Raw genomic sequence first — 51,478 nt, 5'->3', positions numbered from 1 at the left:
CTGCGCCTCAAGCTCTGGTCCGTCGCCCAGAAGATCGAGCGGGTGCGCGAAGTTTCCGAAGGCATGCAAGAGCTTACCGGCGGCTCACAGGTGCCGGACGGCACGGGGGGCGACACGGTCGTGGTGCGCGACAGCTCCCTGATGCAGAACGTTATGGCCTCGGCCGCGGGGACAGGCTCTGCGCTGATCATCGCGCTTATCCTGGCGCTTTTCCTGCTGTCCTCCGGCGACATGTTCCAGCGCAAGCTGGTAGAGGCGATGCCCACCTTCCAGACCAAGAAACGATCGCTCAGGATCAGCCGGCACGTGGAGCGCCAGATCTCTCGTTACCTGGCGGCGATCACGGTGATCAACGCGGGCCTGGGCGTGGCCATCGGCGGGTCGCTGCACCTGATGGGGATGCCCTACGGGCTGTTCTGGGGCGTGGCGGCCTTCCTGCTGAACTACCTGCCCTACCTGGGCGGGATGATCGGCACGGTGATCAGCTTTGCCGTGGCGCTGGTGACATTTTCCACCTTCGGCCAGGCGCTGCTGGTGCCGCTGGTCTATTTCAGCCTGACCTCGATCGAGGGGCAGCTGGTCACGCCGGTGGTGGTGGGCCGGCACCTGCGGCTGAACACCCCTGCGGTCTTCATCGCGGTAATCTTCTGGGCCTGGCTCTGGGGCGTGGCGGGCGCGCTTCTGGCCGTGCCCTTCCTGGTCTTCCTGAAGGTGCTTTGCGACAACATCCCGGCCTTCAAGGCCGTGGGCAGCTTCCTGGATGGGTCGAACTCCTCTCGTCACAGGCGGCGGGCCCGGGCGCGCCTGCGGCGCAACACCCGCAAGGTGGCACAGGCAGGCCTGCTTCCCGGCCAGGCGGGCGGGCTGCGCGGCGGCGGAGAGCCGGGCGGCGTTCTGTCGGGCCCCTCCTCGGGCGCCTCGGCCGGGCCGCTTTCGGGGTCTTCGGGCAGTTCGGGACCGGGGCGCGCGCCGCTGCCCGAACCGTCGAAGTGACGCGATTGGTTTGACTTTCCCGGAACTTGCGTCACAACCTCTGCCGGTATTTCGCAACGCCGGCCCCGGTAAGGGCCGATCCTTCGGAAGGGAAGCGGGACGTGGTGACAAAACGCCCCCAGGCGCGGGCCGGCCAGCGGATCGGGCTGCTGGGTGGATCCTTCGATCCGCCCCACGAGGGGCATCGGCATATCACGCTGGAGGCGCTCAAGCGCTTCAACCTGGACGGGATCTGGTGGCTGGTCAGCCCCGGCAACCCGCTCAAGCCCCGTGGCCCGGCCCCGCTGCAGGCGCGGCTGGAGGCCAGCCGCGCCCTGATGCAGCACCCCCGCGTGCGCGTCACCGGGGTCGAGGCCCGCACCGGCACCCGCTACACCGCCCAGACCCTGCGCGCCCTGCAGGGGCTTTACCCCGGCGTGCGCTTTGTCTGGCTGATGGGGGCGGATAACCTGGCGCAGCTGGACCGCTGGCAGGAATGGCGCTGGATCATGGACAACGTGCCCGTGGGCGTGCTGGCCCGGCCCGGCGAGCGGCTGGAGGCGCGCAATTCCCGCGCCGCGCGGATCTACCGCGCCGCCCGGCTGGAGGAACCGGAAAGCCGCCTGCTCGGCCGCTCCGGCGCGCCGGCCTGGTGTTTCGTCAATGTTCCGCTGAACGGCGCCTCTTCCTCAGAGATCCGGGCCCGTGGCGGATGGCTTCCGGCGGAGTGATGCTCACAAAGGCGCGGGGTGACGCGCAGAATGCTTGGCGTCCCGTACACCCAACGTTAGAATATGACACGACAGACTGGGGGTTCCGGGGAACCGCCCGGTTGCCCGCGTGCCATGACGCTGCGCGCGGGACCAGCCGGACGCCCCATCACGAAGCCGAACAGAGGTGACATGAAACAGATCCGCCGCAGGTCCTTCCTGGCCATGCTGACCGCCGGAAGCGCGGGCACCGCCCTGGCGGGACCGCTCAACATGCCGCGGCCCCGGATGAGGCCGGACAACCTGGGAGAGGTCGTCGCCCCCGGCCCCGCCTCTGTCGTCGAAGACGCCCGTGTCACCGGGGAAAGCCATTTCGCCGTGGCCGACCTGGACACCGGCGCGCTGCTTGAGGACTACCGCAAGGACAAGCCCCTGCCCCCGGCCAGCGTGGCCAAGACCGTGACTACGCTTTACGCGATCAACACCCTGGGGCGGGATCACCGCTTCGTCACCCGGGTGCTGGCCACCGGCCCGATGCAGGGTGGCCGGATCGAGGGCGACCTGATCCTGGCAGGGGGCGGCGATCCGGTGCTGGACACACGCGACCTGGCAGAGCTGGCCGCCGCGCTGAAGGCCGCCGGGGTGACGGAGGTCACCGGGCGCTACCTTTACCACGGCACCGCCTTGCCGGAGGCGCGGCTGATCGATGAGGCCCAGCCGGACCAGGTGGGTTACAACCCAGGGGTCTCTGGCCTGAACCTGAACTTCAACCGCGTGCATTTCGAATGGAAGCGCGAAGGCGGTCGCTGGGTCACCACGATGGATGCGCGGGCGGGCAATTACCGCCCCGACGTGACCGTGGCCCGCATGACGATCGCGGACCGCGCCGGGCCGGTTTACACCTATGCCGACGAAGCGGGGGTGGATGCCTGGACCGTGGCCAGCGGTGCGCTTGGCACCGGGGGCGCGCGGTGGTTGCCCGTGCGCCGCCCCGCCGCCTATGCCGCAGAGGTCTTCCAGGTGCTGGTGCGCGCCCATGGCATCGTGCTGAAGGCGCCCGAGCCGGTCGAGGCCCTGCCGGAGGTCACCTACCAGATGGCCAGTCACCGCAGTCCGCCGCTGATCGAGATCGCGGAAGACATGCTGTATTATTCCACGAACCTGACCGCGGAGCTGCTGGGCCTGGCGGCCAGCGTGGCCCGCGCTAGCGCGCCGGGGCTGATGGCCTCTGCCAAGGCGCTGTCGGAGGGCATGGACAGCCCCGATACCGCCGTCATGGCGGAAAGCCTGTCAGGCAAGCTGACAGAGGTGCGCGATACCGCCGTGCCCCATCCCCCCCGCCCGGAGCTTGTGACGGCCACGACATCGCAAACGATGCCGGCCAGCCTGCGCGATTCCGCCGCCGCCATGAGCCTTTGGGCGCGGCAGCATTTCGGCCTGACAAGCATCGACCTTGTGGATCATTCCGGGCTGGGCGAGGCCTCTGGCATCTCCACGGGGGACCTGGTGCGGATGCTGCTGAGCCCGGAGGCGCAGCGCGACCTGCAACCGATCCTGAAGGAGATTTCCGTCAAGGACGAGCTGGGCCGACCGATCCAGAACGGCCCGGTGAAGGTTCACGCCAAGACCGGCACGCTGAACTTCGTCTCTGCGCTGGCGGGTTACGAGAAGGCCTCGGACGGGCGGATGCTGGCCTTTGCGGTGATCTCTGCGGATATCGAGAAACGCGATGCGCTGACCCGCGCCCAGCGGGAGCGCCCGCCGGGCGGCCGCGCCTGGCTGACCCGCGCCCGCGCGCTGCAACAGGACCTCATCCGCCGCTGGGACGGGGTCTACGGCACGGGGTGAGGCCCCGGGGATCGAGTCCCGCGCTCGGCTGGGCGAAAGGGCCGGACGATTGCAGAGGACGGATCTTGCGGTGACCGGCACACCGCTGGCGGCGGTGCGCCGCGCCGGCCGCTGTGATCGCGGAGGGCGTGGGAGCCTCCGGCGGAAGTTTCTTGGCAAGAAGAAGGCAGGGGCCGTTTTTCCCAGGCTGGCCTTGGGGCTGGCGTCAGGGGGAGTTGCAGGGGGCTTGGGTCAGTAGACCCATTTCTGCGGCTTGGGCTGTTCCTGCAGGCGCATGGCTTTCAGCACGGCGCCGTCGGGCAGCCCGCGTTCCACGTAGGCGCCGAGGATCGGCATGAGGCAAAGCACGGCAAGGCCGGCGATGAGAAACACGCGGTTCATGGGGCTGCTCCCTCTTGTTGACTCGCCTTGAACGGTTCTGGAACCAAGATGCGATAAAGAGGGTGTCAGGCAAGTGACGCTTTCTCACGAAAGGGTCAGGAATGTTTCGCAGCGCCGCAATCCCGCCCATGCCGGTGCGGCATTGGCGGGGGTTTGCCGGGAAAACGATCAGAGCGTGATGTGACGGGCGCGGGCGCCGCGTTCGATGGCCGCCGCATGGAGCCGGTCGAGGCTAAGCTCATAGCGGATCTCTTCGAGCAGGCGCAGCTCTGTCTCGCGCAGGGTGCCATCGGCGGCGGCCACGTCGCAGGCGAAGGCATAGGCGGTTTCGAAGAGCCGTTCGGGCAGGTTTTCCCGGATCAGGCCGAAGAGCGCATCAAGCCCGTCTTCCTCTGCGAAGAGGTCGAAGACGATGGAGGACATCTGGGAAATGCGGGAATCGTCGTAGCTGGCGAAGACGGGAAGCGTGTTCACCAGGCTTTCGATCTTGATCAGCTCGACCGTGCGGACGTTCTCATCGGAGACGGAAACCGCGATCATCAGCAGGACCAGGCAATCCTGGGCAGTCAGCGCGTGGGGGGTGTCGGAGGGCATGGCCGATAATTCCTTTCGCCAAAGCGTTCCGGCGCAGATTATTGACGAGCGCGGCAGGGCACAATAGGAAGCGCAGGCCCCGGCGAAGGGGACCTGCCCCGAGGTCGGGACAGGCGGTTACTCACCTGATGGAGAAGATCATGTCCGATCTGCGCGCTGCTGCACTGGAATCGAAGGCCTGGCCGTTCGAAGAGGCCCGCCGCCTGGCCAAGCGCTACGAGAAGACGCCGCCGGAAAAGGGCTTCGTGCTGTTCGAGACGGGCTATGGCCCCTCCGGCCTGCCCCATATCGGCACCTTCGGCGAGGTGCTGCGCACCACGATGATCCGCCGCGCCTTCGAGGTGATCAGCGATATCCCCACCCGCCTGATCTGCTTCAGCGATGACATGGACGGGATGCGCAAGATCCCCGGCAACGTGCCCAACCAGGAACGCCTGAAGGAAGACATCCAGAAGCCGCTGACCAGCGTCTATGATCCCTTCGAGGAATTCGAAAGCTTCGGGCACCACAACAACGCCATGCTGCGCCGCTTCCTGGACACCTTCGGCTTCGAATACGAGTTCTACTCGGCCACGGAGTTCTACAAGTCCGGCCAGTTCGACGCGGTGCTCAAGCGCGCGGTCGAGAAATACGACGAGGTGATGAAGGTCATGCTGAAAAGCCTGCGCGACGAGCGGGCGGCGACCTATTCCATCTTCCTGCCGATCCATCCGGAAACGGGGCGCGTGCTTTACGTGCCCATGAAGGAGGTGAACGCGCAGGATTACACGATCACCTTCGATGACGAGGAGGGCCGCGAATGGACCCTGCCCGTCACCGGCGGCAACGTGAAACTGCAGTGGAAGCCCGATTTCGGCGCCCGCTGGGCCGCGCTGGACGTCGACTTCGAGATGTACGGCAAGGACCATTCGACCAACACGCCCATCTATGACCGCATCTGCGAGATCCTGGGCGGCAAGAAACCCGAGCATTTCACCTACGAGCTGTTCCTGGACGACAAGGGGCAGAAGATCTCCAAGTCCAGCGGCAACGGTATCTCCATCGACGAATGGCTGAGCTATGCCAGCACGGAGAGCCTGAGCTACTTCATGTTCCAGAAGCCCAAGACGGCCAAGCGGATGTATTTCGATGTCATCCCGCGGGCGATGGATGAATATCACCAGCAGCTGAAGGCCTATCCGGACCAGGATGCCAAGGGCCAGCTGGCCAACCCGGTGTTCCACATCCACGCGGGCGATGTGCCGGCGTCGGACCTGGTGGTGCCCTTCTCGATGCTGCTGAACCTCGCCTCGGTTTCCGGTGCCGAGGACAAGGAGACGCTTTGGGGCTTCATCGCGCGCTATGCGCCCGAGGCCTCGCCCGAGGCGAACCCGCAGATGGACCAGGCCGTGGGCTTCGCGGTGCGTTACTACAACGACTTCGTGAAACCCACGAAGGTCTTCCGTGCCCCGACCGAGCAGGAGCGCGAGGCGCTGCAGGCGCTGCGGGACGCCCTGGCAGCCTATGACGGAGAGCTCTCTGACGAGGCGCTGCAATCGGTGGTCTATTCCGTGGGCCGCGAGCGCTTCGATCCGATGAAGGCCTGGTTCTCCTGCCTTTACGAGGTGCTGCTGGGCGCCAGCCAGGGGCCGCGCTTCGGCGGGTTCATCGCGCTTTACGGCGTGTCCGAAACGGTAGAGCTGATCGACCGGGCGCTGGCGGGCGACTTCGCCTGAGGCCAGGCAGGCGAAAAGATGCAGGGGGCTCCTTCGGGAGCCCTTTTTTTTGCGTGGCGCCTGCGCAGGATTACCGCGCAATACGTAGCTTTTCGGTGACAGGCACGGGCAAAGTCCCGGCTGCTGCGCGCCGGCACCGCTAAATGCTTTGCAACCGTACCTTTCGCTCGCAAACTCAAAGGGTTCGCGGACCCGCCATCGGCAGGATGGAGGCATCGCGATACTTGAATACAACAGGTTTGCGAGGTTCGAAACAATGAAGAAAGTTCACACACTTGCCATTGGCGCCCTTCTTCTGGGCGGCGCCCTGCCGCTTGCGGCACAGGCCCAGGAGGCGGGGGATATGACCCTGTCCGGTGGTGTCTCCTCCCTGGGTATCTATGTCGAGCCGACCTACACGGTGAACAGCCAGCTGAGCCTGCGCGCGCCGCTGTACTGGGGCGAAGGCGATGTCACCCTTGAGGATGACGGCAACAGCATCGATTCCACGGTTGAATCGCTCTCTCTTGCGCTGGTGGCGGATTACTTCCCCTGGGCGAACGGGGTGTTCTTCTCTGGCGGGATCGCCTTTGGCGGGTACTCCGCTTCGGGCAACACGAACCAGGTCACCGCAAATGGGAATACCTATTCCGGTGATTTCGGCATGAACATCGAACAGAAAAGCAAGGTCGCGCCGCAGGTCTCTGTCGGCTATCGCCGGGCGATGGACACGGGCATGACCTTTGCGGTTGAGGCCGGCGCGCGCGTGGCCACCTACGAGATGTCGCTCAGCGGGATCGACTCCCAGCCCCAGCAGGCACAGGACGACATCAACGCCGAAGTCGCCAGCATCAACGACAGCCTGTCCGACTTCCCGGTGGTTCCCTTCATCAGCCTCAGCATCGGCTGGCGCTTCTGATATCCGGCCGGGTCCCACCCCGTTAGGGTGGGGTTCGCGACGGTCTTGCAGGTCCGGCCCTCAGGGGTCGGGCCTTTGCGTTTCGGGGGGCGGCAGAAGGTCCGCCGGGGTCATCCGGAAGGCCTTGCCGAAGCCGCCGTTCAGGAAGCTGTCGCGCGGCGCGAAGCGGACCAGCAGGAAATCGGCGAAATCCATGTAAAGCCGCGCCTTGGGGCGCAGCTGCGCGTAATGGGCCGCCAGGGGCGCATAGGCGGGATCCTCGCGCACGACGGGCTGCGGGATCGCCTGCAGCGTCAGGCGCGGGTGGGTCAGCGGATCGCCCTTGTCCCCCGGCTCGCCGATCAGCAAGGAGACCTCTGCCCCCCGCAGCAGCGGTGCGGTATGGGCCGAAAGGCGCGAGACCAGCGTCAGCGGGCGCCCCTGCGGATCCGTGGCCAGGGCAATCCGCGTGACGAAGGGCACGCCCTGATCCGTCAGCGTGGCAAGGGCCGCGAAATGCGCCGCCTTCAGAAGATCGCGCGCCAGGGCGCGGGCCTCTTCATCGGCGGGGCGGACGGGATCCTTGGGGGGTTCTGTCATTTCGCGGGCATCTGCATGGCCGGAAGGTAATACGCGCCTGCGCCGGGGTCAAAGCCCGGCGGGTGCGGCCTAGCCGCTCAGAAACTGCGCCAGACCCCCAGCTTCAGCCGCACCGGATCACTGTTGTGCAGGCTGGTGGAGGCGCCGATATCCAGGTCCAGCCCCTCTGTCAGGCGGATCGCGGCAGAGCCGCCCAGCCGGGCATAGGGCAGCTGGCCATAGCTTTGCCCGGTCTCGATCTGGCCATAGATCTTCAGCCCCTCGGAGCGGTTCAGCCCCAGCGTTGCCTCTGCCTTCCAGTCATAGGCGCCGGTCTGCGTGTAGACGTCCAGGATCCCGTCAACGGCCAGCCAGCCAGAGGGATCGGCCAGGCCGCGCCCCAGGGCCAGCACCTGGCGCACCGCGGGCTGGCTGTTCAGCGTGCCCAGGGCCAGCCCGACCGCCGTCTTCAGGCCGAAGCGATCGGGCATCGGGTAGGTGGCAAAGGCCAGCGCCTTGTTCGCCCCCTCGGGCGTGCCGTTCAGATCAAGGCCGACGGTCAGCTTGTCCGTCAGCCCGTATTCGTGAAAGTAACTGAGAGATGTGTCGGTGTCGCCGCTCTCCGACCGGCTGAACCGCAGGGCGCTGGCGATGAAGTGATTGCCCTCTCCGCGCGGCCAGGCACCGGCAAGGGCGGCCTCTGCCATCAGGCAGAGGATCACGACCCAGGTGCCGATCCCGTTCCCGGCCCAGCGTTGCATCCTGCCCCTTTCCCGCGTCCTGCTCAAACCTTGGCCAAGCGCCTGCATAGCCATGTCCAAGGCCATTCTAGCATGGTTTTGAACGGTTAATGCGCCCTTAACGCCAGAAAGGCGCGTTAAGGATGTGGAAAGCCCGCCGGCGGAGGGGAGGCCGGCGGGCAGACAGGAGGGAGCAAGAACGGGCGGGGTGTCAGGCCGCCGCGGTCTTGGTGTCGCGGGGGGCGGAGTAGATCGGGATGCGGATGCCCTGGCCGAAGCTGGTGACGATCACGTCATCCGGCGCGCCGATGGCGGCCAGCTTGGCCCGGATGCGGCAGGTATAGACATCGATGATCTTGGGATCGGGTTCATCCTGCCAGGCGTAGAGCTGCATCATGATCTGGTCGCGGGTCACGATGGCCCCGTTGCGCAGCATCAGCATCTCTATCATCTCGTATTCCACGCGGGTCAGGTGGATCGGCATATCGCCGTAGTGCAGCGTCATGGCCGACAGGTCCAGTTGCAGCAGGCCCGACTGGATCACCGGCATGCAGAAGCCCGCGGCGCGGCGCACGTAGGCCCGCAGGCGGCTGGCGATCTCTGGCGCCTTGTTGGGCCATTCGATCACGTCATCGGCCCCACGTGTCAGGAACTCTGCCCGGATGGCCTGGGTGTCGCGGCGCGAGACGATGCAAATCACCAGTTTCGGATGAGCCATGCGCAGTTTCGACACCAGCTGGGCCGCCGACATGTCCGGCAGATCCGGGTCGATCAGCACCGCATCCTGTTCCGCTGTGCTGGCATATTCGAGCGTCTCTTCGGCATTCGCCGCTTCGGTGACGTAGAACCCCTGCTTGAGAAGGGCGTGGGAAAGGCCGGCAATGTTCCAGGTCGTATCGGTCACGAGAAGGCGCATCTCAGGTCTCCTGTTCCTGTAGAAGCGACGATGGAAGGAAGAGGGAAACTGCCCGACGATGCCAAGGGCGCTACCCCGGCCCACACCGTCAAACGTTTCGGAAAAAATGCGGCTTTTGCCGCGGGTGCCAGGCGCGCTGCGGAAGATCGCCTTCCAGTGGCGCAGCCCGGCTCTGGCATAATGAATACAGTATTGAACGCGCCCTGTCGCCAGAATTGCGCAAATCAGGGTTGTTTTTCATATAGTTGGTTAACGTTCTCTTGAACCTGCTTGCGGCAGCGCGTGCCCGTCCCCACATCCAGGCCAGCCAAGGATGGAGGAAACGCGATGAAATGTCCGGTGGATGGAAACGACCTGCTGATGACCGCCCGGCAGGGGGTTGAGATCGACTATTGCCCGAAATGCCGGGGCATCTGGCTGGACCGCGGAGAGCTGGACAAGATCATCGACCGCGCCGGGGCCGAGGCCGCGCCGGAGCCCTACAGCCCGCCGCGCCCCGCCACGCCGCCGCGCGAATATCGCGAGCCCTATTACCGAGAGGATCAGCGCTATGACCCGCGCCACTACAAGAAGCGCAAGAAGAAGAAGAACCTGCTGAGAGAGATCTTCGACTTCGACTAGAGCGCGGGGCCCCTGCCCCAGCCGGGGTCCGGGCGGCCCCGGTCAGGCCCGGGCCTGTACCAGGTGAACGCGGCCGGGGATCATCAGACCCTGGTCCGTGTCGAAGGCCGCGAAGGCCGGGCGCAGGCGGTCCATGATGGCGTCAAAGTCGGCCTCGGTGCCGTTCTTGTCGGTCATGTGGCGTGAAATCGGCCCAAGGTGCTTGCAGAACTCCAGCCCGGCCTCGAGCCCCTCGGGGATGACCAGGGGCACCTCATGGGTGTCGATCTCCACGCCGGTGAAATGCGCGCCCTCAAGGATGTCGCGCACCCGGGCGGGCTCACGGAAGGCCAGCGGGCCGGGGGCATCGGCGGGCTTGGGCTCTGCCGGGCCAAGCTGGGCGACGGCGGCCTGCATGGGCAGGTCGAACCAGGGGTTGCCCTCTGCCCAGCAGGCAAAGACAAGGCGGCCGCCGGGGCGGATCAGCCGCCGGATGTTGACGAAGGCCGCCACCGGATCATCAAAGAACATCACCCCGAAACGCGACAGCGCCAGGTCGACGCCCTGCTCCGGCGCGGGCTGGGTCTGGGCATCGCCCTGCAGCGCCTCTGCGTTGTCCAGGCCTTCTTCGGCGAACCGCTTGTTGGCATGGCGCACCAGCGGGCCCGAGATATCCAGCCCCACCGCGTAGCCCCCGGGCGCGACGGCACGCGCCGCCATGATCGTGGTGGCCCCCGCGCCGCAGCCGATGTCCAGCACCTGCTCTCCGGTGCGCGGCGCGGCGGCGTTCAGCACCAGCTCTGCGACGCTGTGGTTCATCCGGTCCAGCGCCTGCTGGTGGGTGATCCATTTCACCCCCGGCGCATCGTTCCAGTAAAGCTTCTGACCCGCGTTTGCTTCCGTCATGGCATTGCCTTTCCCGTTTGCAGCCGAAAGGTAGCCTGCCCGCGCGCTGACACAAGTCGGGATCCTGCGTCAGCGCGAGGACATGCCGAGCAAAGCGGCGCCGGAGGGGTGCAGGCGCTCAGGATGCCGCCCAGCGCGCCTTGCGATCGGTGACCCGGCGCACGAAGACGTAGAAGCTGGGCACCATGAAGACCCCGATGAAGGTGGCCGCGGCCATGCCGCCCAGCACGCCGATCCCGATGGCGTTCTGCGCTGCCGCGCCCGCCCCGCTGGCGGTGGCCAGGGGCACGACCCCCAGCATGAAGGCGAAAGAGGTCATCAGGATCGGGCGCAGGCGCATCCGTGCGGCCTGCACCGTGGCCTCGACCAGCCCCTTGCCCTGTTCCTCAAGGTCCTTGGCGAATTCCACGATCAGGATGGCGTTCTTGGCCGCCAGGCCGATCGTGGTCAGGATCCCCACCTTGAAGTAGACGTCGTTGCTGCCCCCGGTCACCCAGGCCGCCAGCAGCGCCCCCAGGATGCCCACCGGCACCGCCAGCATGACGGAGAAGGGGATCGACCAGCTTTCATACAGCGCCGCCAGCGACAGGAAGACCACCAGCACGGAGAGCGCATAGAGGTAGGGCGCCTGGTTGCCCGATTGCTGCTCCTGGTAGGACAGGCCGGTCCAGGCCACGTCGAAACCGCCGCCGATCTGCGCGACCAGCTCCTCCATCGCGGCCATCGCATCCCCCGAAGAGGTGCCGGCGGTCGGCGAGCCCGAGATCGACATCGCCGAGGTGCCGCCGTAGCGCGCCAGCGTCGGCGAGGCAGAGACCCATTCCACCGTCATGAAGGAGGAGAACGGCACCATCTCTCCGGCGCTGTTGCGGGCGTACCAGCGTTCGATGTCCTCTGGCTGCATCCGGTAGGGCGCGTCGGCCTGCACGATCACCGGGCGCAGGTTACCGTTCATGTTGAAGTCGTTGACCTCGGACCCGGAGAAGATGATCGACAGCAGCGCGTTCACCGAGCTCATGGAGACCCCGAAGCTTTCGGCCTTCTGCTGGTCCAGGTTGATGCGCAGGACGGCTTCGTCCTCGTCCCCCGAAACGCGCAGGTTCTCTGCCCGCCCGTCCTCTGCCACGGCGCTTTCCAGCTGGCTGGCGGCGTCGCGCAGGGCGCCCAGCCCGTTGCCCGCCTGGTCGATCAGGTAGAAGCTGAAGCCGGAGGTATTGCCCAGCCCCGGGATCGCCGGCGGCTGCATGAAGAAGATCTGCCCGGCCCGGTTGTTGTAGAACCGCCCGTTGCCGCGCGCGACAAGATCGCCCGCCCCCATGCCTTCGCCTTCGCGGTCCTCGAAATCGCGCAGCTTGACGAAGATCATCGCAGCGTTCTGCCCCGAGCCGCCGAAGCCGAAGCCCAAGGTGTAGAAGGTGCTTTCCACCGCGCCGGTTTCCTGGTTGCGCAGGTAGTCGTCGATCTCCTCGACCACGGCCTGGGTCTGCGCGGTGGTGGAGCCCTCTGTCAGCCGCACGATGACCAGCATCACGCCCTGGTCCTCTTCCGGCAGGAAGGAGGAGGGCAGCCGCGTGTACAGCGCAGAGGCCCCGATCGCCACGCCCAGCAGAACGATCAGCATGAGGAAGGGTGCCTTCAGCAGGCGGCCCACGCTGCCCGTGTAGCCGGCGTTGATGCGGTCGAAGGTGCGGTTGAACCAGCGCGCGGGCGCAATGCCGCCGCCCGCCTTCGCCGGGCGCAGCATGGTCGCGCAGAGCGCCGGGGACAGGATCAGCGCCACCAGCGCCGACAGGACCATCGCGGTGATGATCGTGACGGAGAACTGCCGGTAGATCACCCCGGTCGAGCCGCCCATGAAGGCCATGGGCAGGAAGACCGCAGAGAGCACCAGCGCGATGCCGATCAGCGCCCCGGTGATCTGGCTCATGCCCTTGATGGTGGCCTCCAGCGGGCCAAGGCCCTCTTCCTCCATCACCCGCTCGACGTTCTCGACCACCACGATGGCGTCATCCACCAGCAGGCCGATGGCCAGCACCATGGCGAACATGGTCAGCGTGTTGATGGAGAAGCCGGCCGCCGCCAGCACCGTGAAGGTGCCCAGCAGAACCACCGGCACGGCGATGATCGGGATCAGCGTGGCGCGCCATTTCTGCAGGAAGATCAGGATCACCAGCAGCACCAGCACCACGGCCTCGATCAGCGTGTGATAGACCTTTTCGATCGACAGCTCGACGAAGGGCGAGGTGTCATAGGCATATTCGATGTCCACGCCCGCGGGCAGCGCCGGCGCAAGCCGGTCCAGCGTGGCGCGCACGGCCGCCGCGGTATCCACCGCGTTGGCCCCGGTTGCCAGGTTCACGCCGAAGCCCGCCGCGTTGGAGCCGTTGAAGAAGGAGTTCGACCCGTAATCCTCCTGCCCGATCTCGACCTTGGCGACATCGCCCAAGAAGACCGCCGCGCCGTCCTCTTCCGTTTTCAGCAGGATCTGTTCGAATTCCACGGCAGAGGTCAGCTGGCTTTGCGCAGTGATCGTGGCGGTGAACTGCTGGCCCTGCGTGGTCGGCATATCCCCCAGGGAGCCCACGGAAACCGTGGTGTTCTGGGCCTCGACCGCGTCGGTCACGTCCTTGGGCGTCAGCTGGTATTGCGACAGCGCCAAGGGATCCAGCCAGATGCGCATCGCGTAGCCGGAGCCAAAGGCGTTGATGCCCCCGACCCCTTCGGTGCGCTGCACCGGGCCGGTCACCATGTTGTCCAGGATGTCGCCCAGCTCGATCGTGGAAAAGCGCTTGTCCTTGGACACCAGCGCACCCACCAGCAGGATGGCATCTGAGGATCGCGTGACGGTCACGCCCCGGGATTGCACCCTACCGGGCAGCTGGCCTTCCACCTGGCTGATCTTTGACTGGACCTCGTTCTGGGCATCGACCGCATCGACGCTTTCATCGAAGGTCAGCGTGACGCTCGCGGAACCCTGGCGCGAGGAGGAGACCATGTAGAGCAGCCCGTCGATCCCCGTCAGGCTGTCCTCGATCACCGATGTGACGGAGTTCTGGACCGCATCCGCCGTCGCCCCGGAGTAGCCGGCAGAGATGCGGATCGTTGTGGGCGCGATCTCGGGGTATTGGGAGACCGGAAGCCGGGTGAAGGAAAAGGCGCCGGCCAGCATGGTGACGATGGCCAGCACCCAGGCGAAGACCGGGCGGTGAATGAAGAAATTGACCATTCCCTGTCAGTCTCCCGCGCTTTCAGGGGCATCCTGCGCGGCGTCGCGCACGATCCCATCTGCGTCGATGGTGACCGGCACCGGGGCGATCTGTGCCCCGGCGGCCAGGTTGCGCAGACCGTCGACGACCAGGCGTTGCCCGTCCTCGACGCCGGCGGTCACGATCCAGGCGTTCTGATAAGCGCCCTGCGTTGTCAGGGTGACCTGCCGGGCGGTGCCGTCTTCTGCGACAAAGGCGGTCAGCGTGCCGTCCGAGCTGCGCGAGGTGGCGCGCTGCGGCACCAGGATCGCCTCAATCTTGCCGACCTCTGCGGTGACGCGCAGGAACTGGCCGGGCATCAGCAGCCGGTCCGGGTTGTCGAATTCAAAGCGGAAATCGACCGTGCCGGTAGTGGTGGAAACCGCCGTCGACGGGGTCACCAGCGTGCCGGTCCCCTCGTAGATCCGGCCTGTTTCCAGGACCAACCGGATCTCAACCTTGTCGCTGGGTTGCAGGGCGCCGGATTCCATCCGGGCGCGGTTGCGCAGCATCCGGGCAGAGCTTTCCTGCACATCGACATAGATCGGGTCCACCCGGGTCACGGTGGTCAGCGGATCGCTCTGGTTGGCGGTGACCAGGGCGCCGACGGAATAATCCGAAAGCCCCACGATCCCGTCGATGGGGCTGCGGATCACCGTGCGGTCCAGGTTCAGCTGGGCGGATTTGAGCGAGGCCTCTGCCGCGGCAAGCGTGGCCTGGGCAGAGGCCAGCGTGGCATCGGCCCCGTCCCGGTCCGCCTGGCTGATCGCGGCCGAGGTCAGCTTGTTGTAGCGATCCACGGTGGACTGGGCCACGGCCACGGCAGAGCGCGCACTGGCGCGCTGCGCCTCGGCGGCCAGCAGGGCCAGGTCATAGGTATCGGTTTCCAGCCGGAACAGCACATCCCCCGCCGCGACCCGCGTGCCGGGGCGATAGGCGATCTCTTCGATGATGCCTTCGACGCGGGGGCGCACCTCCGTATCGTCATGGGCCACGGCGCGACCGGGCAGCGTGACCGTGTAAGGCACCAGGCTTTGCTCAAGCGTCACGACGCCCACCTGCGCAGGGCCCCCGGCCCCGCCGAACTGCGCCCGGACCTGTGCGGGAAGTACCAGCAGCACAAGGCAGGCCAGCAGCAGCCAGCTGACGCCGCGCAGGGTCACCGGCGTGAAGGGCGCGCGATGTCGGGCGGCCGCGAACTGCGTAACATTACTTGGGGCGGTCATTTCTTCTCCGGTTGCTTGGGTCCGGGGCCTGTGGGGGCTCCGGGCACCTGACTAACACGATGCGCGCCGGTATTCCCGTCGCAATGAAGTGAGGATTTCCCCCGAACGCCCTGCAAACCCGGGTCCGCAAGGAAGGGCATGCCCGAAAAGCAGCACACCCCGGCACGGGAAACGGCCCCGGCGCGGAACGCCGGGGCCGATGCAGACTTCGGATGTTTCCGTAAGACGGGCTCAGAAGGTCTTGGTCAGCTCGACCAGGAAAGTCCGGCCGGGCTCATTGTAGGTGTTGGCACCGGCTTTGTTCGAGGTGCCTTCACGATAGATCCGGGTGTCGAAGATGTTCTTGATCCCGGCGGTCACCGTCATGTCATAGGGCTCGTAGGTATAGGAGGTGGTGACATCGACCAGCGTGTAGGGAGAGCGCGGCCTCGGATTGGTGACCTCTTCGCCGTTGGTCACGGAGATCCTCGGGCTGGGCGTTTCGCCGTAGTGGGTTGCGCCGATGGTCAGGCTCCAGTTGTCCGTCACCTCGTAGTCGAGCTCGGTGTTGATCGTGTAGTCAGGCACCAGCGAGAGCGGCTGACCGGTCGAGCGGTTGACCGAGTTGATCATGACCGTGGCGTTGGTGCTCCAGCCGAGGCGGTCATTGATCGGCACGAAGAGGTTGCCCTCCAGGCCCTCGACCATGGCGCGGGGGATGTTGACCCACCTGAAAACCTGCGTCGTCCCGATCACCGCTTCCGGCTCCAGCGAGGCCTGGATCTTGTCGCGGTATTCGTTGTGGAAGTAGGTCAGGCCTGCGTTGAGACCGGAGTCCGTTTGGTAGTTCACGCCCAGCTCGGCGTTCACGGAGGTCTCATAGGTCAGGTCGGGGTTGCCGAGGATGACACAGCCGCCGCCCAGGTTCGGATAGGCCACCGGGCACCCGTTTCCCCTGGTCCGGTACACGTAGTCGGGATTAAGCTGGTAGAGGTTCGGCGCCTTGAAGGCCCGTCCGACACCGGCCTGGATCGTCAGGTTTTCGGTGGCCTCGTAGGTCGCGTTCAGGCTGGGCGACAGGTTGACGCCCACCTCCGAATGCCAGTCCATCCGCAGGCCCGGGGTCAGGGTCAGGCGGTCGCCGACCAAAATGTTGTCTTCGGCATAAAGGCCGATCTGGTGGGAGTTCATCCGCGTGTCGCGCTGCGACGGATCCGTCGTCGTGCCCGGGATGTCCACGCCGCCGGTGGTGGCGCCGCTGACCGAAGACGGGTCATACATGAACTCGCCCCGGTATTCCGCGCCCAGGGTAAGGGTCTGGTTGTAGCCCATGAACTGCGAGGGCAGGTTCCATTCGGTCTTCGCGGTGACGTTGTTCAGCAGGGTGGTGACGAATTCGGCATCGCCCGGGATCAGGCCCTCACGACCGCCGGACGCGCCTTCGGACAGGCGGGAGTTGTCGGTGTGCTCGTACTGGATGTAGCTGAGGCTGTCGCCGAAGGAATAGGACCCCTCGTGGATCAGGGCCAGGACGGTCCGCTGCATCACGTTGGTTTCCGTGCCGATCAGGTCAGTGGGGACACTTTCGATGTCCTGGAACAGCGCGTCACCGGCATATTCGTTGCCTTGGCGGCTGTAGGACAGCTCGAAACCCAGCGTGTTGGCGCCGTCGAGCTCATATTCGAACAGGTTCGAGAAGTCGACGTTCTTGACCCCCTCGCGGCCCGCGGCCACGCCGCTGTTCTCATCGGTGGCTTCCGCGTTGATGTCGGGGGAATCGCCCGCAGTCTGGTTGTAGCTCAGGTAGGTCCGGTAGGAGAGCCGCTCGCTGAGCGGGCCGGAGGTGAGGACGTTGGTCCGGAAGGTGTTGCCCTCGTCGCTGTCCTGCTTGACCTCCCCGTAGAGGCTGACGGTGGTGGTGGGCTTGTCGGGGCGCTTGGTGATGATGTTCACCACGCCGCCCGCGGAGCCGGAGCCGTAGCGCGCGGCCGCCGGGCCACGGATGACCTCGATCCGATCGATGGCTTCCGCCGGAACCCAGTTGGAATCGCCACGTGTGTCACGCTCGCCCGAGCGGCCCATGCGGACGGAGTTCCGCGACAGGACTGGGCGGCCGTCGACCAGGATCAGGGTGTTTTCCGGGCCCATGCCGCGCAGGTCGATCTGGCGGTTGTTGCCGCGCTGGCCGGTGGTGGTGTTGCCGGTCAGGTTGGCGCCGGGCATCCGGCGCACGGCTTCGGAGACGTCGTTGGAGACCGGGCGGCGCTGCAGGTCCTCGCCCGTGATCAGCGAGGAACCGGGCGCCTGCTTCAGCTCATCGGATGCGGCCTGGACGATGATCGGGTCAAGGACGATGACTTCACCGTCATCGCCCAGGAAGACCATATCCTCTGCGGTATTGATCGCATCGGGTGCGTCCTGCGCAAAGGCAGGCAGGCCGGCCAGCAGAAGGGCCGACGTGGTCATGGTAAGAAGGCTCCGGACGGACGGCCGGTTCAGCGGCTTCATGGTAATCCCCCTAGGACTATTGCGTGGAAAGGCCGAGGACGTTCTTTCTGGCAATACGGGAGGGGATCCCGGGCTGGAGTGACGATGACCTATAGCGCGGGGGATAGGCGCCATAGGTATCCGAGTAAATCGCTCAGGAAAATTCCTGACAAAAACACTATGCCTGTGGCGGGGCTGCTACATCTTCCCGCGATGATTGCATAAAGTCGCGAATTTCCCGTGTGATTTCAGGTATCTGCACAAGCGATACCAGGTCGGAGTGGTGGCAATCCAGGTCCAGCACATCGACCCCGCCACAGTGTTCTTGCCACAGCTGCGGGCTGCGGCCGGTGCCCGCGTGATCGCGGGTGGCATGCACATGCAGGACCCGCGCGCGGACGGGGCGCTCCCTGTGGCTGCGCACCAGCCGGTTGGTCTGCTGGACGGAGCGCACGACCCCCTGTTGCACCGCGCGCGGCAGATGGCCCAGCGGATGGCCCGCCTCGCGCAGGAAGCCCAGGATATCCTCCCGGCTGACCAGCTTCGGATAGGCATCCGGATCATGACCGGCGATCGCCAGCAGGGCTCGGATCGCCGCGCCCTCGTCCGGCTCCGGCTCGTCGCGCCAGCATTGGGAGGGATAGGCATCCAGCAGCGCCAGAAGGCCCAGGTGGCGGCCGCGGGCCTCCGCCTCGGCAGCGATGGCATGGGCGATGATGCCGCCAAGGGACCAGCCCATCAGGTAGAGCGGCCCCTCCGGCGCAAGGGCCTCGATCCGGTCGCAATAGGCCCGCGCCAGGCTGTCCAGGTCCGCCGGCAAGGGAGCGGCGGGATCCAGCAGCGGCGATTGCAGCCCGACCAGGTCCACCCCCGGCAGATGGGCGGCGAAACCGCGATAGCACCAGGCGATGCCGCCCGCCGGGTGGATGGCAAACAGCTTCGGCCCCGCCGTGCCGCTGGAAAGCTGCACCACCGGGCCAAGCCCGTCGTCATGGGCCGCGCCCTGCTGCTCCAGCCGACGGGCCAGGTCGCAAAGCACCGGGGCCTCGAACAGGGTGCCCAGGCCCGGATCGCTGCCAAAGACCTCCTCTATGCGCAGGCTCAGGCGCACCGCCATCAGGCTGTCCCCCCCGGCGGCAAAGAAATCGGTCTCCGGGGTGACGCGGGACAGGCCCAGCACCTCTGCGTAAAGCGCGCCAAGGCGGCTTTCCGCGCCCGGCGCCAGCGGGCGGACGGGGGATGCGGCCTCTGCCTGCGGGGCGGGCAGCGCCTTGCGATCCAGCTTGCCCGAGGGGTTCAGCGGAAAGGCCGTCAGCGGCACGATGACGGCGGGCATCATCATGGCGGGCAGCCGGGACGACAGGGCGTCGCGTATGGTGGCGGGCGTCGCGCCCTCTTGCGCGATGACATAGGCCACCAGCCGGTCCCGCCCGGCATGATCGGGCAGCGCCAACACGGCGGACTGGGCGACAAGGCCGGTGCGGGCCAGGGCATCCTCGACCTCTCCCAGCTCGATCCGGACGCCCCGGATCTTGACCTGGAAATCGGCACGGCCCTGGTAGGTGATCGTGCCATCCGGCGCCATGGTCGCCAGGTCACCGGTGTCATACATGCGCGCGCCGGGGTCGAAGGGGTCTTCGGGGAAGCGTTCTGCCGTCAGTTCGGGCTGGCCCAGGTAGCCGCGCGCCAGTTGGCGCCCGGCCAGCCAGAGCCGCCCGGTCACCCCGTCGGGCACGGGCCGCAGGCGGTCATCCAGCAGGTAGCAGCGGGTGTTCCAGACCGGGGTGCCGATGGGGACGGAGGCGCCTGGCTCATCCCCTTGCCCCTCACGGAAGGTCACGTCCACGGCAGCTTCGGTAGGCCCGTAAAGGTTATGCAGCCGCCCGGTGATCACCTGGTGGAACTGCCGCGCCAGGGTGACCGGCAGTGCCTCTCCGCTGGCAAAGACCTTGGGGATCGCCAGCCCCTTGGCAGCCGGGGCCGCCAGGAAGAGCGCCAGCATGGAGGGCACGAAATGCAGCACGGTGATCTGCTGATCGCGGATGATCCCGGCCAGCGCCACCGGATCGCGATGCGCGCCGGGCGGGGCCACCACAAGCGTCGCACCGGACAGGAAGGGCAGGAAGAACTCCCAGACAGAGACATCGAAGGTCGCCGGCGTCTTCTGCAACACCCGGTCGCCCGGGCCGATGCCATATTCGGCCTGCATCCACAGCAGCCGGTTCACGATGGCGCCGTGTTCGATCACCACGCCCTTGGGCGTGCCGGTAGAGCCGGAGGTGAACAACACATAGGCTGGATCCCCGGGCCGGGGGCCTTCGGGCGTGGCCTCTTCGCCCTCGTCCCAATCCTCGGGCGGCAGCACGGGGGCGTCACTTGCGGCGGCGTCGAAATCCGCCTCTGCCAGGATCAGCTTGGGCGCGGCGCGGTCCAGCATGTCCGCTCGGCGGGCCGAGGCATCTTCGGGATCCAGCGGCACATAGGCCGCACCGCAGCGCATGACCGCCTGCAACGCCAGGATCAGCGCGACCGAGCGTGGCAGAGCCACGGCCACCGTATCCCCCCGCCCGATGCCGCGCGCGGCAAGCCGGCGGGCCAGGGAAATGCTGCGGCGGTCCAGCTCTGCATAGCTCAAGGTCTCTGCGCCGAAGACCAGCGCGGGGGCCTGTGGTGTCGCCGCGATCTGCGCCTCTGTCAGGGCGGCAAGCGAGGTCTCCGGCACCGGGTGGTCGGTGGCATTGCGTGTGGTGACGTGACGCTGGTGTTCTTCTGGCGTCAGGGTCGGCAGATCCAGCAAGCGGTCGGCCGAAAGGGCGTTTTCCAGGAAGGCTGCCAGCCGGGCGGCATGGCCGCGGGTCGTCGCCTTGGAATAGAGCGCGGGGTTGGCATCGCATTGCACCAGCAGGCTTTGCCCGTCGCCCCGGAAACAGAAGGTGATGTCATCGACGGAGCCCGCGCCGAGGATCTGCAGCTGGCTGTCCAGCCCGGCCAGCTTCGGCGTGGCATCGAAGGGCAGCACGTTGACAAGCGGCCCGTGCAGGCGGCGCTGCCCGCCAAGCCGGCCCAGCTCGCGCCGCAGGGCCTCTCCGCGGTACTTGCCGTGACGGCGCAGGGCCGCCATCGCCGCGCCGCTTTCCTTCAGCCAGTCGGCCAGCGGCGCCTCTTCATCGACCACCAGGCGCAGGGGCAGCACGTTCACCAGGGTGGAGGGCACCCGCGCCGCCTTCGATCCCATGCGGTTCATCAGCGGCACGCCCAGCACAACCTCACGCGGGGCCCCTTCCTGCCCGGGAACGGGCGGAAGGCAGCGGGCGGTATAGGCCGCGCTCAGTGCGCAAAGCACATCGGGCCAGGACAGGCCGGTATCGGCGGCCACCCTGCGCAGGCGTTCCAGCGTATCAGTGCCCAGTGCCACCTCGTGCCGGTGAAACCAGGCAGAGGCGACGGGATCACCCGGGGCCATCCCCTCTATCTCCGGCAGGTCCTTCAGGGCCTCCAGCCAATAGGCGCGATCCTTTTCGCGCTTCGGGGCATCGCGGTAGCGGGCCTCGGCCTCGATCGCCTGTTCATAGGGGGGGAAGCCATCCTCTGCCGGGCTGCCGGTCACGAAGGCGTTGTAAAGCGCGGCGATGCGGTTGGTGATCAGCACCATCGCATAGCCATCGGCGGCGAGGTGGTGGATGCGTTCGCTCAGCACGTGGCGGTCCGGCGCGAGGGTCCAGAGAGTGAAGCCCGCGATCGGTCCGGCGCGCAGGTCCACGGGCGCCTGGGCCTCTGCCAGGATCGCGGCGCGGGCGCTGGCCTCTGGCGTGGGATCGTCCGAGAGGTCGCGGAACGCCAGCCGGGGCGCGCCACCGGGTTCCAGCCATTGCACCGGGCCCTCGGCCGTTTCGGCAAAGCGCAGGGACAGGCATTCGGCCTCTGCGCAAACCTGATCGACCGCGCGCGCAAGGGCGGCGCGGTCCAGCGGCCCCTCCAGCCAGAGCGCCTGACCGGTCATGAAGGTGGGTGAGCCGGGATCGCGGCGCTGCGCGTACCAGATGCCGTCCTGGGTGTCACAGAGCGGCCGGGCGGCCGCCGGGTAGCCCTGCGACTGCGATACCAATTGCTTCACCGGACTGCTGCCTTACCCGCTGCCGGGCCCGTCTGGGCCGCTTCGGCAATGGCCCACCATTCCTCAAGCGTCTCCGCCTCCATGAAGCGCGAGAAATCGAGGCCCTCGATCTTCTCGCCCCATTTCATCAGCAAGGTCATCACCTGGATGCTGTCCAGCCCCAGGTCGACAAGGCTTTCCTGCGGCTCCACCTCATGGGGCGGGATACCGATCTGTTCCGCGATATCGGCCTGCATCTGCGCATGGCCAAGCAAGAGCTCATCCTGGGTCATATCTTTTCTTCTTCCGTTTTGCGGGCCTCGGCCGCTTCGGCCTTCAGCACCTCTTCGCGCAGCTCGGCGCGCAGGGTCTTGCGACTGATCTTGCCCACGGCGGTGGTGCCGAACCCCGTGACGAAGCGGATCTCGTCCGGGGTCTTGAAGGGCGCCACCTGGCGCGAGCGCATGAACTTGCGGATATCCACCGCCCGCAGCGCCTGCCCTTCCTTCGGCAGGATGAAGGCGGCAATGCGTTCGCCCAGCTTGGCATCGGGGATGGAGACGACGACCGCATCCAGCACGGCGGGATGGGCGACCAGGTGATCCTCCACCTCTTCGGCGCTGATCTTCTCTCCGGCGCGGTTGATGTGATCCCCGGCGCGCCCCTGCACCGTCAGGTGGCCAGAGGGGTGGCGGATCACGATATCGCCGGTGCGATACCAGCCGTCCTCGAAGCTGCGCTCGTTGGCGGCGGGTTCGTCGTGATAGCCTCGGATCGTGTAAGGGCCACGGGTCAGCAGGTGCCCGGGGGTGCCATCGGCCACCGGATTGCCCGCGTCGTCCAGCACGCGCACCTCGTCATCCGGGCTGATCGGGCGGCCCTGGGTTTGCGTGATCGTGGCTTCGTCATCGTCAAGGCGGGTGTAGTTCACCAGCCCCTCGGCCATGCCGAAGACCTGTTGCAGCGTGCAGCCCAGCACCGGCTTCACGCGCCGCGCGCTTTCGGGCAGGAACTTCGCCCCGCCCACCAGCAGCACCTTGAGAGAGGCCAGGTCCCGCGCGGTGCGCGCGCCCCCCGCCTTCTCTGCCGCATCCAGCCAGAGCAGCGCCAGCGGCGGCACCAGCCCGGTGATAGTCACGCCTTCTTGCCGGATCAGCGGAAAGGCCGCGTCCGGCACCGGAGAGGGGAAAAGAACCACCCGCGCCCCGGCATAAAGCGCGCCGTAGCAGCCCGGAGAGGACATGGTGAAATTATGGGCCACCGGCAGCACCGCGCCATAGACGCTGTCTTCGGTAACGCCGCAGATCTCGTTGCTGGCCCAGAGCGAATAGATGTAATCGTCATGGGTGCGCGGGATCAGCTTGGACATGCCGGTCGACCCGCCAGAGATCTGCAGGAACGCCACGCTCTGTGGATCGGGGTCCTCAGGCAGGGTCGCGGGGTCGCCCGCGATACTGTCGAAACCGGTCAGCGCGCCGGCCTCTCCCACGATGAAGGCGTCGCGCAGCCCGGGGATCTCTTCCAGCATCTGGGCGGCAAGCCCCGCGTGATCGAAGCCGTCCAGCCGGTCATGGGTGATCATCGCCACGGCCTGCGACTTGCGCAGCAGGTGCGCGATCTCCGTCCGGCGGTGGGCAGGCAGCGCATAGACCGGCACCAGCCCGGCGGCGAACAGGCCGAAGGCGGCATGGAAGAAGGCAATGCTGTTGCCCAGCTGGATCAGCACCCTGTCGCCGGGGGCATAGCCGCGCTCCAGCAGCCCCGCCCCGAAGGCCTGCGCCCGGGCGGCGAAGTCACGGTAGCTTTCCTGCCGCGCCCCCTCGCTGAAGGCGATCCGGTCGCCATGCTGCGCGCCGATCCGGCGCAACATGGCCGGGAAGGTCTCTCCCCGCCAGTAGCCGCGCGCCTTGTAAAGCGCGGCAAGATCGTCGGGCCAGGTCTGCGTGACCGGAAGAAGGGAAGAGGTCATGGGATGGGTACTCCGGCAGGGAAACCGGCCGCGCAATCCCTGCGCGGCCGGGGGTCTTGGTCTTACATCTTCGGAGTGATGCGGGTGACCAGGTCGCCCTTGGGGTCGTCATCGCCCGAGCGCTTGTTGACCACCAGGACGCCGCCCTTGGAATCCACCGCCAAGTGGTTCGGGAAGGTGCCGACATCAAGGTTGCCGACAACCTCTCCGTCGGCATTGATCACCACCACCGTGCCGGAGCCGCGCACTGCCACGTAGGCCAGGCCGCTTTCCGGGTCCACGGCCACGTTCAGCGGGCCGGAGCCGACGGGAACGGACTTGATCAGCTCACCGGTTTCCGCATCCAGGATCGACACGTCGTCAGAGCCGGAGTTCGCGGTGTAGATCCGGTTGCGTGCGGTATCCTCGGCCACGCCGATCACGCGCTCTGCGCCGGGAACGTGGAAGACCTTCTGCTCTCCCGTGCCCAGGTCGAGCACGGCAACCTCAGAGGTACCCAGACCGGCCACGACCAGCTTGCCCGCTTCGGCGTCCAGCGACAGGGAGGCGGTACCGAAGGTCTCGCCGCGTTGGCCCGTCTGGATCTCGATGGTGTCGACAAGCTCAAGGCTGTCGGCATCGAAGACCGCGATATTGGGCGTAAAGGTAGCCGAGACATAGGCCTCGCCGCCGTAAAGCACCACGTCGCGCGCATGGCTGACGGTGCCCGAATCGAACTGCTTGATCAGCGAGAGGTCATCGGCGGCATAGACCGCGACCGTGTCCTGGCGGGTGTTGGTCACCCAGACCTGGCCGCGGATCTCGTCCACGCCGATCCCGTAGGCCGCGAAGACACTGCCCGAGGAACTGCCCTCTTCGGGGGCCTCGGCCGGGCTCACGCTGGCCAGCACCTCAAGCGAATCGATATCCAGCTTGGCGATGTAGCTTTCCGTGACCGGCGGGCGGCCGTTGGCGGCGGCCACGTAGACCGCATTCAGCTCAGGCGCTTCGGCCACCTGGTACAGGCCACGGACGCCCTTGTGGCTGTCCACGGTGAAATCCTCAACGCCGATCGGGCCCAGCACCGGGGCGACGCGCACGTCGAAGGTGGTGGCAAAGGCCGGGTTGGCGAATTCCGCCACCACCGGGTAGGCGCCCGGCGCGGCATCTTCCGGGATGGTCACGGTCAGGCGGAACTCGCCGTTCTCATCCGCGCTCACCGTCTCGCCCAGCTGTTCGCCGTTCTGGCGCAGGGTGACCTGCTGCCCCGGGGTCAGGCCACGCCCGCCCAGAAGGACCTCGCTTCCCGGGACGATCGGACCGCGGCTTTCGCTGGAGGCGCCAAGACGCCCCTCGAAACTGCCCAGCTCTGCAAAGGGCTCTGCCTGGGCGGCCACGGCACCAAGCGCCAGCGCGCCGGCCATGGCGGATGCCTTCAGCCAGCCCCGAATGCTTTGGGAGCACTGTTTCATGAATACGACCTTTCGCTGCAAGGAGGCAGATCTGATCCGCCCTCCGGAAATATGCTTGCCCTGTTTGCTGCAGCGTGGCTGTGGCTCAGTCGTCAGCCCCAGGGGCTGTGCACGGGGCCAGGGCCGGTCCCGCGTTGCCTGCCCGTGGCGCGTCAAGGCGCGCCCGACCCAGGACGATCGCCGGCAGGATTAATAATCCCGACCAAGATAGTCAACTAATGCCGGGCGAGGAAAAGGCTCACGATTTCGCGGGTTAGGCTTGGCCCGTCACGCCAGGGTCAGCGCCCGCCGCGAGGGCCGCGACCCTGACGGAGCGGGTGAAGGTCTCTCCATGGCTGAGGCCGGGAAAGACGGTGAAGGCACCGGGATTGCCCGCCCGGGCGAAGGCCGCGACCAGCCCTTCCAGGGCATCGGGCGGCAGGGCGGCGCGCATCTTAAGCAGCGGCTGGGCGGTGGGATCGCTGGGCTGGCTGGCCCGTTCGCGCTCTGCCCCGCCGGTGTGAAAGGCGATGGGGGCCTGGGGGCGCTGCCCGGCCTCCAGCGCGGCGTGCAGTCGGGCCAGGTAGCCCGCGTGATTCCACCAGAGCGCCGGGCTGGCCGCGATGAAGCCGCTGAAGAGGTTGGGCGGGCCTGCAAGCAGCGCCGCGCGCAGCACGAAGAGCCCGCCGTAGGAATGGCCCCAAAGCTGCCGGGCGGTGGGATCGGCGGTAAAATGCGCCTCTGCCGCCGGGATCAGCTGTTCGGTCAGGCGCTGCCAGAAGGACGGCGCGCCCCCGGCCGGGCGGCCGCGCGGATCGGTCGCCTGCCCTTCCGGCGTGTAATCCCGCGTCCGCTCAAGAGAGGCGAAACGCTCTGCGCCCTCGTGGCCCAGGCAGATCAGCACCGGGGCGCCTGGTCCCGGGATCGCGTCAAGCGTGGCGGCGTCCAGATCCTGTGCGGCGGCATTGCCATCCAGGTACCACAGGGTCGCGCGCCCCGCCGCCGGTGCGGGCCCGTCCGGCAGGAAAAGCGTCAGCCGGTGATCCGCGCCGGGGCGCGGCGCGGGAAGGCTTAGCACTGTCTTGCGGTATCGCGCCACGCGGGGGTCTCCTGTTGCGTTGCTTCACGCCTGCCCCGGAAGACAGCCCCGGGCAGGTTCCCTGCGGCCTAGCCTTCGGCGCGACGGGCGGCAAGCCCCCTCAACGCGCGCCCAAAACGCAGCCATTGCAGCACCCCGGCATTGCTGGCGCCCGCACCCAGCCTATATATTTCCTGGTCCGGCCCCGCCGGACAGCCACTGAAACACGCGACCAAAGCAACGCATGGCCCGTCAGGGACAGGCCGGAGGACCAGGATGGGATATGTGAAGACAGGCCTGTTGATGGCCGCCATGACCGCGCTCTTCATGGGGCTGGGCTACCTGCTGGGGGGCGCGGGCGGCGCGATGATCGCGCTTGTGATCGCCGCCGGGATGAACGTCTTCACCTGGTGGAACTCCGACAAGATGGTGCTGAAGATGCACAACGCCCACGCGGTGAAACCCGGAGAGGCCGGGAACCTGCAGGCGCTTGTCCATGAGCTGGCCGCCAACGCGGGCCTGCCCAACCCGGCCGTCTACATCATCGACAGCCCCCAGCCCAATGCCTTCGCCACCGGGCGCAATCCCAGCAATGCCGCCGTGGCGGTGTCCACCGGCCTGCTGCGCAGCCTCAGCCGCGAAGAGCTTGCCGGGGTCGTGGCCCATGAGCTGGCCCATATCCGCAACCATGACACGGCGATCATGACCGTCACGGCAACCTTCGCCGGTGCGATCTCCATGCTGGCGAACTTCGCGCTGTTCTTCGGCGGTTCCCGTGAACGGCTGGGGCTGATCGGCACGCTGGCGATGATGATCCTCGCGCCGATGGCCGCCGCGCTGGTGCAGATGGCGATCTCCCGCACCCGCGAATACGCCGCGGACAAGGCCGGGGCGCAGATCTGCGGCAACCCGCTCTGGCTGGCCGGCGCGCTTGAGAAGATCGCCATGGGCGCGGCGCGGATCGATAACGAAACAGCCGAGCGGAACCCCGCCACGGCCCATATGTTCATCATCAACCCGCTGCATGCCCACAAGCGCGATGCGCTCTTTTCGACCCACCCGGCGACGGAAAACCGCATCGCCGCCCTGCGCGCCATGGCCGGGCAATCGACGCAAGAACGCCAGGCCCCGCGCCCGGCGCCCCGCCCGCGCCAGGCAGAGGACAAGGCGGCCAGGGATGCACATGCCTCCGTGCCGCGCGTCTCCCGCCGCCGCCCGCCGACGGACAGCAACGGCCCTTGGGGCTGAGTTGGCTGAGGTCCGACACACCGGACAGACAGCGCCAGATGAAAAGGGGCAGGTGCCACGCGGCCCTGCCCCTTTCGGTTTCAGACCTCAGGCCACAGAGGGATCCTGCCAGCCCTTCTGGTGATAGGCACTGTGCCAGAAATGCCATTCGTGCCAGCAACTGCGGGCAAAGGCGCGCTGCATCCGCGCCCGGCAGGCCTCGTCCCCTTCGGCGGCAAGCCGGTCGGTCAGCGCCAGCATCCGCTCCACGCCCTCGGCAAAGCCCTCGCCCGAATAGGTATCGATCCAGGCGCGATAGGGGTTCTCCGGCGCGGCTTCCCGCGCGATGCCCTGGCCGATCTCATGGTAGATCCAGAAGCAGGGCAGCAGAGCCGCCACCCCTTCCGCGAAATCCCCAAGCGCGGTAGAGCGCAGCAGGAAAGAGACATAGTGATCGCAGGCCTCTGACACCGGCGTGGCCTGGAACTGCGCCGCGCTCACGCCGAACAGCCCCATGTAATGGCCGTGCAATTCCCGCTCCACCGCGATGGCCCCGGCCGCCGAACCGGCCAGCTGCGCCACCGCCTGCGGATCCACCGCCTTGGAGGCCGCCAGCGACAGGCCGCGCGCGAAACCCTCAAGGTAGTGGGCATCCTGGATGATGTAGCCGCTGAAGACCACGGGTGGCAGGCTGCCTGCCGCGAGCTCCCGGTTGAAGGGCATGTCGCGGATACGGGCCTGCAGGTCCTCTGTCGCCTGCCAAAGCTGGTCTCTGAAACGCATGTCATTGTTCCTGTTCGTGAAAGTGATGCACCGGGCCGTGACCGGACCCGACGTCCAACTGACCGGCGCAGGCGATCGCGCCGGAGATATAGGTCTTTGCCGCCGCCACGGCCTCTGGCAGGGCAAGTCCCGCGCCCAGGTGCGTGGCCAGGGCAGAGGACAGGGTGCAGCCGGTGCCATGGGTGTTGCGCGTGGGCTGGCGCGGGGCGGCGCGCCATTCCGCGCCACCGGGCCAGATCAGCAGGTCGGGGCTTTCCGGCCCCTCAAGGTGACCGCCCTTCAGCAGCACGGCGCCGGGGCCCAGGGCCAGCAGGGCCTGGGCCTGCTCTGCCATCTCCGCGCGGTCGCGCGCCTCTGCACGGCCCAGCAGATCGGCGGCCTCCGGCAGGTTGGGCGTGATCACCCGGGCCAGCGGCAGAAGCTCTGCGCGCAGGGCCTCCACCGCGGCGGCCTCCAGCAGGCGATCGCCGCTCTTGGCCACCATCACCGGGTCCAGCACCACGGGGCAGTCTAGCCCCGCCAGCCCCTCGGCCACGGTGCGGATGATCGCGGCGCTGCCCAGCATGCCGATCTTGATCGCATCCACGCGGATATCGGCGCGGATCGCCGCCAGCTGGGCCGCGATCATACCCGTCCCGACCAGTTCGACCGCGCGCACCCCTTGGGTGTTCTGCGCCGTCAACGCCGTCAGCACGGACATGGCGTAGCCGCCATTGGCAGAGATCGCCTTGATATCGGCCTGGATTCCCGCCCCGCCGGAACAATCGGAACCCGCGATGCTCAGGATATTCGGGATCATGCGCCCCTCCATGCACTCAAAAGGTCCGCCGCCGCGGCCTGCATGTCCTCCGCCCGCGAGATGGCCGACACTACGGCCAGCCCGGCCCCGCCCGCCGCGCGCACCGCTGCGGCATCGGCAACGGTGACGCCACCGATGGCAAGACAGGGCAGATCCGTGGCCCCGGCGATCCGGGCAAAGCCCTCCGGCCCAATGGGCGGCGCGTGATCGGCCTTTGACCTTGTGGCATAAAGCGGGCCGACGCCCAGGTAATCGACCCCCTGGGGCACGCGGGAAAGTTGGGTGGGATCCTCGACCGACAGGCCCAGGATCATCTGAGGGCCGATGCGGTCGCGGATGCGGGCCGGATCGCCATCGCCCTGGCCCACGTGCAGGCCCGGCGCGCCGATGGCCCGGGCGACCTCCACCCGGTCATTGACGATCAGCGCCGCGCCCTGCTCTGCCAGCAGCGGCATGAGCTGGCGGGCGAGTTCGGCGAAATCGGCATCCGACAGCGTCTTGTCGCGCAGCTGCACCCAGCCCGCCCCGCCGCGCGCCGCCGCCAGAGCCTGATCAGGCACCGTGGCAGGGGCGGCGGCATCGGTGATGAAACAAAGGGGCGGGATCATGCGGGCACAGCCAGCTCGACCTGCGCGCGCGCCGTCAGGACCTGCGGGTCCAGATCGTACAGCGCATCCAGGAAGGCCACCTGGAAGGAGCCCGGCCCCCGCGCCGTCTCTGCCGCGATCTCACCGGCTAGGCCGAAGCAGGCCAGCGCCGCCACCGTGGCCTCGAAAGGCGGCTGATCGACGACGAAGGCCGCGATGACCCCGGTCAGCGAACAGCCAAGCGCGGTGATGCGCGGCATCATCGCGTGCCCGTTGCGCACCCGCGCCTCCCGCTGGCCATCGGTGACGAAATCCACCGGGCCGGTGACCGCCACGACGCAGGATTGCGCGCGCGCCAGGGCCCGCGCGGCGGCCTCTGCCGCGGCGACCGGATCGGCGGCATCCGCGCCCTTGCCTGCTGCCTCAGCGCCGGACAGCGCCAGGATCTCAGAGGCATTGCCCCGGATCACCGTCGGGCGATGCGTGAGCAGCCGCGCGCCCAGGTCGCGCCGGAAGGCCGTGGCGCCCACGGCCACCGGATCCAGCACCCAGGGGCGCCCCGCCGCCCGCGCCGCTTGCGCCGCCAGCTCCATGGAGGTCGCCCAGGGACCAGAGACCGTGCCTATGTTGATGCTGAGCGCCGAGGCAATGGCGGCAAATTCCGCCACCTCTTCCTCTGCATGGACCATGGCCGGCGATGCGCCCACCGCCAGCATGACATTGGCCATGACGTTCATGGCGACGAAATTGGTGATGTTCTGAACAAGCGGCGCGCCCTCGCGCATCCGCTCCAGCGCTTTTCCGGTATCCTGCATCTTCGGTCTCCTCACTCGGATGACGAAGACAGGACCGGACAGAAGGCACTATCGCGCGGGGGCAAGGCGTTCTGTCTGCGCCTCCCTCCGCCAGCATTATCTGGTTCAGGTTCAAAGGGTACGTCTCAGCCCGGTTTCCCGTGCGCCCCCGTCGCAATAACACCCCAGCCCTCGCATGGAGGGCCGGGGACAGTCAACCACCTGGCGGCCCGTCAGGTGCGCCGGGATGGCCTTGGCTCAGCCAGCCGCCTGAACCGAGGCAAACAGGTCGAAGTAGCGCCGCTTCACCTCTGCCGGGTCGCAGCCCAGGGCGACCCTGACCGGGGCGCGGCCCGCCGCCGGACCCGTCGCGCGCACCGTGCGCCCGATCTCTTCGCCCTCCAGCACGACGGAAAGCGGCGTGACCTCGCAGTCCAGAAGGTCGGGCATCAGGCAGGCCATCACCGCCATCGGATCATGGAAGCCGCAGCCGGCCTCGCCCTTGCTGTGGTAGAAGGCCAGGTAGAAATGGCTCATCTCCTGCAGGAAGGCGCCGTGTTCCGGGTCGATCCGCGCCAGTTCGCGGAAGTCCTCTGCCGTGAGCAGGACCTGCATGGTGACATCCAGGCCGACCATGGTGATATCGGCGCCGCTGGCCAGCACGATGTCCAGCGCATGGGGGTCATGCCAGGTATTGGCCTCTGCCACGCCGCTGACGTTGCCGCGCGCATCCAGCGCCCCGCCCATGAAGACGATGCTCTTGATATTGGTCGCGAAATCGGGATCCAGGCGGATCGCCTCTGCCACGTTGGTGATCGGGCCGATGGGGCACAGCACGATCTCTCCGGGGGTTTCGCGCGCCATGCGCACCAGGAATTCCGCAGCCGTTTCCTCCAGCGCCTTGCCGCTGACCACCGGGGCCGGGATATCCCCAAACCCCTCCGGCCCGTGCACGATCGCCGCGGGCTCGAAGGGTGGCAATTCCAGCGGCTTGCCCGCCCCTTCGGCCACCGGCACGTCCAGCCCGGCCCGTTCCACCAGGCAAAGCGCGTTGCGGGTCGCCTGTTCCACCGTGACATTGCCGAAGACCGTGGTCAGCCCGACAAGCTGGATCCCGGGGTGCAGGGCCGCGTAAAGGATTGCCAGCGCGTCATCCACGCCCGGATCGGTATCGATGATCAGTTTCATGTCTTGTCCATCTGTAGAATGTGCCGCGCCCTGCTGCGGGCGGGGTCACCGGGGCCAGAACGCCACGGCGGGCCGCGACCGGCACTGGATACCAGCGCCCGCAGGGCGGCACCAGAGGGCCCCCACGCCCCCTAATTCTGGTGCCCTATTTCAGGCCCGCCTTCACCGCCGTGGCGATGGCCCCGCGAAACCACTTGTGCGCGGCGGCGGCATGGGTGCGCAGGGTCCAGACCATGTCCACCTCGAAGGGGCCGGGCACCGGGCAATCGGCGACATGCAGCATCGGCGACACCGTCTGGGAAAACCGCCGGGGCACCGTGGCCACCAGGTCCGTCCCCTCGATCAGCGCCTCGATCCCCACCGGATCGGGCACCGTGATCGCCGGCACGATCTCCACCCCGCAGGCGGCCAGCGCCCGCACGTAGCTTGACGCCCAGCCCCGGCCGTAGACGATGCCGACATGCCGCGCCCCGGCGTATTCCGGCAGGGTCAGCGCGCCAGAGGCCAGCGGGTTGTTGCGGTCCATCAGGCAGACGTAATGCTCCGACACCAGGTTGCGGCGGTAGAACCCCTCGATATCCGGGCGCATGGGGCCCAGCAGCACATCGGCCTCTCCGCTTTGCAACTGGCTGGGACCATCGGTGCCGGAAGGGATCACGTTCAGCTCCACGCCCGGGGCCTCGCGCCGGATATGGCGCGCGATCAGCGGCAGCAGCCAGCGCCGTTCGTAGTGATTGCAGCTAAGCGTGAAACGATGGCGCAGCGTCTGGGGCGCGATCTCTGCCGGGCTGATCAGCCGCGCGTAGCTTTCCAGGATCCCCTCGGCCTGCGCCACCACGTCGTTGCAGCGCTCCGTCGGGGTGATCCCCCCGCCCCGGCGCAGGAACAGCGGATCACACAGGGCATCGCGAAGCTTGTCGATCGTGTAGCTGACCACGGATTGGCTGACCTCCAGCTCATCGGCCGCCCGCGAAAAGGAGCCCAGCATATGAACCCGCATGAGGATTCTCAGCGCCGCGAAATCCAGCTTGTAAGGATCGAAGGACATGGCCCACCCCGCCTGGTCGAGTCAGTGTGAAATCAGTTTTCTCGATTTCATATATCTACGGCATCTGATTGTGAAATAAAGCCGGGGATGCAACCCCCGGAGACGCGCGTTAATCGGGAGGAGCAAACGCATGACACAGGTGACCGTTGTCCTGGTCCCGGGCCTGGTCTCTGATGCGCGGGTCTGGAAACCCGTGGCAGAGGCCCTGGCCCCCAGGTACCCGATCCACGATGCGGACGTGCGACAGGACTCCTCGATCCCGGGCATGGCCCACCGCATCCTGCAACAGGTCGACGGCCCCCTGGTGGTGATCGGCCATTCCATGGGCGGCCGCGTCGCGATGGAGATGGCCCACCAGGCCCCGGATCGCCTGCGCGCCCTGGTGCTGGCCAATACCGGGCATGATGCGAAGAAACCCGGAGAGGAAGCAAAGCGCCAGGCCAAGATCGACCTGGCCAATGACGACATGGAAAAGCTGGCCGCCGAATGGCTGCCGCCCATGCTGGACCCGGCGCGCACCGGAGACACCGCCCTGATGCAGGACCTGACGGAGATGGTGCTGTCCATCGGGCCCGTGGTGCATGAACGCCAGATCCGGGCCCTCGTGGATCGCCCCGATGCGGGGACTTACATCTCCGAAATCACCTGCCCGATCCTGCTGGTGACCGGCGCGCAGGACGGCTGGTCCCCCGAACCGCAGCACCGTGAGATCGCCGATCTTGCGCCGGATGCGGAAGTGCATGTCATCGACCAGGCCGGGCATTTCCTGCCGCTCGAACAATCCGCACAAACCGTCGCGCTCATCACCGAATGGCTCGACCGCCGCCGGGAGGATATCCATGTCTGACGACAAGACACCGCTTGCCGATACCCCGCTGTTCGACCGCAAGGCCGGCATCCGCGGTTACAAGCTGAACAAGATGGCCATGTCGCTGGGCGAGGAGCCCAACCGCAAGGCATTCCTCGCGGACGAGGAAGCCTTCCTCGACAGCTACGGGCTGGACGCGGAAACCAAGGCGGCCGTCATGGTCCGCGACTGGCATGAGATGGTGCGCCTTGGCGGCAACCTGTTCTTCATCCTGAAGATCTCTGCCATCGACCCGACGCCGATCATCGCCATCGGGGCCGCACAGGCCGGCATGAGCGTCGAAGACTTCATGATTCAAAGACTGGGGAAGAGAAATGGCTGAGATCATCGGCGGACTTGGCACCAGCCACGTGCCCTCCATCTGTGTCGCGCTCGACAAGGGGATCGACCAGACCCCGCAGTGGAAACCCTTCTTCGACGGCTACGATTACCCCAAGCAATGGATGAAGGAGCACAAGCCCGACATCGCCGTCGTCATCTTCAACGATCACGGCAATGCCATGTTCCTGGACCGGGTGCCCACCTTCACGGTCGGCGTGGCGGACACCTACAAGCCCTCCGACGAAGGCTGGGGGCCCCGCGCGATCCCCGATTTCGCCGGGGCAGAGGACCTGGGCTGGCACTTCGCCGACAAGCTGGTCGAACGCCATTTCGACCCGATGATCGCCCGTGAGATCACCGTGGACCATGGCTGCCAGGTCCCGATGGAGCTGTTCTTCGGCCGCCCCGAAGACGCCTGGCCGGTCAAGATCCTGCCGATCTGGGTCAACACCGTGCAATTCCCGATCCCCACCCCGCAGCGCTGCTGGGACATGGGCCGCGTGCTGCGCGAGGCGATCGAAAGCTTCCCCGGCGATGAGCGTGTCGTGATCCTGGGCACCGGCGGGCTGTCCCACCAGCTGCAGGGCGCGCGCGCCGGCTTCCTGAACGAACAGGCGGACCGCGACTGGCTGGCCACCTTCGCCAGCGACCCGGACAAGTGGCGCTCCATGAGCCGCGAGGACTACGTCGAGAAGTTCGGCTCCGAAGGGGCAGAGCTGATCATGTGGCTGGTCATGCGCGCGGCCATGCAGCAGGAGGTCACCGTCAAGCATACGCATTACCACCTGCCCGCCTCGATGACCGGCGCCGGCTGCATCGTGCTGGAGAACGCGTGATGGCCTTCTTCCTGATGCGCTGCCTGCACCACCCGGACATGGGCGAAAAGCGCGATGCCCTGCGTCCCGAGCACCGCAAGTGGGTGGGCTCGGGCGGCGAAGGGCTGGTCTCCGTCCTGATCGGCTCTGCCCTGACCGATGACAGCGGCACCTCCCTCGGCAATTTCGGGGTGCTGGAGGCGCGCAGTGCGGCGGACGCCCGGGCCTTTGCCGAAGGGGACCCCTTCGCCGGGGCCGGCATCGTCCGGGACATCAGCATCGAGCCCCTGCCCGAGGCCTTCCAGGCCCAGCGCATCACCGATCCGATGAGCCCCCGGCTGGCCACCGCCTGACACGCGTCGCCACCCGGATCGCGCCCTGCATAAGGTCGGCAGGCGGAATGATCCCTGACGTTATGCGGGTCGCTGAAGGTCTGCTGCCTGCGTGAGGGAAGGAAGGTCGGTCGATGACGCCCCTCCTCCCCGCAAAGGCACTCGCTCAGCTGTGCCGGATTTCAGTGCCCAGCACCTTCAGACACTCGCGCATGAAGGCCGCAAGGGCGGTCCAGCCCTTGGCCGAAACCATGGTGCCGTCGACATAGGCTTCCTTGGGGTCGGCATCGTAGTAGGTGCCACCCACGGCCGTCACCTCTGGCGCACAGGCGCCAAGGCCCGCGACGGTCTTGCCCTTCAGCACCCCGGGAACCGCCATCAGGATCTGCACGCCATGGCAGATGGTGAAGATCGGTTTGCCGCTGTCGTGGAAATGCTTGACCATAGCCTGGATGCGGGGATCGGTGCGGATGTATTCCGGGCCACGCCCGCCGGCGGCATAGACCGCATCGTAGCTGTCCAGCTCGGCTTCGGCCTCGGAAAAGGTCTTGTTGATCTCGGCATTGTGGCCGGGCTTTTCGGTATAGGTCTGGTGCCCCTCGAAATCGTGCAGCGAGGTGGCGATCATGTCGCCGGCATTCTTGTCCGGGCAAACCACGTGCACGGTATGGCCGACGGCCTCCATGCCTTGCTGGTAGACGTAGATTTCATACTCTTCGGTAAACTCGCCGCAGAGCATGAGGATTTTCTTGCCGCTCATCTGGGCCTCCTGGGTCATGGGGTGGACCCGTCCGGCTGCAGGGCGGCCGGACGGGAAGATGGGTTCAGAACGGAGAGTCGGGGAAGTAGAACTGATCCGCGTTCTCAGGGGTGATCAGCGGCGCATCCAGCTTGAATGCCCCCCGCATCGGTGCCTGCCCCGCGAACTGCGCCGCGGTCATGTACATGGCAGAGGCGATCATCGACGGCGGATACGGCGTGGAGATCGGGGTGCGCACATCGCCCGCTTTCACCATCTCGATCACCTGCTTCATGCCGTTGCCGCCCAGCGCGTACTTGATGTCCTCGCGCCCCGCCTGGTCGACGGCCTCAAGCACGCCAAGCAGCATGTCGTCATCATTCGCCCATACCGCGTCGATGTTGGGGTATTGCGCCAGGTAATCCTGCATCAGCGTGAAAGCCTCGTCCTGGTTCCAGTTCGCGTACTGGATGTCGAGGATCTTGATGTCGGACTGGTCGATGACATCCGTGAAGCCCTGGATGCGCTCGTCGTCGATCACGGTCGGGATGCCACGCAGCACGACGATCTCCCCTTCGCCGCCCAGATTGTCGACCAGCCATTTGGCCGTGTTCGCGCCCACCGCGATATTGTCGCCCGCGACGTAAAGATCCTGGATCGAAGGATCGGCCAGACCACGGTCCACGACCGTGATGAAGGTGCCGTTGGAAGCGACCTGCTCCACAGGCCCGGTCAGCTCCTCTGACGTGAAGGGCAGGATGACCAGCGCATCAAGTTCATTGGTGGCAGACAGATCCTCGAGCGAGGACACCTGTGCCGTTGCCGAGGACGCGGTCGAGACGATCACGTCGATGTTGGGATAGGCGGCCTCAAGCTGCTTTTCGGCTTCCTGGGCATGATAGACCACGCCCCCGGTCCAGCCATGGGTTGCGGCCGGGATCGACACCGCGATGGTGAACGTCTTGTCCTGGGCGTGGGCCATGGCACCGGTCAGCGCGCTGGCGACGATGGTGGCCGACAGAAGCGTCGCCCCCTTGGTCATTTTCCTCATTTTCCCCTCCTCCATTGGGTTGTTATGCGCCCGCCGTTTTCAGCGGGTGCCCGTAAAGCGGTGAGCCAGCATGGCGATAATGATTATCGTCCCCTGGACCGCTGCCACGAGGTACTCCGACACCATGTCCGACAGGACCATGACGTTGGCGATGACCTCGAGGATGAGTGCGCCGGCGACAGTGCCCCATACACGGGCCTTGCCGCCGCGCAGGAGCGTGCCGCCGATGACGACCGCCGTGATGACCTGAAGCTCCCAAAGCTGCCCGGTCGTGGGCGTCGCGGCGCCAAGACGCGGCACGTAGCAGATCGCGGCCACGGCAACGCAGAAGCCTTGGATGACAAAGGCCATGGCCCGCACCCGTCCGACATGCACACCGGAAAAGCGCGCAACGTCGGCGTTGGACCCGACGGCGGTGACCCGACGGCCGTATTTCGTCCGATACAGGATGAAGGCCCCAAGCGCGGCGATCGCCAGCGTAATGATCACCGGGTAGGGAATGCCAAGAAAGTCGCCGAAGTAGACCGGGCGATAGGCCGTGCGCAGGCTGCGGTCGATCGAAAGCGACCCGCCGTCGGTCATGTAGGTGATGAGCGCGCGGAAGATGCCCATCGTGCCCAATGTGACGATGAAGGGCTCGATCCGCCCCACGGTGACGATGAGCCCGTTCAGAAGGCCGCAGAGAGAGCCCACCACCAGCGCGACGACCGCGCCGGCCGGGATGGCCCAGGCGCCAAGCGATGGGGCAAGCGCGTTCATCGCCATGATCATGATGCCCACGACGAAGGCCATCATCGACCCGATCGACAGGTCCAGCCCCCCCGTCGCGATCACGAAGGTCGCGCCAACGCCGATGATCGCGATGAAGGCGCTGCGCGTGATGACGTTCAGGATGTTGTTCGCCGACATGAAGTTCGAATTGATCAGCGCGCCCAGCAGGATGATCACCGCCAGCGCAATGAACGGAGCGAAGTCGCCCCAGCGGATCTTGAAGCCTTCGTTTTCCGGTATGGCTGCGATTTCGGCACTGCTCATGCGCGTTTCCTCCCCTCGGTGTCGGTGCCGCTGCTTGCGGCGGCATAGACGATGTTCTGTTCGGTGATGTCCGCGCCCGTCAGTTCGGCAACGAAACGCCCGCCGCGCATCACCAGCACGCGGTCGGACAGGCCGACAAGTTCGGGCAGTTCCGACGAAATCACGACACAGGCCTTCCCCGCCCGGACGAGATCGTCGATGAAACTGTAGATCTGGCTCTTGTTGCCGATGTCGATGCCGCGCGTCGGCTCGTCGATGATGACCACCGTGGGATCGGCCAGCATCACCTTGGCCAGCAGCAGCTTTTGCTGGTTGCCGCCTGACAGCTGTCCGGCCTCGACCGACAGGGTGCGGACGCGGATGTCGTATTCCTGCACCGCGCGCCGGACCGTGCCGGTTTCCCGCCGGCGATCAAGACGCAGGCGCGGGTTTACGGTGTCCAGCGCCTGGAGCGTCAGGTTCGCGGCCAGCCCCTCGTTGAGCAGCAGGCCCTTCCCCTTGCGGTCCTCGGTCAGGTAGACAAGCCCGGCCTCCATCATGGTGCCGACATTGGGTTTCCTGATCTCCCTGCCGTTAAGCATGATCGAGCCCGCCTGGGCCGGGCGCAATCCCATCAGCCCCTCGACAAGCTCCGTGCGGCCAGCCCCGATCATGCCGCCGATCCCAAGCACTTCGCCCGGGCGGACGTCAAAAGAGCCCGCGATCTTGCCGTGATCGACAGAGAGGTCCTCGACCGCAAGCGCGGGATCGGCGTTGGAAACCCCGCGTTTGGGTGGATACAGCATCGACAATTCGCGCCCGACCATCAGTTCCGCCATCTGGCGCTGATCCAGCTCCTGTGCCGGCCAGGTCCCGATCATCTTGCCGTCGCGCAGGACGGTGGCGCGGTCGGCAAGCGCCTCCACCTCTTCCAGGCGGTGAGAGATGTAAAGCACGGCGACACCCTGCGCGCGCAGGTTCCGGACGATCTCAAGCAGCGCGTCGACCTCGTCATTGGCCAGCATCGCGGTGGGTTCATCCAGGATGATCACCTTGCGGTCATCCAGCAGGGCGCGGGCGATCTGGACAAGCTGCCTTTGGGCAAGGGGCATGTCGCCGACCCGGGATGTCGGCCGCGCCGTGGAGCCGACCCGCGCCAGCACCTCGGCCGTGCGGCGGTTCATCCTGCGGTCGTCCACGCTGAAGTAACGGGACAGCTCGCGGCCAAGAAAGAGGTTCTGCGCCACTGTAAGATCGGGCGCGAGCAGGATTTCCTGATGCACAAGAACGATGCCCGCATCCTCGGCCTGCACGGCATCGGCAAAGGCGACCGTTTCCCCGGCCATGGCCAACGTGCCGCCGGTCGGCGCGGCATGACCTGACAGCAGCTTCATCAGCGTCGACTTGCCGGCCCCGTTTTCGCCGATGATCGCGTGGACCTCTCCGGCGCGGATATCAAGCGTCACGTCGCTCAGCACCGTGATCGGCCCATAGGCCTTGGACAGGCCTTCGGCGTGCAGCACCGGTCGACTGGGCGCGTTGCCCGCCCCGGGGGTATCCAGCCCTGGGGTCATCATTCGAAGGCCGCCGCAAGCCGGTCGCGCGACCGTTCGATATGTTCTTTCATGGCCTCATAGGCAGCATCCGCATCCCCTGCCCTGAAGGCCGCAAGCAGGCTCTCATGCTCTTCCAGCGCCTCCTGCGTGACCCGGCTGTGGAACATCAGACGGAAGATATGCAGGTGGATATGCTGGTCGTTCAGCGCCTGGCGCACGAATTCATTGTCCGCAAGTTGCAGGATCTCGTCGTGGAAATGCGCATCTGCCCGCGCGAAGCGCGAATAGCGGCTGTTGCGATCCACGGGCGGCTCGCCCTGCTCCATGTCGGCGGCGGCGGCCTCGATCCGGGCCAGCGTCTCGGGCGTCAGGTTCAGGCAGGCCTGCCGGGCGCTCTCGGGCTCCAGCATCAGGCGGAACTTGTAGAGGTTGTCGAATTCCTTGTGCGTCAGCTGCGGCGAGGTCGAGTAGCCGATCAGATGCGCCTTGCGCACCAGCCCCTCGCGCTCAAGCCGCGTCAGGGCTTCGCGCACCGGGGTTTGGGACACGTTCAGATCGCGCGCCAGCCCGTCGATCGGAATGCGGGCTCCGGGCGGGATCTCAAGCGACATGATGCGCTCGTAAATTTGTTCGTGAATGCTGTCAGCAATGCTGGAAGGCCGAACGAACCCGCCCTTCTCTTCGCGATTTGTCGATACAGCCATCATTCTTCCCAGTTCAGCGTTCTTGACAAGGCAGATCCTAACACTGATAGGATATCGCATGTCAAATACAATATCATATACGATCTGATTCAGAAGGGAGGTTCGCTTGGTGTTTTCGGCTGAAAATCTTCGTGAACTTTCGGAAAGGGCGCTTCTTGCACAGGCAGTTGCGCCGGAAAGCGCGCGCATCCAGGCAGACCTGCTGATCGAGGCTGAACTGCGCGGCCTGCCCTCCCATGGCCTCCAGCGCTTGCCGCGGATCGTTGAACGCCTGAAGGCCGGGCTTGCCGACCCCACCGCGAGGGGCGCGATACGCAAGACCCGGCCCGGCTTCCTGAGCGTGGACGGGCAACGCGGGCTTGGCCCGGTTGTCATGATGCAAACGCTCGATGCCCTGGCCGCCCTCCTCCCCGATCAGGGGATAGCTGTCGCCGCGATCCGAAACGCCAACCATATCGGCATGTTGGCCTATTACGCCGAAGCCGCCGCCGATCGGAACCTGATCGGCATCGTCCTGACCACGAGCGAGGCGCTGGTTCACCCCTTCGGCGGAACCGAGGCGCTGCTGGGCACCAACCCGATCGCCATCGGGATCCCCACCGGGGCTCGCCCCTTTATCCTGGACCTTGCGACCAGCCGCGTCTCCATGGGGAAGATCCACCACCACGCGCTGACCGGCACGCCGATCCCGGCGGATTGGGCCGTCGATGCCCAGGGCAACCGCACCACGGATCCCGAAGCCGCCAAGTCCGGCGCCATTGCCCCTTTCGGTGAGGCAAAGGGATATGGCCTGGGCCTGGGCGTAGAACTGCTTGTCGCAGCCCTGGCCGGATCGGCCTTCGCGCCGGATGTGGGCGGCACGCTCGATGCGACTGCGGTGGCGAACAAGGGCGATATCCTCATCCTGATCGACCCCAGCGCCGGGGACGGCAGCACCGCCGGCCTGGCCGCCTACCTTGACCGGCTGCGCGCCTCCCATCCCAGGGACCCGGACCGCCCCGTGGCCGTGCCCGGCGACAGGATGCACGCGCGGCGGGCGCAGGCCCTGGCCCGGGGCATCGCGCTGCCCGACGCCCTTCACCACGAAATCCGAACCCTCGCCGCGGGCTGAGCCCCCATGACATGACAGGAAAAGAAATGACCCTATTCGGCACGATCAGAGCACCCCGGGAAATGATCTTCGGCAGCGGCCAGCGCGACGCCCTTGGCAAGGTCGCGGCGCAATTGGGCAGGCGGGCTCTGGTGGTGACGGACGAGCGGCTGGCCGCAGATGCGACCTTCCAGGCCATGGTCGCGCAGCTCAAGGCAGAGGGCGTCTCGGTCCGGGTGGATGGCTCGACCCTGCCCGAAGTGCCGGTAGAGACGGCCATCGCCAGCGCCGAGGCCGCGCGCGATTTCGCGCCCGACCTGGTGATCGGCGTCGGCGGCGGCTCCTGCCTGGACATGGCGAAATGCGTGGCGGTCCTGCTGACCCATGGCGGCACGCCACAGGATTACTACGGCGAGTTCATGGTGCCCGGCCCCGTCATGCCCCTGATCGCCGTACCCACCACCGCCGGAACCGGATCAGAGGCGACGCCGGTGGCGGTCCTGTCGGACAGCGAACGCCAGCTCAAGGTCGGCATCTCCTCGCCCCATATCATCCCGACCGTCTCGATCTGCGACCCGGACCTTACGCTTACCTGCCCGCCCGCGCTGACCGCCATCGCAGGGGCGGACGCGCTGACCCACGCGATTGAGGCCTTCACGGCAATTCGGCGGGATCCGGTACCGGGGCTGGCGCAGGAGCGGGTTTTCGTCGGCAAGAACGCGACATCGGATCATTTCGCCCTGACCGCCATCGGCCTGCTCTGGCACGGGCTGGAAGCGGCATGTACCGACGGAACCGATGCTCAGGCACGCGCCAAAGTCATGATGGGCGCAATGACGGCGGGCCTTGCCTTTGGCGTGGCGGGCACCGCCGCCGCCCATGCGATCCAGTACCCGGTCGGCGCGCTGACCCACACGGCACATGGCCAGGGCGTCGCCTGCCTCATGCCCTACGTGCTGGCCTGGAACGCGCCAAGGATCGAAGCGGAGCTTGACCAGATCGCGGGCGCCATCGGCGTAAGCAACCGCGATGCCGTCATCCCGGCCATCGCGGCGCTCTTCGGGCGCATCGGCATTCCCCGCACGCTCCAGGATCTCGGGCTGGCCGAAGACAAGCTGGACTGGGTGGCCGAGCAATCCTGCGGCATCGCCCGGCTGATCCAGAACAACCCGCGCCCGCTTCCGCTTGAGGACATGCGGCGGCTGGTCGGCGCGGCCTATCACGGCAAGCTCGACGTGCTGGAAACCAACTGAGGGAAACGACGCGATGACACTCGACACCACTTTCACCGGCTACGCTGACCCGTCGCTGCACGCCGAAGGCCTCTACATTGGCGGTAAATGGGAGGCCGGCAGTGGCATCCCCGTGATCGACCCCTCGACCGGCACCGCCATCGCCGAAGTGCCCGATGCCGGCACCGAAGACGCCCTGCGCGCCGTGGAGGCCGCTGCCGCCGCCGCAGCCGGCTGGCGCGCCACGCCCTCCCGACAGCGGTCTGAGATCCTGCGCCGCTGGTTCACCCTGATGACCGAACACGCCGAGGAACTGGCGCTGCTGATCAGCCTGGAGAACGGCAAGGCGCTGTCAGACGCGCGTGGCGAGGTCGCCTATGCCGCCGAGTTCTTCCGCTGGTACGCCGAAGAAGCCACCCGGATCGGCGGCGAATTCCGTCACGCCCCTTCGGGCGCACACAACATCCTTGTCGATCATGAGCCCATCGGGATCGCGGTGCTGATCACGCCCTGGAACTTCCCCGCCGCCATGGCCACGCGCAAGATCGGCCCGGCCCTTGCCGCCGGCTGCACCGTGATCCTCAAGCCCGCGTCGGAAACACCCCTGACGGCCTATGCCATGGCGCGCCTTGGCGAAGAGGCCGGGGTGCCACCGGGCGTCGTGAACGTGCTGACCACCTCCAACCCGGGCCCGGTGACCTCTGCCATGCTGGCCGACCCACGGGTGCGCAAGCTCTCCTTCACCGGCTCCACCGGCGTCGGGCGGACCCTTCTGGCAGAGGCCGCGAAATCGGTGGTGAACTGCTCCATGGAGCTGGGCGGCAACGCGCCCTTCCTGGTCTTTGACGATGCCGATCTCTCTGCCGCGCTCGACGGCGCGATGATCGCCAAGATGCGCAACGGAGGAGAGGCCTGCACGGCCGCCAACCGCTTCTACGTGCAGGCGGGCATCCACGACGCCTTCGTCGAGGGGCTGACCGAGCGCATGGCCGCGCTGAAGCTGGGGGCGGGCTACGATCCCGAAACCCAGTGCGGCCCGATGATCACCACCAGGGCCGTGGACAAGATCGACCGCCTGGTGTCCGAGGCGACCTCGCGCGGCGCGCGCACCACCACGGGCGGCGCCCCGGTGGAGGGCAGCGGCTACTACTACCCGCCCACGGTGCTGGAAAACGTGCCCACCGATGCCGCCCTTGCGCACGAGGAAATCTTCGGCCCCATCGCCGCCGTCTACCGCTTCGAGACAGAGGAAGAGGCGATCCGCCTTGCCAATGACACCGAGTACGGGCTTGCGGCCTATGTCTATTCGCGGGACATCATGCGGGCGATGCGTGTCGGGCGCGGGATCGAGACCGGCATGATCGGCATCAACCGTGGCCTGATGTCGGACCCGGCAGCCCCCTTCGGCGGCGCCAAGCAAAGCGGCCTCGGGCGCGAGGGCGGGGTAACCGGCATCCTCGAGTTCATGGAGCCCAAATACTTCGCCGTCGAATTCTGACGGCGGGAAAGGAAGACGATGACGCAGCGCGACCTCTACTTCAACCGGGCCTTCATCCCCGATTTCGACGCGATCATGGAAGAGACAGAGGCGCGCAGCCGCGCCTTCGCCGACACAGCGCGCGTTGAACGGAACCTGAGCTACGGGGACACGTCCCGGCAAAGCTTCGACTTGGTCTTTCCGCCCGATCCGGCCCCCGGCGCGCCGCTGCACATGTTCATCCATGGCGGCTACTGGCGCGGCGGCAGCAAGGACGCGCATACCCTCGTCGCGGCCCCCGTGCTCGCGGCGGGCGGGGTGGCCGCGCTGATCAGCTACGACCTGATGCCCCGGACCCGGCTGGCCGATATCGTCGGCCAGGTCCGCCGCGCCGCGCGGCACATCGTGGATCTCGCGCCCGACATCGGCGCGGACCCTGCCCGCTTCACCGTCAGCGGCCATTCGGCCGGCGCGCACCTTGCATCGCTTCTGGCCGCGCAGGCGCCGGGCGACGCCGGGCCGATCGACCTGCCCGACCTGCGCGGCCTGCTCCTTGTCAGCGGGATCTACGACCTTTCGGGCATCCCGGGATCCTTCCTGAAGGACGAGGCAAAGATGACCCCCGAGGAGGCAACCGCCTGGTCCCCGCTTCTGGCCGCCCACCGGCCAGCCCCCCTGCGGATCATCACCTGCGGCCAGGAAGAGACCGCCCCCTTCCAGGACCAGGCCGTCGCCCTGAACGCCCTGCTCGACCGCGACGCGCAGCCGACCGAGCTTCGCCGGGAGCAGGACCGAAACCACCTGACCATCGTCTTCGACCTGGCAGATCCGGCGGCCCCCCTGGGCAGACGGCTGCGAGACCTTGTACGCGCCTCCTGAAAGGCGGCACCTCCGCCGCGAACACGTCTAAAAGCCGCCACCCCTTCCCGCTGAGGCGCCCACGCCTTGCTCCAACGGCCGGGACGACAAGAGCTGCCCTGCGTGATCTTCCGGAAGGTCGCTGCCGCCGCTCCGCTGGCTGCTTTCAGCCCAAAGCTGCCTTCCGTGCTCGCCGCAGCAGGACGACAGGCGTCGACACGGATCTGGGCGATTTTGCGGACCTTCGCTGCACTCTGCAGCCGATGTCCGTTATGCTTACTTGGGGAACTAATCGATTATGCTTTGATTGGCTGAGCCGCTCTCTTGGCTCGCTGTCCACCAAAGCACTTCAGGCTCACCTGTTGAGAAGACAACGTTTACCATATAGAGCGTCCCATCGCACGGAATAAAAATAGCATGCTGATGTAGAACATCTTTGAATCTTCTTATCGCAGCCGAAATTTCATCCGCTTTTTCCTGAGCGGAAAATTCCGTCTTCAAAGGGTTGCGGCAGTGAAGAAGCTCGCTGGCTTTGCCCCACATTTTAAAGAGCTCACTCCCCGAGATGAACTTATCCTCAATGTGGGCTATCTGAATTACGCCCGTCGGCGTCCGCACTGAAGAAATCGGAGATGGCATATAATTTGGATTCTCTTTCTCCAGTACTTTCCTAAGCTTGTCCCAGCCGTCGTTTTTCTTCAAAGTGGAGAGCAGGTCATCAACAACTTTTGAGTGAAGCGAAAATGAGGCCAAAAGAGTTGCCTCACATATCATTCTGACCTGTAGCGCCGCCTCCTCCAACCGAAGTGACCGGGAGTTATCTTCTTCCCAGAGAGATAAGCAGCGTTCGGTATGGATCACTCTATTACTGATATCTTTCATGATTTCTGCGTAGGATATAATCCCTTCATCATTGGGCATCGAAAAATCCAAATGGCTTGCTAAGGATAAAAGTTCGCCGCGTGAAGCCCGGCTGGGACTGGCCGCAAGTTCTTTCTTTTTGTCAGACTATATCCCGCAATAGTGGGTGGCAAGTTAGCCCCAGACTTGGCTAGTGGGCTGCACTCGGAAGCTGCATCGCAGAACTTCTTTCTCTCTCGCCAAGGTCCGCTCAGTGCCGGGAAGCAACGTGCCACTCGGGCAAGAAGGCGCTAGAAGAGATCCCCCCTCACTGCGCCCCGCCATTCGACCGAGATGCAGCACCCCCCACCACGGCCTCCCGCACGCCCGTCGCACCCGCCCCTTCAAGGTCCGCCAGAACCAGGTTTCTCAAAAGATGGGGAAGCCAGATACGACAAAGCCCCCGCGAGTGGCGAGGGCTGTGTCGAAATTGGTTGCGGGGGTAGGATTTGAACCTACGACCTTCAGGTTATGAGCCTGACGAGCTACCGGGCTGCTCCACCCCGCGCCAATGTCCTTTCGGATGGCGTCGATGTATCCCGCAGTTCAGATAGGTGCAAGGGCCAGATGCTGTTTTTTTGACAAAATAGTAAAACTTCTTCTGCGGCCTCTCCTGCGCAAGGAAGGTGACGCAGGGTCTGCGGGTTTCTCATAATCTTTCAGCCGCTTAGGGGAAATCTGACTGCCGCCTGCGGAAGGTGGCGCTGACGCGAGAGCGCATCGGACTGGAGCACCGCAGGCTCGAATCGCGCCGCGCAGGGCGACTCGCCCCCGCTTGCCTGGAAGGGCCCTTCCGGAGGGATCGGCAGAGGCCCCGAAAGGGGCTGCAGGCTGCTGTCAGATGACTGATATGCGGGGAAAAATAGGGTCAGGCGAAGTTCTTTCGCCGCGGTGCTTCGCACCCTGCTTCGTTCCGAAGCCTGACCGGGCATGGGCTGCCCATTCTGAAAAGCTCTTGCTGAAAAGCCCTTGGTCAGGCGCCCCGCCGGGCGCCCTCACTGAATAGATCGTCTCGTAATCCGCCAACCGGGCGACGGCCAGCTAAAATTTGAAGTAAAGGCATCACGATCTGCGGACCCGTCTGAAATACGACCGGCCCTCAGGGACGCGCGCCCTCAGAAACGAAAGGTAAACTGGCAGCCAAAGGCCGTGGCCGCGAAATCCGCGAACTCCACGTTGCCATGGCCCCGGGAATCCCAGGCCTCCTTCGCCAGCCCTGCCCCGATCGAGGCCAGGCAGGTCTGCAACGGGGGCAGGTCCATCCGGGCGGCCGCCTGGGTCACGACCAGCCCGGCCCCCAGGTGAAGCTGTTTGTCGAACTGACCATCCGACAAGGAGATCAGGCCCGCCGAAAGCAGTGCAAAAGGTTCCATCGGGAAAATTCACTCAAAATAGAAGATTTAACCCCGTGTAAACTTTCGCTGCCTGCGGACCAGCCAGAAGTTAACTTAACGTTAACGCGCGCAGGCCCCCGGGTGTCACCGGCAGGTTAACGAAGCGCCTCCCCACCGTGCGGAGCGCACCGACGCAATACCGACGTGATACCGACAGGATACAGATGCGGCACAGACGTGGATTTCAGGCGGTTTCCCCAGCGTTTTTTGCTTCGTTCAGCCGTCGATCTGGGGCACACTGCACCCCATGAACCGGGGCCAACACCCCTGCCAGGGTGCCCGGATCATCGCAGCCAGGATGTGGGGGCAAGCGCATGCACCTGACCAGAACGGACCCTGAGGCCAATCTTTTTCGCTTCTATCGCATTGAAATCGTTCGCGGACTTTTCGGCGACTGGGGGCTTGTCCGCAACTGGGGGCGGGTCGGAACCGCCGGCCAGTTGCGCACCGACTGGTTCGGGACAGAGGCAGAGGCAAAGGATGCCCGCTTCACCCTGCAGATGCAGAAAGCCAAGCGCGGCTACCTCTGAAACCTCCGCGCGCGGCCCGTTAACCGCTTTTTCGCACCGATCTGCCAGGCTCGCGCCACCGGAAAACCGGCCCGGGGCGCATTTCAGCCGCGAAACCGTGCAAGATCCGACAGGCATTGATCGCGCTTGATGGCGCGCGTCACCACCGCTGTCCGCGTGCGCGCCACGCCGGGAAAGCGCGCCACCTCGTAGCGGATCAGGTCGTCCATCTCGCGCATGTCTCGGGCCACGACGTGCAGCGAATAATCGGATTCCCCCGTGGTGGCATGGCAGCGCCAGATCGCCGGATGCCGCAGCACCGCGCGCTCGAAGTCATCCGCGGCGTCGAAATCCAGCGTGACCTCGATGATCGCCTCCAGCCCGAAGCCCAGCGCCGAAGGCTCCAGCCGGGCACGGTAGCCTTCGATCACCCCGGCCTCTTCCAGCGCCTTCACGCGCTTCCAAACCGGGGTCTTGGACATGTTCATATGCTCTGCCAGCTCGGCAAAGGACATGCGGCCATTGCCCTCGAGCAGCTTCAGAAGGTCCAGGTCCACAAGATCCATTCGTTCTCCGCCTTGGCCAGATTCAGGGTGTTTCATTCCTGAACCATACAGGATTCCGGAAATCAGGGAACAATGACCTGCCCTTTTTAGGGGACGATAGGCAAAACCGGCAACAGGAGCCCCCCCCATGAACCGCGAAGACTACCATGCCATGATCGAGACGCCGAAGATGCTGGATTACGGTGTCTACCTCGACGTGGAAAAGCTGCTGGATTGCCAGAAGCCGCTCAAGGAAATGGCCAATGCCGATGAGCTGCAGTTCCAGATCGTCCACCAGGTAGAGGAGCTCTGGATGAAGCTCATGGCCTATACGCTGGTCGACGTGATGGACTACCTGAAAGAGGGCAACACCAACCGCGTGGTCACGCTGATGGGGCGCGTGCACCGGCTCATGCGGCTGATGACGGCCCAGCTGGACGTTCTGGAAACCATGTCGCCGCGCGAATACCAGGAAATCCGGCTGCAGCTTGGCAATGGCTCGGGCCAGGAAAGCCCCGGTTTTGCAACGCTTCTTCGCATGCCCCGCGACCTGTGGGAGGCCTACAAGGCCACTTACCTCGACGGCAAGGGGCTGACCGTCGAAGATGTCTACAACGGCAAGTACGACCACGGCGACAGCTATGTCACCGGCGAGGCGCTGATCGAATTCGACGAGCTGTTCCAGAAGTTCCGCGCCATGCATGTCTACCTGATCCACCGCTCCATCGGACTGGGGTCCAAGTCGCTCAAGGGGCGCCCGGTCTCCCTGCTGGAAGCCGGCGCCAAGCACCGCTTCTTCCCCGAGCTCTGGGATGTGCGCTGCGACATGACCGATGCATGGGGCAGCAGCTACGGCGTGGTGCGCGATGCGATCCACGACAAGAAAAAGGCCTGATCGCGCCGCCCCACGGCGGTACGGCCCTGTTATTGCTGGTGAAATCAAAATGCCCCGAGGCGCCTCACGCACCTCGGGGCATGTCTTTTGGGCCTCTGAACCTTCCCCGCGGGGACGATGTGGGCCTCAGCCGGCCCTGTCGTCTTCCTTCAGGAACTTGAACAGAAGGTCATGGGTCTCCTGGACGTCCCGGTGCATGGCATCGCGGAAGGCCGCGCTGTCGCCGGCCTCATGCGCGGCCAGCATCTCGTCATGATGCAGCGTGTAGCCGACCTTGTAGCTGGTGCGCAGCAGCTCCCGCATCCGGTCGGAGAGGAAGCGCACATAGGCCCCGCTGCGCAGCCAGAGGTTCTCGATCTGGCTGACAAGGACGGGGTTGCCGCTGGCCCGGTAGATCAGGAAATGGAAGGCCCGGTTCGCGGCCAGCATGGTCACCACGTCGCCGGTTTCGCCGGTGGCGCGATGGGCCTCCAGGTTGGCGCGCATTTCCGCGATGTCCTCTGCCGTCAGGTTGGCAAAGGCCATCTCGGCCACGGCCGGCTCAAGGATCAGCCGCGCCTGGCAGATATGGCCCAGCTCCTTGACATCCAGCGCCGGGACGACAGCCGTGCCCGTGGAAGAAATCCGCAGTGCGTTCTCTGCCGCAAGGCGGCGCAGCGCCTCGCGGATCGGCATGTGGGAGGTCATGAACTTTTCCGACAGCGCCGGGATGGTAAAGCCCTCCCCCGCCTCGAAGGCACCGCTGACCAGGGCTTCGCGCAGCTGGTCATAGACCTGGTCCTGTACGGTCCGCCGCGCACGGACGGGCTTGAATCTGGGCGTGGCCGCCATTGCGCGTCCCCCTTACCGCAGTTTCGGATCAAGCCGGTCGCGCAGCCAGTCGCCAAAGACATTCACGCTGATCAGCAGAACGATCAGCATCAGCGACGGGAAGACGACCACCCACCATTCCCCGGCGAACAGGTAGCCGTAGCCGACCTTGATGAGCGTCCCCAGGGAGGGCTGGCTGGCCGGCATCCCGAAGCCCAGGAAGGACAGCGTGGCCTCGGTCATGATCGCAAAGGCGATGTCCATTGTGGCCAGCACGAAGACCGGGTTGAGGGAGTTCGGCATCACGTGGCGGAACAGGATGCCCGCATGCCCCCGCCCCGCAAGCCGGGAGGCCATGACGTAGTTCTTGCCTGCCTCCGTGATCACCGCCGCCCGGACAAGGCGCGCGAAATGCGGCCAGTGAGAGATCCCAAGCGCCAGTACCACGATCAGAAAGGCCGCGCTTTCCTGCTGGTTGACCGGCAGCATGGACCGGCTCAGCCCGCCGATGAGCAGGGCCAGCAGCATCGCGGGGAAGGTGAACTGGATGTCCGCCGCCCGCATGATGATCGTTTCAGTCCAGCCTCGGAAGTAGCCGGCCAGCAGCCCAAGGGTCAGGCCGATTGCCACCGACAGCGCCACCGCCAGCACCCCGACCTTGAGAGAGGTCCGCAGCCCCAGCATCAGCAGGGACAGAAGATCGGCCCCCTGGCTGTCGGTCCCCAGCAGGAAGCGGGCATCGCCGCCGGGCATCCAGCTGGGCGGCAGGTGGCTGTCGAACAGGTCCAGGCTGGCCAGGTCATAGGGATCCGTTGGCGCGATCCAGGGGGCGAAGATCGCCACCAGGAGCAGCAGGATCAGGACGGTCGTGGCCAGAAGCACCACGGGCCGGTCGGCAAGCGCGCGGGCATGTCCGCGCAGGGCAATCGCAGGGGTCATGTCAGGCAGCTTTCGAAAGACGGACGCGCGGATCGGCCAGCGTGTAAAGCAGGTCGACGATCAGGTTGATCGCGGCAAAGACGCAGGCGATCAGGATGAGGAAGGCGGTGATGATCGGAATGTCGGATTCGGTCAGCGCATTCAGGAACATGGTTCCCAGCCCTGGCCATTGGAACACCTGCTCGACCACCACCGCGAAGGCGATGAGATAGCCGATCTGGATCCCGCTCACGGTGATGATCGGCAGCAGCGTGTTGCGCAGCGCGTGATGGAAATGCACGACGCGGTCCTTGATGCCGCGGGCGCGCGCAAAGCGGATGTAATCCATGCGCAGCACCTCCAGCATCTCTGCCCGCACCAGGCGCGCCACCAGCGCCACCTGGCTGATCGCCAGAGAGATGGCCGGCATGATCAGCGCCATCAGGCCAGAGGCCGTCAGCAAGCCGGTCCCCCAACCGCCGATGGAGACGGTCTGCCCCCGCCCGAAGGAGGGCAGCCAGCCCAGTTGCACGGAGAAGCCGAAGATCAGCAGGATGCCGATGACGAAGGTCGGCAGCGATACCCCGATGATCGAGCCCGTGATCAGCGCGCTGGCCCACCAGGTGTCCCGCCAGATGGCCGCCACCACGCCCAGCGGAATGCCGATGGCAAGCGAGAT

The 51,478-nt window shown here is 66.2% G+C and carries 48 protein-coding genes, 1 tRNA gene and 1 riboswitch; of the genes, 17 read left to right on the top strand and 32 right to left on the bottom strand.

From position 1 onward, the window contains the following. The 3 genes from HCZ97_RS15875 to dacB form a co-directional block, all read left to right on the top strand. The coding region (locus HCZ97_RS15875) for an AI-2E family transporter (protein ID WP_167689874.1) at nucleotides 1–993 on the top strand (993 nt) is incomplete at its 5' end. Between the two features lie 104 nt (nucleotides 994–1,097). Next, on the top strand, nucleotides 1,098–1,703 hold the full coding sequence (locus HCZ97_RS15870; RefSeq protein WP_167689872.1) for a nicotinate-nucleotide adenylyltransferase: 606 nt from the start codon (nucleotides 1,098–1,100) through the stop codon (nucleotides 1,701–1,703). A 171-nt stretch (nucleotides 1,704–1,874) separates the two neighbouring features. Continuing rightward, on the top strand, nucleotides 1,875–3,530 hold the full coding sequence (gene dacB / locus HCZ97_RS20640; RefSeq protein WP_254871564.1) for a D-alanyl-D-alanine carboxypeptidase/D-alanyl-D-alanine-endopeptidase: 1,656 nt from the start codon (nucleotides 1,875–1,877) through the stop codon (nucleotides 3,528–3,530). Nucleotides 3,531–3,761: 231 nt separating this feature from the next. On the opposite strand, the gene HCZ97_RS15860 is transcribed toward dacB, so the two are convergent. Both HCZ97_RS15860 and HCZ97_RS15855 read right to left on the bottom strand, forming a co-directional pair. Continuing rightward, nucleotides 3,762–3,911, bottom strand: a complete 150-nt coding sequence (locus HCZ97_RS15860; protein WP_167689870.1) for a hypothetical protein — start codon at nucleotides 3,909–3,911, stop codon at nucleotides 3,762–3,764. 168 nt (nucleotides 3,912–4,079) lie between these two features. Next, nucleotides 4,080–4,505, bottom strand: coding sequence for a tellurite resistance TerB family protein (locus tag HCZ97_RS15855; protein WP_167689868.1), 426 nt, complete (start codon nucleotides 4,503–4,505; stop codon nucleotides 4,080–4,082). A gap of 140 nt (nucleotides 4,506–4,645) precedes the next feature. Between HCZ97_RS15855 and HCZ97_RS15850 the strand changes: the two genes are divergently transcribed. Beyond that, nucleotides 4,646–6,220, top strand: coding sequence for a lysine--tRNA ligase (locus HCZ97_RS15850; RefSeq protein WP_167689867.1), 1,575 nt, complete (start codon nucleotides 4,646–4,648; stop codon nucleotides 6,218–6,220). Nucleotides 6,221–6,476: 256 nt separating this feature from the next. Continuing rightward, complete coding sequence (locus HCZ97_RS15845) at nucleotides 6,477–7,118, top strand: hypothetical protein (RefSeq protein ID WP_167689865.1); 642 nt, start codon at nucleotides 6,477–6,479, stop codon at nucleotides 7,116–7,118. A 60-nt stretch (nucleotides 7,119–7,178) separates the two neighbouring features. Here the strand turns inward: HCZ97_RS15845 and HCZ97_RS15840 are convergent, their stop codons facing one another. The 3 genes from HCZ97_RS15840 to HCZ97_RS15830 form a co-directional block, all read right to left on the bottom strand. Next, on the bottom strand, nucleotides 7,179–7,697 hold the full coding sequence (locus HCZ97_RS15840; RefSeq protein ID WP_167689863.1) for a HugZ family protein: 519 nt from the start codon (nucleotides 7,695–7,697) through the stop codon (nucleotides 7,179–7,181). Between the two features lie 77 nt (nucleotides 7,698–7,774). Continuing rightward, a complete protein-coding gene (locus HCZ97_RS15835) occupies nucleotides 7,775–8,437 on the bottom strand; it encodes a hypothetical protein (RefSeq protein WP_167689861.1) in 663 nt (220 codons plus the stop codon). Nucleotides 8,438–8,627: 190 nt separating this feature from the next. Next, nucleotides 8,628–9,332, bottom strand: coding sequence for a response regulator transcription factor (locus HCZ97_RS15830; RefSeq protein WP_167689859.1), 705 nt, complete (start codon nucleotides 9,330–9,332; stop codon nucleotides 8,628–8,630). A gap of 327 nt (nucleotides 9,333–9,659) precedes the next feature. On the opposite strand from HCZ97_RS15830, the gene HCZ97_RS15825 reads away from it, so the two are divergent. Next, nucleotides 9,660–9,953 (top strand): zf-TFIIB domain-containing protein, encoded by a 294-nt coding sequence (locus HCZ97_RS15825; RefSeq protein WP_167689857.1) that lies wholly within the window; start codon nucleotides 9,660–9,662, stop codon nucleotides 9,951–9,953. A 42-nt stretch (nucleotides 9,954–9,995) separates the two neighbouring features. Here HCZ97_RS15825 and HCZ97_RS15820 read toward each other — a convergent pair whose 3' ends face one another. From HCZ97_RS15820 to HCZ97_RS15780, 9 genes are all read right to left on the bottom strand, one after another. Further along, nucleotides 9,996–10,838 carry a class I SAM-dependent methyltransferase gene (locus tag HCZ97_RS15820; RefSeq protein ID WP_167689855.1) on the bottom strand — a complete coding sequence of 281 codons (843 nt, stop codon included), beginning with the start codon at nucleotides 10,836–10,838 and terminating at the stop codon, nucleotides 9,996–9,998. Nucleotides 10,839–10,956: 118 nt separating this feature from the next. Beyond that, nucleotides 10,957–14,064 carry an efflux RND transporter permease subunit gene (locus tag HCZ97_RS15815; protein ID WP_167689853.1) on the bottom strand — a complete coding sequence of 1,036 codons (3,108 nt, stop codon included), beginning with the start codon at nucleotides 14,062–14,064 and terminating at the stop codon, nucleotides 10,957–10,959. A gap of 6 nt (nucleotides 14,065–14,070) precedes the next feature. Further along, nucleotides 14,071–15,309, bottom strand: a complete 1,239-nt coding sequence (locus HCZ97_RS15810; RefSeq protein ID WP_167689851.1) for an efflux RND transporter periplasmic adaptor subunit — start codon at nucleotides 15,307–15,309, stop codon at nucleotides 14,071–14,073. Between the two features lie 231 nt (nucleotides 15,310–15,540). Next, a complete protein-coding gene (locus tag HCZ97_RS15805) occupies nucleotides 15,541–17,754 on the bottom strand; it encodes a FepA family TonB-dependent siderophore receptor (protein WP_167689849.1) in 2,214 nt (737 codons plus the stop codon). Between the two features lie 199 nt (nucleotides 17,755–17,953). Beyond that, on the bottom strand, nucleotides 17,954–21,880 hold the full coding sequence (locus tag HCZ97_RS15800) for an amino acid adenylation domain-containing protein (RefSeq protein WP_254871563.1): 3,927 nt from the start codon (nucleotides 21,878–21,880) through the stop codon (nucleotides 17,954–17,956). Nucleotides 21,881–21,885: 5 nt separating this feature from the next. Then, a complete protein-coding gene (locus HCZ97_RS15795) occupies nucleotides 21,886–22,161 on the bottom strand; it encodes a phosphopantetheine-binding protein (RefSeq protein ID WP_217701797.1) in 276 nt (91 codons plus the stop codon). Beyond that, nucleotides 22,158–23,837 carry a (2,3-dihydroxybenzoyl)adenylate synthase gene (locus HCZ97_RS15790; RefSeq protein ID WP_167689847.1) on the bottom strand — a complete coding sequence of 560 codons (1,680 nt, stop codon included), beginning with the start codon at nucleotides 23,835–23,837 and terminating at the stop codon, nucleotides 22,158–22,160. The genes HCZ97_RS15795 and HCZ97_RS15790 overlap by 4 nt, the downstream gene beginning before the upstream one ends. A gap of 62 nt (nucleotides 23,838–23,899) precedes the next feature. After that, nucleotides 23,900–25,288, bottom strand: coding sequence for a YncE family protein (locus tag HCZ97_RS15785; RefSeq protein ID WP_167689845.1), 1,389 nt, complete (start codon nucleotides 25,286–25,288; stop codon nucleotides 23,900–23,902). A 253-nt stretch (nucleotides 25,289–25,541) separates the two neighbouring features. Further along, on the bottom strand, nucleotides 25,542–26,366 hold the full coding sequence (locus tag HCZ97_RS15780; protein ID WP_167689844.1) for an alpha/beta hydrolase-fold protein: 825 nt from the start codon (nucleotides 26,364–26,366) through the stop codon (nucleotides 25,542–25,544). 255 nt (nucleotides 26,367–26,621) lie between these two features. Here HCZ97_RS15780 and htpX point away from each other — a divergent pair, with 255 nt between their 5' ends. After that, nucleotides 26,622–27,593: a zinc metalloprotease HtpX gene (htpX, locus tag HCZ97_RS15775; RefSeq protein WP_167689842.1), complete on the top strand. Its 972-nt coding sequence runs from the start codon at nucleotides 26,622–26,624 to the stop codon at nucleotides 27,591–27,593. 87 nt (nucleotides 27,594–27,680) lie between these two features. Here the strand turns inward: htpX and tenA are convergent, their stop codons facing one another. From tenA to HCZ97_RS15745, 6 genes are all read right to left on the bottom strand, one after another. Beyond that, nucleotides 27,681–28,355 (bottom strand): thiaminase II, encoded by a 675-nt coding sequence (tenA, locus tag HCZ97_RS15770; RefSeq protein ID WP_167689840.1) that lies wholly within the window; start codon nucleotides 28,353–28,355, stop codon nucleotides 27,681–27,683. 1 nt (nucleotide 28,356) lies between these two features. Continuing rightward, nucleotides 28,357–29,154, bottom strand: coding sequence for a bifunctional hydroxymethylpyrimidine kinase/phosphomethylpyrimidine kinase (gene thiD / locus HCZ97_RS15765; protein ID WP_167689838.1), 798 nt, complete (start codon nucleotides 29,152–29,154; stop codon nucleotides 28,357–28,359). Further along, the gene (thiE, locus tag HCZ97_RS15760) at nucleotides 29,151–29,762 is read right to left on the bottom strand and encodes a thiamine phosphate synthase (protein ID WP_167689836.1); all 612 of its coding nucleotides are present in this window, start codon (nucleotides 29,760–29,762) and stop codon (nucleotides 29,151–29,153) included. The genes thiD and thiE overlap by 4 nt, the downstream gene beginning before the upstream one ends. Continuing rightward, nucleotides 29,759–30,556, bottom strand: a complete 798-nt coding sequence (thiM, locus tag HCZ97_RS15755; protein WP_167689834.1) for a hydroxyethylthiazole kinase — start codon at nucleotides 30,554–30,556, stop codon at nucleotides 29,759–29,761. The genes thiE and thiM overlap by 4 nt, the downstream gene beginning before the upstream one ends. Before the next feature lie 65 nt (nucleotides 30,557–30,621). Further along, nucleotides 30,622–30,716, bottom strand: a riboswitch (TPP riboswitch). A 77-nt stretch (nucleotides 30,717–30,793) separates the two neighbouring features. Beyond that, nucleotides 30,794–31,723, bottom strand: coding sequence for a nucleoside hydrolase (locus HCZ97_RS15750; protein WP_167689832.1), 930 nt, complete (start codon nucleotides 31,721–31,723; stop codon nucleotides 30,794–30,796). 145 nt (nucleotides 31,724–31,868) lie between these two features. Next, the gene (locus HCZ97_RS15745; protein WP_167689830.1) at nucleotides 31,869–32,771 is read right to left on the bottom strand and encodes a LysR family transcriptional regulator; all 903 of its coding nucleotides are present in this window, start codon (nucleotides 32,769–32,771) and stop codon (nucleotides 31,869–31,871) included. Between the two features lie 130 nt (nucleotides 32,772–32,901). On the opposite strand from HCZ97_RS15745, the gene HCZ97_RS15740 reads away from it, so the two are divergent. From HCZ97_RS15740 to HCZ97_RS15725, 4 genes are read left to right on the top strand one after another with little or no spacing between them, the layout of a single operon-like run. Continuing rightward, on the top strand, nucleotides 32,902–33,618 hold the full coding sequence (locus tag HCZ97_RS15740) for an alpha/beta fold hydrolase (RefSeq protein WP_167689828.1): 717 nt from the start codon (nucleotides 32,902–32,904) through the stop codon (nucleotides 33,616–33,618). Continuing rightward, the gene (locus HCZ97_RS15735) at nucleotides 33,611–33,961 is read left to right on the top strand and encodes an extradiol ring-cleavage dioxygenase (RefSeq protein ID WP_167689826.1); all 351 of its coding nucleotides are present in this window, start codon (nucleotides 33,611–33,613) and stop codon (nucleotides 33,959–33,961) included. Before HCZ97_RS15740 ends, HCZ97_RS15735 begins: the two co-directional genes overlap by 8 nt. Further along, nucleotides 33,954–34,796, top strand: coding sequence for a class III extradiol dioxygenase family protein (locus HCZ97_RS15730; RefSeq protein WP_167689824.1), 843 nt, complete (start codon nucleotides 33,954–33,956; stop codon nucleotides 34,794–34,796). The genes HCZ97_RS15735 and HCZ97_RS15730 overlap by 8 nt, the downstream gene beginning before the upstream one ends. Further along, nucleotides 34,796–35,128: a YciI family protein gene (locus HCZ97_RS15725; protein WP_167689822.1), complete on the top strand. Its 333-nt coding sequence runs from the start codon at nucleotides 34,796–34,798 to the stop codon at nucleotides 35,126–35,128. Before HCZ97_RS15730 ends, HCZ97_RS15725 begins: the two co-directional genes overlap by 1 nt. A 145-nt stretch (nucleotides 35,129–35,273) precedes the next feature. Here HCZ97_RS15725 and HCZ97_RS15720 read toward each other — a convergent pair whose 3' ends face one another. The 5 genes from HCZ97_RS15720 to HCZ97_RS15700 all read right to left on the bottom strand — a co-directional run bounded on the left by HCZ97_RS15720 (nucleotide 35,274) and on the right by HCZ97_RS15700 (nucleotide 40,171). After that, nucleotides 35,274–35,867, bottom strand: coding sequence for a DJ-1/PfpI family protein (locus HCZ97_RS15720; protein WP_167689821.1), 594 nt, complete (start codon nucleotides 35,865–35,867; stop codon nucleotides 35,274–35,276). Nucleotides 35,868–35,931: 64 nt separating this feature from the next. Beyond that, on the bottom strand, nucleotides 35,932–36,897 hold the full coding sequence (locus HCZ97_RS15715) for a substrate-binding domain-containing protein (RefSeq protein WP_175581747.1): 966 nt from the start codon (nucleotides 36,895–36,897) through the stop codon (nucleotides 35,932–35,934). A 39-nt stretch (nucleotides 36,898–36,936) separates the two neighbouring features. Beyond that, nucleotides 36,937–37,932 carry an ABC transporter permease gene (locus tag HCZ97_RS15710; protein ID WP_167689819.1) on the bottom strand — a complete coding sequence of 332 codons (996 nt, stop codon included), beginning with the start codon at nucleotides 37,930–37,932 and terminating at the stop codon, nucleotides 36,937–36,939. Then, nucleotides 37,929–39,488, bottom strand: coding sequence for a sugar ABC transporter ATP-binding protein (locus HCZ97_RS15705; protein ID WP_254871562.1), 1,560 nt, complete (start codon nucleotides 39,486–39,488; stop codon nucleotides 37,929–37,931). The genes HCZ97_RS15710 and HCZ97_RS15705 overlap by 4 nt, the downstream gene beginning before the upstream one ends. Then, nucleotides 39,485–40,171, bottom strand: a complete 687-nt coding sequence (locus HCZ97_RS15700; RefSeq protein ID WP_167689817.1) for a GntR family transcriptional regulator — start codon at nucleotides 40,169–40,171, stop codon at nucleotides 39,485–39,487. Before HCZ97_RS15700 ends, HCZ97_RS15705 begins: the two co-directional genes overlap by 4 nt. 109 nt (nucleotides 40,172–40,280) lie before the next feature. Here HCZ97_RS15700 and HCZ97_RS15695 point away from each other — a divergent pair, with 109 nt between their 5' ends. The 4 genes from HCZ97_RS15695 (at nucleotide 40,281) to HCZ97_RS15680 (ending at nucleotide 44,849) form a co-directional block, all read left to right on the top strand. Then, nucleotides 40,281–41,282 carry an Ldh family oxidoreductase gene (locus tag HCZ97_RS15695; RefSeq protein WP_167689876.1) on the top strand — a complete coding sequence of 334 codons (1,002 nt, stop codon included), beginning with the start codon at nucleotides 40,281–40,283 and terminating at the stop codon, nucleotides 41,280–41,282. Nucleotides 41,283–41,344: 62 nt separating this feature from the next. Beyond that, nucleotides 41,345–42,514, top strand: coding sequence for an iron-containing alcohol dehydrogenase (locus tag HCZ97_RS15690; protein WP_254871560.1), 1,170 nt, complete (start codon nucleotides 41,345–41,347; stop codon nucleotides 42,512–42,514). 13 nt (nucleotides 42,515–42,527) lie between these two features. Next, on the top strand, nucleotides 42,528–43,991 hold the full coding sequence (locus HCZ97_RS15685; protein ID WP_167689813.1) for an NAD-dependent succinate-semialdehyde dehydrogenase: 1,464 nt from the start codon (nucleotides 42,528–42,530) through the stop codon (nucleotides 43,989–43,991). 18 nt (nucleotides 43,992–44,009) lie between these two features. Beyond that, the gene (locus tag HCZ97_RS15680; RefSeq protein WP_167689811.1) at nucleotides 44,010–44,849 is read left to right on the top strand and encodes an alpha/beta hydrolase; all 840 of its coding nucleotides are present in this window, start codon (nucleotides 44,010–44,012) and stop codon (nucleotides 44,847–44,849) included. 267 nt (nucleotides 44,850–45,116) lie between these two features. Here HCZ97_RS15680 and HCZ97_RS15675 read toward each other — a convergent pair whose 3' ends face one another. The 3 genes from HCZ97_RS15675 to HCZ97_RS15665 all read right to left on the bottom strand — a co-directional run bounded on the left by HCZ97_RS15675 (nucleotide 45,117) and on the right by HCZ97_RS15665 (nucleotide 47,101). Beyond that, nucleotides 45,117–45,710 (bottom strand): hypothetical protein, encoded by a 594-nt coding sequence (locus HCZ97_RS15675; protein WP_217701796.1) that lies wholly within the window; start codon nucleotides 45,708–45,710, stop codon nucleotides 45,117–45,119. A 449-nt stretch (nucleotides 45,711–46,159) separates the two neighbouring features. Then, nucleotides 46,160–46,236, bottom strand: a tRNA-Met gene (locus HCZ97_RS15670). Between the two features lie 607 nt (nucleotides 46,237–46,843). After that, on the bottom strand, nucleotides 46,844–47,101 hold the full coding sequence (locus HCZ97_RS15665) for a hypothetical protein (protein ID WP_167689808.1): 258 nt from the start codon (nucleotides 47,099–47,101) through the stop codon (nucleotides 46,844–46,846). Between the two features lie 335 nt (nucleotides 47,102–47,436). On the opposite strand from HCZ97_RS15665, the gene HCZ97_RS15660 reads away from it, so the two are divergent. Beyond that, nucleotides 47,437–47,652: a WGR domain-containing protein gene (locus HCZ97_RS15660; protein ID WP_167689806.1), complete on the top strand. Its 216-nt coding sequence runs from the start codon at nucleotides 47,437–47,439 to the stop codon at nucleotides 47,650–47,652. Nucleotides 47,653–47,735: 83 nt separating this feature from the next. Here HCZ97_RS15660 and HCZ97_RS15655 read toward each other — a convergent pair whose 3' ends face one another. Further along, the gene (locus tag HCZ97_RS15655) at nucleotides 47,736–48,197 is read right to left on the bottom strand and encodes an Lrp/AsnC family transcriptional regulator (protein ID WP_167689804.1); all 462 of its coding nucleotides are present in this window, start codon (nucleotides 48,195–48,197) and stop codon (nucleotides 47,736–47,738) included. Between the two features lie 127 nt (nucleotides 48,198–48,324). Here HCZ97_RS15655 and HCZ97_RS15650 point away from each other — a divergent pair, with 127 nt between their 5' ends. After that, nucleotides 48,325–49,071 carry a tryptophan 2,3-dioxygenase family protein gene (locus tag HCZ97_RS15650; RefSeq protein WP_167689802.1) on the top strand — a complete coding sequence of 249 codons (747 nt, stop codon included), beginning with the start codon at nucleotides 48,325–48,327 and terminating at the stop codon, nucleotides 49,069–49,071. 126 nt (nucleotides 49,072–49,197) lie between these two features. Here the strand turns inward: HCZ97_RS15650 and HCZ97_RS15645 are convergent, their stop codons facing one another. From HCZ97_RS15645 to HCZ97_RS15635, 3 genes are all read right to left on the bottom strand, one after another. Continuing rightward, nucleotides 49,198–49,902 (bottom strand): GntR family transcriptional regulator, encoded by a 705-nt coding sequence (locus tag HCZ97_RS15645; RefSeq protein ID WP_167689800.1) that lies wholly within the window; start codon nucleotides 49,900–49,902, stop codon nucleotides 49,198–49,200. Nucleotides 49,903–49,914: 12 nt separating this feature from the next. Further along, on the bottom strand, nucleotides 49,915–50,820 hold the full coding sequence (locus tag HCZ97_RS15640) for an ABC transporter permease (protein ID WP_167689798.1): 906 nt from the start codon (nucleotides 50,818–50,820) through the stop codon (nucleotides 49,915–49,917). 1 nt (nucleotide 50,821) lies between these two features. Further along, nucleotides 50,822–51,478: ABC transporter permease (locus HCZ97_RS15635; protein ID WP_167689796.1), on the bottom strand; the 657-nt coding region annotated here is incomplete at its 5' end.

Origin of the sequence: Pseudooceanicola sp. HF7 (assembly GCF_011806405.1) — a bacterium.
Lineage (GTDB): Bacteria > Pseudomonadota > Alphaproteobacteria > Rhodobacterales > Rhodobacteraceae > Pseudooceanicola.
This window is presented reverse-complemented; position numbering and strand designations above follow the sequence as displayed.

Bases quoted from the DNA above. Each gene is read 5' to 3' on its own strand.
- HCZ97_RS15655 (WP_167689804.1), bottom strand. From the start codon at position 48,197: ATGGATCTTGTGGACCTGGACCTTCTGAAGCTGCTCGAGGGCAATGGC.
- HCZ97_RS15700 (WP_167689817.1), bottom strand. From the start codon at position 40,171: ATGGCTGTATCGACAAATCGCGAAGAGAAGGGCGGGTTCGTTCGGCCT.
- tenA (WP_167689840.1), bottom strand. From the start codon at position 28,355: ATGCGTTTCAGAGACCAGCTTTGGCAGGCGACAGAGGACCTGCAGGCC.
- HCZ97_RS15750 (WP_167689832.1), bottom strand. From the start codon at position 31,723: ATGAAACTGATCATCGATACCGATCCGGGCGTGGATGACGCGCTGGCA.
- HCZ97_RS15650 (WP_167689802.1), top strand. From the start codon at position 48,325: ATGAACCGCGAAGACTACCATGCCATGATCGAGACGCCGAAGATGCTG.
- HCZ97_RS15740 (WP_167689828.1), top strand. From the start codon at position 32,902: ATGACACAGGTGACCGTTGTCCTGGTCCCGGGCCTGGTCTCTGATGCG.
- HCZ97_RS15685 (WP_167689813.1), top strand. From the start codon at position 42,528: ATGACACTCGACACCACTTTCACCGGCTACGCTGACCCGTCGCTGCAC.
- HCZ97_RS15665 (WP_167689808.1), bottom strand. From the start codon at position 47,101: ATGGAACCTTTTGCACTGCTTTCGGCGGGCCTGATCTCCTTGTCGGAT.
- HCZ97_RS15860 (WP_167689870.1), bottom strand. From the start codon at position 3,911: ATGAACCGCGTGTTTCTCATCGCCGGCCTTGCCGTGCTTTGCCTCATG.
- HCZ97_RS15730 (WP_167689824.1), top strand. From the start codon at position 33,954: ATGGCTGAGATCATCGGCGGACTTGGCACCAGCCACGTGCCCTCCATC.
- HCZ97_RS15790 (WP_167689847.1), bottom strand. From the start codon at position 23,837: ATGACCTCTTCCCTTCTTCCGGTCACGCAGACCTGGCCCGACGATCTT.
- HCZ97_RS15805 (WP_167689849.1), bottom strand. From the start codon at position 17,754: ATGACCACGTCGGCCCTTCTGCTGGCCGGCCTGCCTGCCTTTGCGCAG.
- thiM (WP_167689834.1), bottom strand. From the start codon at position 30,556: ATGCAGGATACCGGAAAAGCGCTGGAGCGGATGCGCGAGGGCGCGCCG.
- HCZ97_RS15810 (WP_167689851.1), bottom strand. From the start codon at position 15,309: ATGACCGCCCCAAGTAATGTTACGCAGTTCGCGGCCGCCCGACATCGC.
- HCZ97_RS15710 (WP_167689819.1), bottom strand. From the start codon at position 37,932: ATGAGCAGTGCCGAAATCGCAGCCATACCGGAAAACGAAGGCTTCAAG.
- HCZ97_RS15640 (WP_167689798.1), bottom strand. From the start codon at position 50,820: ATGACCCCTGCGATTGCCCTGCGCGGACATGCCCGCGCGCTTGCCGAC.
- thiD (WP_167689838.1), bottom strand. From the start codon at position 29,154: ATGATCCCGAATATCCTGAGCATCGCGGGTTCCGATTGTTCCGGCGGG.
- HCZ97_RS15705 (WP_254871562.1), bottom strand. From the start codon at position 39,488: ATGATGACCCCAGGGCTGGATACCCCCGGGGCGGGCAACGCGCCCAGT.
- HCZ97_RS15720 (WP_167689821.1), bottom strand. From the start codon at position 35,867: ATGAGCGGCAAGAAAATCCTCATGCTCTGCGGCGAGTTTACCGAAGAG.
- HCZ97_RS15840 (WP_167689863.1), bottom strand. From the start codon at position 7,697: ATGACAGAACCCCCCAAGGATCCCGTCCGCCCCGCCGATGAAGAGGCC.
- HCZ97_RS15830 (WP_167689859.1), bottom strand. From the start codon at position 9,332: ATGCGCCTTCTCGTGACCGATACGACCTGGAACATTGCCGGCCTTTCC.
- HCZ97_RS15795 (WP_217701797.1), bottom strand. From the start codon at position 22,161: ATGACCCAGGATGAGCTCTTGCTTGGCCATGCGCAGATGCAGGCCGAT.
- HCZ97_RS15815 (WP_167689853.1), bottom strand. From the start codon at position 14,064: ATGGTCAATTTCTTCATTCACCGCCCGGTCTTCGCCTGGGTGCTGGCC.
- HCZ97_RS15715 (WP_175581747.1), bottom strand. From the start codon at position 36,897: ATGAGGAAAATGACCAAGGGGGCGACGCTTCTGTCGGCCACCATCGTC.
- HCZ97_RS15675 (WP_217701796.1), bottom strand. From the start codon at position 45,710: ATGAAAGATATCAGTAATAGAGTGATCCATACCGAACGCTGCTTATCT.
- HCZ97_RS15660 (WP_167689806.1), top strand. From the start codon at position 47,437: ATGCACCTGACCAGAACGGACCCTGAGGCCAATCTTTTTCGCTTCTAT.
- HCZ97_RS15725 (WP_167689822.1), top strand. From the start codon at position 34,796: ATGGCCTTCTTCCTGATGCGCTGCCTGCACCACCCGGACATGGGCGAA.
- HCZ97_RS15825 (WP_167689857.1), top strand. From the start codon at position 9,660: ATGAAATGTCCGGTGGATGGAAACGACCTGCTGATGACCGCCCGGCAG.
- HCZ97_RS15690 (WP_254871560.1), top strand. From the start codon at position 41,345: ATGATCTTCGGCAGCGGCCAGCGCGACGCCCTTGGCAAGGTCGCGGCG.
- HCZ97_RS15645 (WP_167689800.1), bottom strand. From the start codon at position 49,902: ATGGCGGCCACGCCCAGATTCAAGCCCGTCCGTGCGCGGCGGACCGTA.
- HCZ97_RS15785 (WP_167689845.1), bottom strand. From the start codon at position 25,288: ATGAAACAGTGCTCCCAAAGCATTCGGGGCTGGCTGAAGGCATCCGCC.
- HCZ97_RS15820 (WP_167689855.1), bottom strand. From the start codon at position 10,838: ATGACGGAAGCAAACGCGGGTCAGAAGCTTTACTGGAACGATGCGCCG.
- thiE (WP_167689836.1), bottom strand. From the start codon at position 29,762: ATGATCCCGCCCCTTTGTTTCATCACCGATGCCGCCGCCCCTGCCACG.
- HCZ97_RS15855 (WP_167689868.1), bottom strand. From the start codon at position 4,505: ATGCCCTCCGACACCCCCCACGCGCTGACTGCCCAGGATTGCCTGGTC.
- htpX (WP_167689842.1), top strand. From the start codon at position 26,622: ATGGGATATGTGAAGACAGGCCTGTTGATGGCCGCCATGACCGCGCTC.
- HCZ97_RS15680 (WP_167689811.1), top strand. From the start codon at position 44,010: ATGACGCAGCGCGACCTCTACTTCAACCGGGCCTTCATCCCCGATTTC.
- HCZ97_RS15850 (WP_167689867.1), top strand. From the start codon at position 4,646: ATGTCCGATCTGCGCGCTGCTGCACTGGAATCGAAGGCCTGGCCGTTC.
- HCZ97_RS15745 (WP_167689830.1), bottom strand. From the start codon at position 32,771: ATGTCCTTCGATCCTTACAAGCTGGATTTCGCGGCGCTGAGAATCCTC.
- HCZ97_RS15735 (WP_167689826.1), top strand. From the start codon at position 33,611: ATGTCTGACGACAAGACACCGCTTGCCGATACCCCGCTGTTCGACCGC.
- dacB (WP_254871564.1), top strand. From the start codon at position 1,875: ATGAAACAGATCCGCCGCAGGTCCTTCCTGGCCATGCTGACCGCCGGA.
- HCZ97_RS15835 (WP_167689861.1), bottom strand. From the start codon at position 8,437: ATGCAACGCTGGGCCGGGAACGGGATCGGCACCTGGGTCGTGATCCTC.
- HCZ97_RS15845 (WP_167689865.1), top strand. From the start codon at position 6,477: ATGAAGAAAGTTCACACACTTGCCATTGGCGCCCTTCTTCTGGGCGGC.